This window comes from Streptomyces sp. NPDC054883 (assembly GCF_053610645.1).
The window spans coordinates 1-55,878 of record NZ_JBSGYT010000016.1 but is presented as its reverse complement, the minus strand read 5'-3'; the positions used below and the strand labels follow the sequence as shown (position 1 = coordinate 55,878).

Annotated in this window: 54 protein-coding genes and 7 tRNA genes (1 of these 61 only partly in view); 44 read left to right on the top strand and 17 right to left on the bottom strand. The window is 72.2% G+C overall.

Annotation, left to right across the window (positions count from 1 at the left end):
* Positions 1-572, top strand: partial view of an MFS transporter gene (locus ACWGH1_RS14790; protein WP_453355119.1) — the 3' end only. 973 nt of this gene lie to the left of the window's left edge; 572 of the gene's 1,545 nt are visible here — the last part of the coding sequence; its start codon lies off the left edge, out of view; it ends in the stop codon at positions 570-572.
* A 73-nt stretch (positions 573-645) separates the two neighbouring features.
* On the top strand, positions 646-2,121 hold the full coding sequence (locus ACWGH1_RS14785) for a membrane-associated oxidoreductase (protein ID WP_453355121.1): 1,476 nt from the start codon (positions 646-648) through the stop codon (positions 2,119-2,121).
* 2 nt (positions 2,122-2,123) lie between these two features.
* On the opposite strand, the gene ACWGH1_RS14780 is transcribed toward ACWGH1_RS14785, so the two are convergent.
* Positions 2,124-2,756, bottom strand: coding sequence for a lysophospholipid acyltransferase family protein (locus ACWGH1_RS14780; RefSeq protein ID WP_453355118.1), 633 nt, complete (start codon positions 2,754-2,756; stop codon positions 2,124-2,126).
* A 297-nt stretch (positions 2,757-3,053) separates the two neighbouring features.
* On the opposite strand from ACWGH1_RS14780, the gene ACWGH1_RS14775 reads away from it, so the two are divergent.
* The 3 genes from ACWGH1_RS14775 to ACWGH1_RS14765 all read left to right on the top strand — a co-directional run bounded on the left by ACWGH1_RS14775 (position 3,054) and on the right by ACWGH1_RS14765 (position 5,410).
* A complete protein-coding gene (locus tag ACWGH1_RS14775) occupies positions 3,054-4,217 on the top strand; it encodes a glycerophosphodiester phosphodiesterase (RefSeq protein ID WP_453357740.1) in 1,164 nt (387 codons plus the stop codon).
* 100 nt (positions 4,218-4,317) lie between these two features.
* Complete coding sequence (locus tag ACWGH1_RS14770) at positions 4,318-4,866, top strand: sigma-70 family RNA polymerase sigma factor (protein WP_453408693.1); 549 nt, start codon at positions 4,318-4,320, stop codon at positions 4,864-4,866.
* 37 nt (positions 4,867-4,903) lie between these two features.
* Entirely contained in the window at positions 4,904-5,410 is a 507-nt protein-coding gene (locus ACWGH1_RS14765; protein WP_453354605.1) for a GNAT family N-acetyltransferase, read from the top strand.
* A 24-nt stretch (positions 5,411-5,434) separates the two neighbouring features.
* On the opposite strand, the gene ACWGH1_RS14760 is transcribed toward ACWGH1_RS14765, so the two are convergent.
* Entirely contained in the window at positions 5,435-5,869 is a 435-nt protein-coding gene (locus ACWGH1_RS14760) for a hypothetical protein (RefSeq protein WP_453354607.1), read from the bottom strand.
* A gap of 1 nt (position 5,870) precedes the next feature.
* Complete coding sequence (locus tag ACWGH1_RS14755) at positions 5,871-6,239, bottom strand: hypothetical protein (protein WP_453354604.1); 369 nt, start codon at positions 6,237-6,239, stop codon at positions 5,871-5,873.
* Positions 6,240-6,691: 452 nt separating this feature from the next.
* Between ACWGH1_RS14755 and ACWGH1_RS14750 the strand changes: the two genes are divergently transcribed.
* From ACWGH1_RS14750 to ACWGH1_RS14715, 8 genes are all read left to right on the top strand, one after another.
* Positions 6,692-7,771 carry a methionine ABC transporter ATP-binding protein gene (locus ACWGH1_RS14750; RefSeq protein ID WP_453354606.1) on the top strand — a complete coding sequence of 360 codons (1,080 nt, stop codon included), beginning with the start codon at positions 6,692-6,694 and terminating at the stop codon, positions 7,769-7,771.
* Positions 7,768-8,436, top strand: a complete 669-nt coding sequence (locus tag ACWGH1_RS14745) for a methionine ABC transporter permease (RefSeq protein ID WP_453354603.1) — start codon at positions 7,768-7,770, stop codon at positions 8,434-8,436. Before ACWGH1_RS14750 ends, ACWGH1_RS14745 begins: the two co-directional genes overlap by 4 nt.
* Positions 8,437-8,561: 125 nt before the next feature.
* Positions 8,562-9,425, top strand: a complete 864-nt coding sequence (locus ACWGH1_RS14740; protein ID WP_453354602.1) for a MetQ/NlpA family ABC transporter substrate-binding protein — start codon at positions 8,562-8,564, stop codon at positions 9,423-9,425.
* Positions 9,426-9,603: 178 nt separating this feature from the next.
* Positions 9,604-10,284 carry a GNAT family N-acetyltransferase gene (locus tag ACWGH1_RS14735; protein ID WP_453354601.1) on the top strand — a complete coding sequence of 227 codons (681 nt, stop codon included), beginning with the start codon at positions 9,604-9,606 and terminating at the stop codon, positions 10,282-10,284.
* Between the two features lie 76 nt (positions 10,285-10,360).
* Positions 10,361-11,593, top strand: a complete 1,233-nt coding sequence (gene cbiE, locus ACWGH1_RS14730) for a precorrin-6y C5,15-methyltransferase (decarboxylating) subunit CbiE (protein ID WP_453354600.1) — start codon at positions 10,361-10,363, stop codon at positions 11,591-11,593.
* A gap of 230 nt (positions 11,594-11,823) precedes the next feature.
* Positions 11,824-15,033, top strand: coding sequence for a nicotinate-nucleotide--dimethylbenzimidazole phosphoribosyltransferase (cobT, locus tag ACWGH1_RS14725; protein WP_453408692.1), 3,210 nt, complete (start codon positions 11,824-11,826; stop codon positions 15,031-15,033).
* Positions 15,034-15,209: 176 nt separating this feature from the next.
* Positions 15,210-16,427 carry a uroporphyrinogen-III C-methyltransferase gene (gene cobA, locus ACWGH1_RS14720; RefSeq protein ID WP_453355267.1) on the top strand — a complete coding sequence of 406 codons (1,218 nt, stop codon included), beginning with the start codon at positions 15,210-15,212 and terminating at the stop codon, positions 16,425-16,427.
* Positions 16,428-16,490: 63 nt separating this feature from the next.
* On the top strand, positions 16,491-17,330 hold the full coding sequence (locus ACWGH1_RS14715) for a TrmH family RNA methyltransferase (RefSeq protein ID WP_453355268.1): 840 nt from the start codon (positions 16,491-16,493) through the stop codon (positions 17,328-17,330).
* Here ACWGH1_RS14715 and ACWGH1_RS14710 read toward each other — a convergent pair.
* Entirely contained in the window at positions 17,327-18,517 is a 1,191-nt protein-coding gene (locus ACWGH1_RS14710) for a serine/threonine-protein kinase (RefSeq protein WP_453355269.1), read from the bottom strand. The genes ACWGH1_RS14715 and ACWGH1_RS14710 overlap by 4 nt on opposite strands.
* A 545-nt stretch (positions 18,518-19,062) precedes the next feature.
* Here ACWGH1_RS14710 and ACWGH1_RS14705 point away from each other — a divergent pair.
* Positions 19,063-19,248, top strand: a complete 186-nt coding sequence (locus ACWGH1_RS14705; RefSeq protein WP_361318526.1) for a hypothetical protein — start codon at positions 19,063-19,065, stop codon at positions 19,246-19,248.
* Positions 19,249-19,461: 213 nt separating this feature from the next.
* Here the strand turns inward: ACWGH1_RS14705 and ACWGH1_RS14700 are convergent.
* The 5 genes from ACWGH1_RS14700 to ACWGH1_RS14680 all read right to left on the bottom strand — a co-directional run bounded on the left by ACWGH1_RS14700 (position 19,462) and on the right by ACWGH1_RS14680 (position 19,936).
* Positions 19,462-19,536 (bottom strand) — tRNA-Val (locus tag ACWGH1_RS14700).
* A 50-nt stretch (positions 19,537-19,586) separates the two neighbouring features.
* Positions 19,587-19,658: transfer RNA gene (locus ACWGH1_RS14695), tRNA-Val, on the bottom strand.
* A 20-nt stretch (positions 19,659-19,678) separates the two neighbouring features.
* Positions 19,679-19,750 (bottom strand) — tRNA-Val (locus ACWGH1_RS14690).
* Position 19,751: 1 nt separating this feature from the next.
* Positions 19,752-19,825 (bottom strand) — tRNA-Cys (locus tag ACWGH1_RS14685).
* 38 nt (positions 19,826-19,863) lie between these two features.
* Positions 19,864-19,936, bottom strand: a tRNA-Gly gene (locus ACWGH1_RS14680).
* A 179-nt stretch (positions 19,937-20,115) separates the two neighbouring features.
* Between ACWGH1_RS14680 and ACWGH1_RS14675 the strand changes: the two genes are divergently transcribed.
* From ACWGH1_RS14675 to ACWGH1_RS14665, 3 genes are read left to right on the top strand one after another with little or no spacing between them, the layout of a single operon-like run.
* A complete protein-coding gene (locus ACWGH1_RS14675) occupies positions 20,116-21,210 on the top strand; it encodes a chorismate-binding protein (RefSeq protein ID WP_453356192.1) in 1,095 nt (364 codons plus the stop codon).
* Positions 21,207-22,028: an aminotransferase class IV gene (locus ACWGH1_RS14670; protein WP_453356193.1), complete on the top strand. Its 822-nt coding sequence runs from the start codon at positions 21,207-21,209 to the stop codon at positions 22,026-22,028. The genes ACWGH1_RS14675 and ACWGH1_RS14670 overlap by 4 nt, the downstream gene beginning before the upstream one ends.
* A gap of 50 nt (positions 22,029-22,078) precedes the next feature.
* Positions 22,079-22,903 (top strand): GNAT family N-acetyltransferase, encoded by an 825-nt coding sequence (locus tag ACWGH1_RS14665; RefSeq protein ID WP_453356194.1) that lies wholly within the window; start codon positions 22,079-22,081, stop codon positions 22,901-22,903.
* Between the two features lie 4 nt (positions 22,904-22,907).
* Here the strand turns inward: ACWGH1_RS14665 and ACWGH1_RS14660 are convergent, their stop codons facing one another.
* A complete protein-coding gene (locus ACWGH1_RS14660) occupies positions 22,908-23,450 on the bottom strand; it encodes a DsbA family protein (RefSeq protein ID WP_453356195.1) in 543 nt (180 codons plus the stop codon).
* A gap of 186 nt (positions 23,451-23,636) precedes the next feature.
* Here ACWGH1_RS14660 and ACWGH1_RS14655 point away from each other — a divergent pair, with 186 nt between their 5' ends.
* Positions 23,637-24,083 carry a hypothetical protein gene (locus ACWGH1_RS14655; RefSeq protein ID WP_453408691.1) on the top strand — a complete coding sequence of 149 codons (447 nt, stop codon included), beginning with the start codon at positions 23,637-23,639 and terminating at the stop codon, positions 24,081-24,083.
* A 242-nt stretch (positions 24,084-24,325) separates the two neighbouring features.
* Here ACWGH1_RS14655 and ACWGH1_RS14650 read toward each other — a convergent pair whose 3' ends face one another.
* Both ACWGH1_RS14650 and ACWGH1_RS14645 read right to left on the bottom strand, forming a co-directional pair.
* The gene (locus ACWGH1_RS14650; protein WP_453357431.1) at positions 24,326-24,946 is read right to left on the bottom strand and encodes a CGNR zinc finger domain-containing protein; all 621 of its coding nucleotides are present in this window, start codon (positions 24,944-24,946) and stop codon (positions 24,326-24,328) included.
* 253 nt (positions 24,947-25,199) lie between these two features.
* Positions 25,200-25,613 (bottom strand): SsgA family sporulation/cell division regulator, encoded by a 414-nt coding sequence (locus ACWGH1_RS14645; RefSeq protein ID WP_030011909.1) that lies wholly within the window; start codon positions 25,611-25,613, stop codon positions 25,200-25,202.
* Between the two features lie 188 nt (positions 25,614-25,801).
* On the opposite strand from ACWGH1_RS14645, the gene ACWGH1_RS14640 reads away from it, so the two are divergent.
* The 4 genes from ACWGH1_RS14640 to ACWGH1_RS14625 all read left to right on the top strand — a co-directional run bounded on the left by ACWGH1_RS14640 (position 25,802) and on the right by ACWGH1_RS14625 (position 27,171).
* The gene (locus ACWGH1_RS14640; RefSeq protein WP_453357432.1) at positions 25,802-26,239 is read left to right on the top strand and encodes a TIGR02611 family protein; all 438 of its coding nucleotides are present in this window, start codon (positions 25,802-25,804) and stop codon (positions 26,237-26,239) included.
* Between the two features lie 55 nt (positions 26,240-26,294).
* Positions 26,295-26,366: transfer RNA gene (locus ACWGH1_RS14635), tRNA-Val, on the top strand.
* Between the two features lie 218 nt (positions 26,367-26,584).
* Entirely contained in the window at positions 26,585-27,061 is a 477-nt protein-coding gene (locus ACWGH1_RS14630; RefSeq protein ID WP_453408690.1) for an SRPBCC family protein, read from the top strand.
* A gap of 38 nt (positions 27,062-27,099) precedes the next feature.
* Positions 27,100-27,171 (top strand) — tRNA-Val (locus ACWGH1_RS14625).
* Between the two features lie 74 nt (positions 27,172-27,245).
* Here the strand turns inward: ACWGH1_RS14625 and ACWGH1_RS14620 are convergent.
* Positions 27,246-27,971 (bottom strand): exonuclease domain-containing protein, encoded by a 726-nt coding sequence (locus ACWGH1_RS14620; RefSeq protein ID WP_453408689.1) that lies wholly within the window; start codon positions 27,969-27,971, stop codon positions 27,246-27,248.
* 211 nt (positions 27,972-28,182) lie between these two features.
* On the opposite strand from ACWGH1_RS14620, the gene ACWGH1_RS14615 reads away from it, so the two are divergent.
* From ACWGH1_RS14615 to ACWGH1_RS14605, 3 genes are all read left to right on the top strand, one after another.
* Positions 28,183-28,773 carry a DUF4365 domain-containing protein gene (locus ACWGH1_RS14615; RefSeq protein WP_453355535.1) on the top strand — a complete coding sequence of 197 codons (591 nt, stop codon included), beginning with the start codon at positions 28,183-28,185 and terminating at the stop codon, positions 28,771-28,773.
* The gene (locus ACWGH1_RS14610) at positions 28,773-29,993 is read left to right on the top strand and encodes a hypothetical protein (RefSeq protein ID WP_453355536.1); all 1,221 of its coding nucleotides are present in this window, start codon (positions 28,773-28,775) and stop codon (positions 29,991-29,993) included. The genes ACWGH1_RS14615 and ACWGH1_RS14610 overlap by 1 nt, the downstream gene beginning before the upstream one ends.
* A 131-nt stretch (positions 29,994-30,124) precedes the next feature.
* Positions 30,125-30,547 (top strand): ester cyclase, encoded by a 423-nt coding sequence (locus ACWGH1_RS14605; RefSeq protein ID WP_453355537.1) that lies wholly within the window; start codon positions 30,125-30,127, stop codon positions 30,545-30,547.
* Here the strand turns inward: ACWGH1_RS14605 and ACWGH1_RS14600 are convergent.
* The gene (locus ACWGH1_RS14600) at positions 30,544-31,032 is read right to left on the bottom strand and encodes a GNAT family N-acetyltransferase (protein ID WP_453355538.1); all 489 of its coding nucleotides are present in this window, start codon (positions 31,030-31,032) and stop codon (positions 30,544-30,546) included. The genes ACWGH1_RS14605 and ACWGH1_RS14600 overlap by 4 nt on opposite strands.
* Positions 31,033-31,155: 123 nt before the next feature.
* Between ACWGH1_RS14600 and thrS the strand changes: the two genes are divergently transcribed.
* Entirely contained in the window at positions 31,156-33,132 is a 1,977-nt protein-coding gene (gene thrS, locus ACWGH1_RS14595) for a threonine--tRNA ligase (protein ID WP_453355539.1), read from the top strand.
* Between the two features lie 12 nt (positions 33,133-33,144).
* Here the strand turns inward: thrS and ACWGH1_RS14590 are convergent, their stop codons facing one another.
* Positions 33,145-33,831, bottom strand: coding sequence for a potassium channel family protein (locus ACWGH1_RS14590; protein ID WP_453408688.1), 687 nt, complete (start codon positions 33,829-33,831; stop codon positions 33,145-33,147).
* A gap of 67 nt (positions 33,832-33,898) precedes the next feature.
* Here ACWGH1_RS14590 and ACWGH1_RS14585 point away from each other — a divergent pair, with 67 nt between their 5' ends.
* On the top strand, positions 33,899-34,459 hold the full coding sequence (locus tag ACWGH1_RS14585) for an HIT family protein (protein ID WP_453352097.1): 561 nt from the start codon (positions 33,899-33,901) through the stop codon (positions 34,457-34,459).
* A gap of 16 nt (positions 34,460-34,475) precedes the next feature.
* On the opposite strand, the gene ACWGH1_RS14580 is transcribed toward ACWGH1_RS14585, so the two are convergent.
* Positions 34,476-36,137: a hypothetical protein gene (locus tag ACWGH1_RS14580; protein ID WP_453352098.1), complete on the bottom strand. Its 1,662-nt coding sequence runs from the start codon at positions 36,135-36,137 to the stop codon at positions 34,476-34,478.
* 145 nt (positions 36,138-36,282) lie between these two features.
* The gene (locus ACWGH1_RS14575) at positions 36,283-38,478 is read right to left on the bottom strand and encodes an elongation factor G-like protein EF-G2 (protein ID WP_453352099.1); all 2,196 of its coding nucleotides are present in this window, start codon (positions 38,476-38,478) and stop codon (positions 36,283-36,285) included.
* Between the two features lie 242 nt (positions 38,479-38,720).
* Here ACWGH1_RS14575 and pgsA point away from each other — a divergent pair, with 242 nt between their 5' ends.
* The 17 genes from pgsA to ACWGH1_RS14490 all read left to right on the top strand — a co-directional run bounded on the left by pgsA (position 38,721) and on the right by ACWGH1_RS14490 (position 55,830).
* Complete coding sequence (gene pgsA, locus ACWGH1_RS14570) at positions 38,721-39,386, top strand: phosphatidylinositol phosphate synthase (protein ID WP_453352100.1); 666 nt, start codon at positions 38,721-38,723, stop codon at positions 39,384-39,386.
* Complete coding sequence (locus ACWGH1_RS14565; protein ID WP_453352101.1) at positions 39,386-40,288, top strand: phosphatidylinositol mannoside acyltransferase; 903 nt, start codon at positions 39,386-39,388, stop codon at positions 40,286-40,288. Before pgsA ends, ACWGH1_RS14565 begins: the two co-directional genes overlap by 1 nt.
* Entirely contained in the window at positions 40,288-41,448 is a 1,161-nt protein-coding gene (locus ACWGH1_RS14560; RefSeq protein WP_453352102.1) for a glycosyltransferase family 4 protein, read from the top strand. Before ACWGH1_RS14565 ends, ACWGH1_RS14560 begins: the two co-directional genes overlap by 1 nt.
* A gap of 114 nt (positions 41,449-41,562) precedes the next feature.
* On the top strand, positions 41,563-44,061 hold the full coding sequence (locus ACWGH1_RS14555; protein ID WP_453352103.1) for a hypothetical protein: 2,499 nt from the start codon (positions 41,563-41,565) through the stop codon (positions 44,059-44,061).
* Complete coding sequence (locus ACWGH1_RS14550; RefSeq protein WP_453352104.1) at positions 44,058-45,047, top strand: phosphotransferase family protein; 990 nt, start codon at positions 44,058-44,060, stop codon at positions 45,045-45,047. The genes ACWGH1_RS14555 and ACWGH1_RS14550 overlap by 4 nt, the downstream gene beginning before the upstream one ends.
* Before the next feature lie 2 nt (positions 45,048-45,049).
* Complete coding sequence (locus tag ACWGH1_RS14545) at positions 45,050-46,051, top strand: aminoglycoside phosphotransferase family protein (protein ID WP_453352105.1); 1,002 nt, start codon at positions 45,050-45,052, stop codon at positions 46,049-46,051.
* Positions 46,052-46,114: 63 nt separating this feature from the next.
* Positions 46,115-46,654: a hypothetical protein gene (locus ACWGH1_RS14540; protein ID WP_453352106.1), complete on the top strand. Its 540-nt coding sequence runs from the start codon at positions 46,115-46,117 to the stop codon at positions 46,652-46,654.
* Between the two features lie 147 nt (positions 46,655-46,801).
* Positions 46,802-47,719 carry a pyridoxal 5'-phosphate synthase lyase subunit PdxS gene (gene pdxS, locus ACWGH1_RS14535; RefSeq protein ID WP_030157377.1) on the top strand — a complete coding sequence of 306 codons (918 nt, stop codon included), beginning with the start codon at positions 46,802-46,804 and terminating at the stop codon, positions 47,717-47,719.
* Positions 47,719-48,309 (top strand): pyridoxal 5'-phosphate synthase glutaminase subunit PdxT, encoded by a 591-nt coding sequence (gene pdxT / locus ACWGH1_RS14530; protein ID WP_453352107.1) that lies wholly within the window; start codon positions 47,719-47,721, stop codon positions 48,307-48,309. Before pdxS ends, pdxT begins: the two co-directional genes overlap by 1 nt.
* A gap of 57 nt (positions 48,310-48,366) precedes the next feature.
* A complete protein-coding gene (locus tag ACWGH1_RS14525; RefSeq protein WP_453352108.1) occupies positions 48,367-49,119 on the top strand; it encodes a YebC/PmpR family DNA-binding transcriptional regulator in 753 nt (250 codons plus the stop codon).
* 160 nt (positions 49,120-49,279) lie between these two features.
* Positions 49,280-49,816, top strand: a complete 537-nt coding sequence (ruvC, locus tag ACWGH1_RS14520) for a crossover junction endodeoxyribonuclease RuvC (RefSeq protein ID WP_453355218.1) — start codon at positions 49,280-49,282, stop codon at positions 49,814-49,816.
* Entirely contained in the window at positions 49,813-50,439 is a 627-nt protein-coding gene (gene ruvA, locus ACWGH1_RS14515) for a Holliday junction branch migration protein RuvA (protein ID WP_453355217.1), read from the top strand. Before ruvC ends, ruvA begins: the two co-directional genes overlap by 4 nt.
* 104 nt (positions 50,440-50,543) lie before the next feature.
* Positions 50,544-51,602, top strand: a complete 1,059-nt coding sequence (ruvB, locus tag ACWGH1_RS14510) for a Holliday junction branch migration DNA helicase RuvB (protein WP_453355216.1) — start codon at positions 50,544-50,546, stop codon at positions 51,600-51,602.
* A 163-nt stretch (positions 51,603-51,765) separates the two neighbouring features.
* The gene (gene yajC, locus ACWGH1_RS14505; RefSeq protein ID WP_453355215.1) at positions 51,766-52,248 is read left to right on the top strand and encodes a preprotein translocase subunit YajC; all 483 of its coding nucleotides are present in this window, start codon (positions 51,766-51,768) and stop codon (positions 52,246-52,248) included.
* Positions 52,249-52,401: 153 nt separating this feature from the next.
* Positions 52,402-54,219 carry a protein translocase subunit SecD gene (gene secD, locus ACWGH1_RS14500; protein WP_453355214.1) on the top strand — a complete coding sequence of 606 codons (1,818 nt, stop codon included), beginning with the start codon at positions 52,402-52,404 and terminating at the stop codon, positions 54,217-54,219.
* A gap of 1 nt (position 54,220) precedes the next feature.
* A complete protein-coding gene (gene secF, locus ACWGH1_RS14495) occupies positions 54,221-55,282 on the top strand; it encodes a protein translocase subunit SecF (RefSeq protein WP_453355213.1) in 1,062 nt (353 codons plus the stop codon).
* Positions 55,279-55,830 carry an adenine phosphoribosyltransferase gene (locus tag ACWGH1_RS14490; RefSeq protein WP_453355212.1) on the top strand — a complete coding sequence of 184 codons (552 nt, stop codon included), beginning with the start codon at positions 55,279-55,281 and terminating at the stop codon, positions 55,828-55,830. The genes secF and ACWGH1_RS14490 overlap by 4 nt, the downstream gene beginning before the upstream one ends.
* Positions 55,831-55,878 lie beyond the last annotated feature (48 nt).

Genomic DNA, 55,878 nt, shown 5'->3' with positions numbered 1-55,878 from the left:
CCACCGGACTGCTCGCCGGCCGCTACGCCCGCAGGTACTCGGTCCGGGTGATCGTCAGCGGCGGCCTCGCCGCCATCGGCCTGGCCCTGGGCGCGCTCACGCTGCTCCACAAGGAGAGCGGCTACCCCCTGCTCGGCGCGGCCCTGCTCGTCGTCGGACTCGGCGCCGGTTTCTCCTTCACCGTCACCGCCGACGTGATCCTCTCCAGCGTGCCCAAGGAGCAGGCCGGTTCGGCGTCGGCGGTGTCCGAGACCGCCTACGAGCTGGGCGCCGCGCTCGGCATCGCCCTGCTCGGGTCCATCGTGACCGGCGTCTACCAGAGCTTCGCCGCCCCGGACTCGGTCCCCGCGCCGGTCGCCGGCGCGGCGCACGAATCGCTGGGCGGCGCCGTCGAGGCGGGCCGGCCGCTGGACCCGGAGACCGCCCAGGCGATGGTCAGCGCGGCCCAGGACGCCTTCGTGGACGGGCTGCGGTTCGCCTCCGGCGTCGGCGCGGCAGTCCTGCTGGCCACCGCCGCGGCCGCCTGGTTCCTGCTGCGCGGCCAGGAGCTCCAGGACGGCGTCGAGCACTGAGCCACACCAAGACGGCCCGTTCCGGCCAGAGTTGACACTCCGTCCACCCACCGGACACCATCCGGCGGTGGAGATCGAGATCAACGGCCTGACGCCCGCCGAACGCCGCGTGTGGGACGCCTTCCCGCGCGGCGCGGGCGTCGACTTCCGCGAAGAACCCGGGGACAGCTCCGTCGACGGGGCCGGGTGGGGGCCGGAGCGCACCGTCCGCGCCGAGGTGCTCCGGGCCCTCCTGCTCGGCGCCGGTCCGGCCGAGGCGGGCCAGGTCGCCGGGCTCAAGGTCAAGGGCGCCCGGATCATCGGCAAACTCGACCTCAGGTACGCCGTCGTCGACCACCCGATCCGGCTGCGGGACTGCTGGTTCGAGCGCAAACCGCTCCTGTACGGAGCCCAGTTGAAGGCGCTCGTCCTCGGCTACTCGACGCTGCCCGGCCTGACCGCCGCCACCGTGCGCGTCGAGGTGGTCCTGCGGCTGTCCTGCTGCCGGATCACCGGGCCCGTCCGCCTCCAGGGCGCCCGGATCGTCGGCGGCATCTTCCTCCAGGGAGCCGTGATCGAACCGGTCCCCGGGGCGGAGGCGGGCGAGGCCGCGCTCCAGCTCAACCACGCCGAGATCGGCACCGACATCATCGCCAACGACCTGACCGTCCACGGCCAATTCCGCCTGAACGGCGCCACCGTGGGCGGACAGGTCCAGCTCGACGGCGCCCGCCTGCTCGCCCCCGGCGCGATAGCCCTGCACGCCGAGACGCTGACCGTCGGCACCGACCTGCGCGCCCACCGGCTGCACGCCCGCGGCATGGTCAACCTCACCGGATCCCGCATCCCCGGGCAGGCCAACCTCACCCGCAGCGACCTCGGTAACCCCGGCGGCACCGCCCTGCGGGCCTCCAGTTGCTCCATCGGCGAGCTGTGGCTGCGCGGGTGCCCGCCGATCCAGGGCAACGTGAACCTGCGCCGGTCCACCCTCGACATGCTCCACATAGAGCCGCGGAGCTGGCCCGAGCGGATCGCCGTGGACGGCCTGACCTACCGCACCCTGGCCCCGCACCTGCCCGCCGAGCAGCGGCTGCCCGCGCTGGAGCGCGAGGAGTCCGGGTACCTCCCGTACGCCTACGAGCAGCTCGCCGCGGCCTGCCGGACGGCCGGGGACGAGGAGGCGGCCCGGACCGTCCAGCTCGCCAAGCTCCGCAGGCACCGCAGCACGCTGCCCAGGCACGCCAGGCTCTGGGGACTGCTCCAGGACGCCACCGTCGGCTACGGGTTCCGCCCGCTGCGCGCGGCGGGCTGGCTGCTGGCGCTGCTGGTGACGGGCTCGCTCGCGTACGCCCTGCACCATCCGCGGCCGCTCAAACCGGGGGAGGCGCCCGACTTCAATCCGGTCTTCTACACCATCGACCTGATGCTGCCGATCATCGGCTTCGGGCAGGAGGAGGCCTTCGCGCCGGGCGGCTGGTACCAGTGGCTGTCGTACCTGCTGATCGTGACCGGCTGGGTCCTCGCCACCACCACCGCGGCGGGCGTCAGCCGGTCACTTCGACGGCAGTAGTACTAGGCGGCTTCCTTGAACTTGGTGGCGTACATGTCCACGTACTCCTGGCCCGACAGCCGCATGACCTCGGCCATCACCGAGTCGGTGACGGCGCGCAGCACGTAGCGGTCGCGGTCCATGCCCTCGTAGCGGGAGAACTCCATCGGCTCGCCGAAGCGGATGGTGACCCGGCCCGGGCGGGGCATGCCCTTGCCGCCGGGCTGGAGCTTGTCCGTGCCGATCACCGCGAACGGCACCACGGGCGCGCCCGTCATCAGGGTGAGGCGGGCGATGCCGGTGCGGCCGCGGTAGAGCCGGCCGTCGGGGGAGCGGGTGCCCTCCGGGTAGATGCCGAAGATCTTGCCCTCTTCGAGGATGCGGCGGCCGGTCATCAGGGCCGCGACTCCGCCGTTCGCGCCGTCCCGGTCGACGGGGATCATGCCGGAGCCGGTGAAGAACCACGCCATCAGCCGGCCCTTGAGGCCCTTGCCCGTCACGTACTCGTCCTTGCCGATGAAGTGGACCGTGCGGTCGCAGACGAGCGGCAGGATCATCGAGTCGATGAAGGTGAGGTGATTGCCCGCGAGGATCACCGGACCGGTGCCCGGGATGTTCTCGACGCCCTCCACCCGGGTGCGGAACATGAGCCGCATGACCGGTCCTACGGTGGCCTTGATGAACGCGGTACGGAACAACGTGAGCCCTCCGGCTTCGAAAAGCGGCTTCGCACCACACGGTGGTAGTGCAGGTGAGGACGATACTCGCGGGTCATCACTGATCGCACATCGGGTTCACGTGTCGGATACCCATTGTTGACGCGTGTTTGCGCCAAGTTCCGCCCGGGCACCCCTGCCCGCCACCCCCGGCTGCCTACCATCGGCGGGCCGGTCCGGCCGTCTGACCTGGAGGTTCCGGGGCGGGCGACCCCTCAGACACAGGGAGTGACACTCATGGCGCAGGGTGGGGCAGCACGGCGTACGGTCCTGGGGGCCGCGGTTCTCGCGGCGGGGACCGGGATCACCGGACTGGCGGCGGGCCCGGCCGCCGCGGCGGCCGCGGGCGGCGGCCACGAGGGCGGCTACCGGGACCTCCCGGTGCCGCTGATCGTCGGTCACCGCGGTTCCAGCGGCTACCGCCCCGAGCACACCCTGGGCTCGTACCAACTGGCGCTCGACCTCGGCGCCGACGTCATCGAGCAGGACCTGGTCCCCACCAAGGACGGCCATCTGGTGTGCCGTCACGAAAACGAGATCGGCGGCACCACCGACGTCGCCGACCACCCCGCGTTCGCCTCCCGGCGGACCACCAAGTCCGTCGACGGGGTCTCCGTCACCGGCTGGTTCACCGAGGACTTCACCCTCGCCGAGCTCAAGACCCTGCGGGCGAAGGAACGCATCCCGGCCGTACGCCAGCGCAACACGCTCTACGACGGCCGCTGGGACGTGCCGACCTTCGAGGAGGTGCTGCGCTGGGCCGACCAGGAGGGCCGGCGGCGCGGCAAGCGGGTCTGGCTGCACGTCGAGACCAAGCACCCCAGTTACTTCCGGGCACTGGGCCTCGGCCTGGAGGAGCCCCTCGCGAAGCTGCTGCGCCGTTACGGCCGCGACCGGAAGAACGCGCCGCTGTTCCTCCAGTCCTTCGAGCCGTCCAGCATCCAGCGCCTCTCCCGGCTGGTCTCCGCGCCCCGCGTGGTGCTGCTCGGGGCGGCGAACACCCGCCCCTGGGACTTCGAACTGGCCGGGGACCCCCGCACCGTCGCCGACCTCGTCACACCCGGGGGCCTCAAGTGGATCGCCGGCTTCGCCCAGGGCATCGGCCCCACCCTCGACCTGATCGTGCCGCGCGGGGCCGACGGCAAGCTGGGCACGCCGACCACCCTGGTGCGCGACGCGCACGCGCAGCGGCTGGTCCTGCACCCCTACACCGCGCGCAACGAGAACAGCTTCCTGCCGGCCGAGTACCGCAAGGGCACCGATCCGGCCGCCTACGGGGACGCCTTCGGCGCCTTCCGCAGGTACTTCGAGCTCGGCATCGACGGCATCTTCACCGACAACCCGGACACCGGGCTGCTGGCGGCCGAGGCCTTCCGGCCGGGCCGGCGCCCCCGGCCGTAGCGCCGGACGGCCGGCGTCAACGGCCGGGCGGAGTTACTCGTACGAGTGTGCTGTGCCCGGCGGGGAAACCGCCGGGCACAGGCCCCGCGTCCCGCCCGGCATGGACGCGATGAAGGACACCGACCTGCTGGACGAGCTGGGGCCGCTGCTTTCCGCCGAGGCCGCCGCGGAGGCCCCCGCCGCCGGGGTGGACGCCGCCGACCTGGAGCAAGCCGTCTGGGTCAGGCTGCTGGAACGCGGGCCCGCCGCCCCGGGACCGGCGGGGGCCGCGGGCGAGGCCTCCGCCGAGCGGGCCCGCTGGCTGCGCCGGGCGGTGCGCGCCGAGGCCCGCCGGGCCCGCCGCCGGGCCCTGCGCGAAGTGCCCTACGGGGCCCGGCCCGGCTGCGCCGGCGCCGATCCCGAGGACGCGCTGCTGCACGGGGAGCAGCGGCGGGTCCTTCGATCGGCCGTCGCCCGGTTGCCCGGACGCTGTCCGGAACTCATAGGGGCACTTCTTTCGCCGAGGGACCTCACATACCGTGAAATCGCAGGAGAGTTGGGTATCTCACAAGGAAGTTTGGGGCCTGTGCGTTCCCGTTGCCTGGGATGTCTGCGCAGAATGCTGGCTGCAGAGGTTGCGGCTCCACGCCTTCGGGGAATGGAGCGGTAGACCAACGGGCTACCAGGTGAGCTGGAGGCATGCGCACATGGGTATGAGCGTGACCATTTCGGCGGCGGTCGCCGAGGACGTCGAGCAGATCTTCAAGCTCCAGTACCTGGCGTTCCAGCGCGAGGCCGAGCTCTACGGCAACTACCGCATCCAGCCGCTCACCCAGACCCTCGACTCCCTCAAGTCGGAGCTCGAGACCGACACCGTGCTCGTGGCCCGGCTCGGCGACGAGGTCGTCGGCACGGTGCGCGGCAACGTCGACGCGGACGGCACCGGCAAGATCGCCAAGCTGTGCGTCCACCCCCGGCTCCAGGGCCACGGGCTCGGCGCCCGGCTGCTGCGCGCGGTGGAAGAGGCCCTCACGGGCCACAGCGGCACCAGCCGGTTCCGGCTGCACACCGGCCACAAGAGCGAGTCCAACCTGCGGCTCTACCGCAAGGCGGGCTACGTCCGGGTCGGCGACCGGACCGCCTCCGACGGGGTGCACCTCGTCATCCTGGAGAAGGAAGCGAAGGACGCGTCCGACTTCGCGGTCAGCGCCTGAGCCCGCGTCAGAACCGTCCGCGGCTCAGCGTTTGGCGCGCAGCCAGAGCATCCCGGTGACCGGCAGGATCACCGGGATGAACAGGTAGCCCATACCGAACTGCGACCACACGGTCGTGTCCGGGAAGGCCTCGGGCCGCACGAGGGTCCAGGTCCCGACGACGAGCACACCGGTCAGCTCGGCGGCGCAGCACAAGCGCGCCGCCTTGCGGGCGCCCTCGCCGCCCCGCACCAGCGAGTACGTGATGAAGACGTACACGAGCGCGGCCACCGCGGACAGCGAGTACGGCAGCGGCGCCCGGTCGAACTCGGTGGAGATCTGGTAGGCCGAGCGCGACACCGCGCCCACCGTGATCACCCCGTACAGCCAGACCAGCAGCAGCCCCGGCCCGGAGACCAGCCGCTCGCGTCCCACGGGCGCCCCGGCGGTGTCGGCCGCGGCGGAATCGGTGTCGGGCAGATCAGGCACCGGCGGTTCCCCAGATGTCGTAGAGGCGTACTTCGAGGACGGCGAGGACGACCGCACCCGCCGCCACCGTGACCGAACCCCACTTGGTGCGTTCGGAGAGCGAGAGCAGTCCGGCCGCCGGGACCGCCGCGAAGGCACCGAGCAGGTAGGCCACGAACAGCACCGTGCCCTGCTCCGGCTTCTCGCCCGAGCCCAGCTTGACCAGGCCGACCACCAGCTGGGCGAGGACCAGGACGGTCACCACGGCCATGCCGATGAAGTGCCAGTCCTTGGTCGGCTGGTTCCGCAGCGCGGCGAAACCGCACCAGGCGGCGAGGGCGAGTGCGGCCGCGCCGAGGGCGGCCGTCAGGGCGTCGAGCATGCAGCGAGGGTATTACGGGGCGGAAGATCCGCCGCGCGCGCCCCTGGAGGGCCCGGCGCCCGCTCTGCGTCGGCCCCCGCAGCCGTCCGGCATGCGAACCAAAAGCGTCCGGTATGCGGACAGCGTTGAACGCTGAGCCGAGAGGTCTGCTTTACTGAGCCCATGACCACGACGAGCAGCCGCACCCTTGCGACCGAGGCGACGATGACGCCCGGTGCTCGTTGTATGTGTCGAATGTGCGCCTTCTGAGGGCCCCTTCCCCGCAGTCTCGCGCCCCGAAGCGAGACCGGCCGAGCCCCGTGGACACCACCGTGTGACACCCGGAAACGCTCCCGCCCCGCGCACGCGTCCGCCTCACCCCTTCGTGACGGTGTGACCCGTATCGCGTGCCAGATGTTTGCCCCGTGCCCGGCACCCCGCTGCGCCGCGCACTCGACAGCGACGGAAATCCTGTGATCACCACATCGGGCCTCACGAAGGTCTACAAGTCCCGTGGCCGCGAGGTCACCGCCCTGGACGGCGTCGACCTCCACGTACGGGAGGGCGAGGTCTACGGAGTCATCGGCCAGAGCGGCGCCGGCAAGTCCTCCCTCATCCGCTGCGTCAACCTGCTGGAACGCCCCACCAGCGGCACGGTCACCGTCGACGGCGTCGACCTCACCGCGCTCGGCGGCCGCGGCCGCCGGGCCGGCAAGGAGCTGCGCCAGGCCCGCAGCCGCATCGGCATGGTCTTCCAGCACTTCAACCTGCTGTCCTCGCGCACCGTCCAGGGCAACATCGAGCTGCCCCTGGAGATCCTCGGCGTCTCCGGCCGCGAGCGCTCCCGCAAGGCCGCCGAACTGCTCGACCTCGTCGGCCTCGCCGACAAGGCCAAGGCGTACCCCGGTCAGCTCTCCGGCGGCCAGAAGCAGCGCGTCGGCATCGCCCGCGCCCTGGCCGGCGACCCCAAGGTGCTGCTCTCCGACGAGGCCACCAGTGCCCTCGACCCCGAGACCACGCGCTCCATCCTCCAGCTGCTGCGCGACCTCAACCGCCAGCTCGGCCTGACCGTGCTGCTCATCACGCACGAGATGGACGTGGTCAAGGCCGTCTGCGACTCCGCCGCGCTGATGAAGGGCGGCCGGGTCATCGAGTCCGGCACCGTCTCCGAACTGCTGGCCACCCCCGGTTCCGAACTCGCCGGTGAGCTCTTCCCCGTCAGCGGCGCCGCCACCGGCCCCGACCGCACGGTCATCGACGTCACCTTCCACGGTGAAGCAGCGACCCAGCCGGTCGTCTCCCAGCTCGCCCGGACGTACAACATCGACATCTCGATCCTGGGCGCGGCGATGGACACCGTCGCCGGCAGGCAGATCGGCCGGATGCGCATCGAGTTGCCCGGCCGCTACGAGGACAACGTGGTCCCGGTCGGCTTCCTGCGGGAGCAGGGCCTCCAGGTCGAGGTGGTCGAAGACCAGGCCGACGTGGAGCAGGACGTGGACGTGATCGCTGACGCGGAGCTCGCCGAGCTCGTCAAGGACGGTGCCAAGTGACCTGGTCCGAAATGCAGCCCCTGCTCACCCAGGGCACCTACGACACCCTCTACATGGTGCTGTGGTCGACGCTGGTCACCGTCGCCGGCGGACTGCCCATCGGCATCCTCCTCGTCCTCACCGACCGCGGCGGCCTGCTCCGCAACCAGCCGCTCAACAAGGCGCTCGGCGTGGTCGTGAACATCGGCCGCTCGCTGCCGTTCATCATCCTGCTGATCGCCCTGATCCCCGTCACCACCGCCGTGGTCGGCACCTTCATCGGCCCCACCGCCATGATCGTCCCGCTCGCCATCGGCGCCGTCCCCTTCTTCGCCCGGCTCGTCGAGACGGCCGTGCGCGAGGTGGACCCCGGTCTCGTCGAAGCCGTCGAGTCCATGGGCGGCGGTGTGCCGACCCTGGTCGGCAAGGTGCTGCTGCCGCAGGCCCTGCCCTCCCTGATCGCCGGCGTCACCACGACCGTCATCACCCTGGTCGGCTACTCGGCCATGGCGGGCGCGGTCGGCGGCGAAGGACTCGGCTCCAAGGCCATCACGTACGGCTTCCAGCGCTTCGAGACCGGCTTCATGGTCGCAACCGTCGTCGTGCTGATCGCACTCGTCACCGTCATCCAGCTGATCGGCGACGGCGTCGTACGCGTCCTCGCCCGCCGCGGCCGCAGCGCCTGACCCGGCGCCGGACCGCCAGGACTTCCCACCCCCCAGAAAGCCCGCACTTGTCGTGCTTGGGCCACCACCCGCGAGAACCGCGCGAGACCCGCGCGGGACCCGCACCGCAATGAAAGGCACTCTTCGTGCGTAAGAACTTCAAGCTCACCGCCTTCGCCGCCGCCTCCGCCGCGCTCGCCCTCGGCCTCACGGCCTGCGGCAGCTCCTCGGACCCGTCCTCCGCCAAGGGCGACGGCGGCAAGGCCGACGAGAGCAAGCCGCTCGTCATCGCGGCCTCCCCGAGCCCCCATGCCGACATCCTGAACTTCGTCAAGGACAAGCTGGCGGCCAAGGAAGGGCTCAAGCTGGAGGTGAAGGAGTTCACCGACTACGTCCTGCCCAACACCGCCACCGAGCAGGGCCAGGTCGACGGCAACTACTTCCAGCACAAGCCGTACCTCGACGACTTCAACAAGAAGAACGGCACCCACATCGTGCCCGTCGTGAACGTTCACCTGGAGCCCCTCGGCCTCTACTCCAAGAAGGTCAAGGCCGTCGGTGACATCAAGGCCGGCCAGACGATCGCCGTCCCCAACGACACCACCAACGAGGGCCGCGCGCTCCAGCTGCTCGCCGCCAACAACCTGATCACCCTCAAGGAAAGTGTCGGCACCGGCGCCAAGCTGTCCGACATCACCGACAAGAAGGGCCTGGAGTTCAAGGAGCTGGAGGCCGCCACGGTCCCGCGCGCCCTGAACGACGTGGACGCCGCCGTCATCAACGGCAACTACGCGCTGGAAGCCAAGCTCGAGCCCGCCAAGGACGCGCTGATCCTGGAGAAGGCCGACGGCAACCCCTACGCCAACTTCCTGGCGGTCAAGGACGGCAACCAGGACGACCCGCGCGTCCAGAAGCTCGCCAAGCTCCTGAACTCCGACGAGGTCAAGAAGTTCATCGAGGACAAGTACCAGGGCTCGGTCACCCCGGCCTTCGGCACCCCCAAGGCCTGACCCGCCAGGGCATTCGGCCCCGCCGGCCCCCCCGGGCGGGCGGGGCCGGCGCCTGCCCGCATCCGGGCAGCCCGGCCCTGCACATCACCACTCCGATGCTGCATGCTGTGGCCTACGACCCGCACGAACGGTCCTCCCGCACCACGGTCGCACCACGGTCTCAGGCATGGAGCTGCGCATGACTACCACCTTCCCGGACGTCACCATCAGCACGGACCGGCTGGTGCTGCGCCCCTTCGAGGAAGAGGACGTCACCGCGCTCGCCGAGATGATGAACGACGAGCAGGTCATCGCGTGGACCTCCGCCCCCCACCCCTACACCCGGGCCGACGCCCACGACTGGGCCACCCGGCGCTCGCACGCCGAACGCACCGAGGGGCGCGGCATCGTCCTCGCCGTCACCGAGTTCCTCACCCACCGCCTCGTCGGCGCCGTGCACCTGCGCAACACCGACTGGCGCACCCGTACCACCGAGGCCGGCTACCTCACCGCCCCCTGGGCCCGCGGTGAGGGCTACGCCAGCGAGTCCGTCCGCGCGGTCGCCCAGTGGCTCTTCAGCGACCGCCGCTTCGAGCGCCTCGAACTGCGCACCGCCGCCGACAACACCGCTTCCCAGCAAGTGGCCCAGAAGATCGGCTGCATCAGCGAGGGCGTCCTGCGCAACGCGTGCATAGTGCGCACCCAGACGGCGGACGGCAGCTGGACCGAGACCCGCAGCGACCTCATCGTGTGGGGCCTCGTGCCCGAAGACCTCGACGACACCGAGGGCTACGACGAGTACCCCGGCTACGGGGAGCGCTACGAGTTCCGGGAGCGGGCCGACGTGAGCGGCCACACCGTCGGCGCCGACCGGAACTGACCCGACCAGGTAGTCTCACCGTGCCCGCCCCACCCGACGAAGCTTCGCCTGCCCCCACCCCAGGAGACTGACGACGATGGCCGACCGGGTCACGGTGATCGGCTGGGACGGCTCCGCGCTGACCGCGGCCGCCCGGTCCGCGCTCTCGGCCGCCACCTTGGTGGCCGGCGCCGCCCACCACCTCGCACTGCCCGAGGTCCCGCCCACCGCCGAACGCATCCGCCTCGGCAGCCTCGGCCTCGCCGCCCGCCGGATCGCCGGCCACCGCGGCACCGCCGTCGTGTTCGCCGACGGCGACCCCGGCTTCTTCGGAGTCGTACGCACCCTGCGCGCCCCCGAGTACGGCCTCGAAGTCGAGGTGGTCCCCGCCGTCTCCTCCGTCGCCGCCGCCTTCGCCCGCGCCGGGATGCCGTGGGACGACGCCCAGGTGGTCGTCGCCCACCCGCGGACCCTGCGCCGGGCCGTCAACGTCTGCCGCGCCCACGCCAAGGTCGCCGTCCTCACCTCGCCCGGTGCCGGCCCCGCCGAACTCGCCCTGCTGCTCGGCCCGGTCCACCGCACCTTCGTGATCTGCGAGGAACTGGGCACCACCCGGGAACGGGTCACCGTCCTCACCTCCGACAAGGCGGCCGACCACGCCTGGCGCGACCCCAACGTGGTCATCGTCATCGGCGGCCAGGCCCCCGCCGCCGCCGAACCGGCCTGGCTGCTCGGCCAGAACCCCGCCCGCACCGCCGAACGCGGCTGGGCCCGGCCCCGGCCCGGCACCGGCGAAGGCGAGTCGGCCCCGCTGCGCGCCGCCCAGCTCGCCCGACTCGGCCCGCGCCCCGGCGACCTGGTCTGGGACATCGGCGCCGGCTCCGGCGCACTCGCCGTGGACGCCGCCGCGTTCGGCGCCGCCGTCATCGCCGTCGAAGCCGACCCGGGCGCCTGCGAACGCGTAACCGCCCTCGCCCGTACGCGTGGAGTTCAGGTCCAGGTCGTTGCCGGCCGCGCCCCCGTCGTACTCGAAGACCTGCCCGAACCCGACGTCGTGCGCGTCGGCGGCGGGGGAGCCCCGGTGGTCTCGGCCGTCGCCGACCGCCGGCCCGAACGGATCGTCAGCCACGCCTCCACCCGCGACGAGGCCGAGGCCATCGGCCGCGTGCTCACCGAACACGGGTACGCCGTCGAGTGCGCGCTGCTCCAGTCCGTCGGACTCGACACGCGCACCTGGGACGAACAGGACCGTTCCGTCGTGTTCCTGCTGGCAGCCGAACGGCCCCGGACCGCCCGGACGGGACCCGACGCCGCCCCCGGGGTAGGCTGACCGATCGTCGTACTGCCCTGGCAGGACGCGGGACGTGGCGCAGTCCACAGCGGACCGTGCAGCTTTATGGCCCACACGGCGGCTGACGAGCGCGACAATGCTCAGTAGTTGTTGTGCAGGCGCACCTGAGGCGAACGCGGCTCACGGCAACCCCGCACGGCAACTCCGCGCGGCGGCCCAGTGGGCGACCGGGCGATCGAAGAGGCAACACCGATGGGCGAGGGGTACGCATGACTGACACCGGCCAGGTCCCGGGCGAGGGTCACCCGGACAACGCGGGCATGGTGGATCAGCAGGGCATCCCCGCTCAGGGCGCGCCCCTTCCCCCCGTCCCCCCGCAGGCCCCCGCGGGCTACGCCTTCCAGGACCTGGTGGACGACTCCACCGAGGCCGAGGACGAGGAACTCCTGCTCATGCCGAGCGGCCAGGGCGCGTGGAGCGACCCGCAGCCCGTCCCGCCGGCCCCCGCCTTCCCCGTCGAGCCGTCGCAGGCGTACCCCGAGTACCCGCAGCCGCTCTACACCGAGCACACCGGCGGCTACACCGAGCCCTCGTACGCCGAGGGCGCGGCCGCGGGCAGCGGCTACCCCGGTTACCCCGACGCCGGTTACCCCGCGCCCCCGCAGCCGGGCTTCCCCGAGGCCGCCCAGCCCGAGCCCGGGTACAGCGCCGGCGCGCACGAGACGGGCGGCCGGGACTCCGGGGCGCTCGACCTCGGCGGCCTCGTGGTCCCGCCGCCGGCCGCCGCGCCGGTGGCCCCCGCCGCCACGGCCCGGCGCCCGCTGCACATGGGGCCGGCCGTACCGGAGGCCGGGGGAGTCGTACGGTCGCTCGCGGACCGGGGCCCGGCCACCGCGCCGGTGACGCCGATCCCCGTGCGCAGGTCCGGGCCGCCCACCACGGGCCCGGAGTACCTTGACGTCCCGCAGCAGCCGGAGGAGGCCGCCGAGGCCGCCGCCGTACCGGCCCCGCCGCAGCCGCAGCCGGCCGAGGCGCCGCCGCAGGCCGGGACCCCGTGGGCGGCGGAGCCGGTGGCCGAGGCCGCCGCCCCGGCGCCCGTGCCCGTCGTCGAACCGGAGCCGCAGCCGCAGCCGGTCGAGCCCGCCCCGGAGCCGGTCGCGGAGCCCGCCCCCGAGCCGGTCGCGGAGGCCGCCCCGGAGCCGGTCGCGGAGCCGGCCGCCGCGGTGGAACCCGAGGCCGCGCCGGAGCCGCCCGCCGTGCCCGTAGCCGTGCCCGAGCCCGTCGCCGTGCCCGAGCCCGTAGCGGTCACCGAACCCGCGCCCGTCGCCGCCGAGGCGGAGCCCGTCGCGGCCGTCGAGCCCGCGCAGGTGGAGGCCGTCCCGCAGCCCGAGCCGCAGCCGGAGCCCGCCCCGGTCCCGGTGGCCGCCGTGGAGCCCGAGGCCGTGCCGGTCGCCCCGCAGCCCGCCGAGGCACCGGTCACCGAGGCACCCGTCACCGAGGCACCCGTCACCGAGGCACCCGTCACCGAGGCACCCGTCGCTGGGGAAGCCGCTGCCGCCCCGGCCCAGCCGGAGCCGCTCGCCGCCGAGGCCGCGCCCGCGGAACCCGCCGCCGCCCAGGTACCGCAGCCCACCGCGGCGGCGCCCGCCGAGCCCCTCCCGGCCGTGGACGAAGCCCCCGCAGAAGCCGAGGCCGAAGCCGCCGAGGCCCCCGAGTTCCTCGCACCCGCCCCCGCCTCCGCCCCCGGCGAACCGGCCCCCGCCTACGCCGAAGCCGACCGCGAGGCCATCCAGCGCGTCATGCGCGAGCGCCGCGACATCCGCAAGGGCTTCCGCCCCGACCCGATCCCGCACGACGTCCTGCTGCGCGTCCTCGAAGCCGCGCACACCGCGCCCAGCGTCGGCCACTCCCAGCCCTGGGACTTCGTCGTCATCCGTTCGGCCGAGACCCGCCGGACCATGCACGAACTCGCCCAGCGCCAGCGCGAGGCCTACGCGAAGTCGCTGCCCAAGGGCCGGGCGAAGCAGTTCAAGGAACTCAAGATCGAGGCCATCCTCGACACCCCGGTGAACATCGTCGTCACCGCCGACCCCACCCGCGGCGGCCGGCACACCCTCGGCCGGCACACCCAGCCGCAGATGGCCCCGTACTCCTCGGCCCTCGCCGTCGAGAACCTCTGGCTCGCCGCGCGCGCCGAAGGCATCGGTGTCGGCTGGGTCAGCTTCTTCGACGAGCGCGAGATGGTGCGCGAGCTCGGACTGCCCGAGCACCTCGAAGTCGTCGCGTACCTGTGCGTCGGGTACGTCGACGAGTTCCCGGACGAACCCGAGCTGGCGCAGGCCGGCTGGTCCCAGCGCCGGCCGCTGGCCTGGGTCGTCCACGAGGAGACGTACGGGCGCCGCGCGCTGCCCGGCGAGGAACCGCACGACCTGCTCTCCGAGACGGTCGCCGGCATCCGCCCGCTCGACGCGAAGGCGCTCGGCGAGGCCTGGGAGCGGCAGAAGCGGATGACGAAGCCGGCCGGCGCGCTCGGCATGCTGGAGATCATCTCCGCCCAGCTGGCGGGCCTGTCCCGGGTCTGCCCGCCGCCGATCCCCGAGCCGGCCGCCGTCGCGATCTTCGCCGGTGACCACGGGGTGCACGCCCAGGGCGTGACCCCCTGGCCCCAGGAGGTCACCACCCAGATGGTGGCCAACTTCCTGGGCGGCGGAGCCGTCTGCAACGCCTTCGCCAACCAGGTGGGCGCCGAGGTCTGCGTGATCGACGTCGGCGTCGCCGGTGACCTCCCGGCCACGCCCGGCCTGCTTCCGCGCAAGGTCCGCCCCGGCACGGCCGACCTCTCGACCGGTCCGGCGATGACCCGGGAGGAAGCGGTCCAGGCCATCGAAGTGGGCATCGAAACCGCCCGCGACCTGGTCGCGGCGGGCAACAAGGCCCTGCTCACGGGCGAGATGGGCATCGCGAACACCACGGTCTCGGCCGCGTTGATCTCGGTGTTCACCGGAGTGGACCCGGCCGAGGTCACCGGCCGGGGCACCGGCATCAACGACGAGACGCACGCCCGCAAGGTCGAGGTGGTCCGCCGCGCCCTGGAACTCCACCAGCCGGACCCGGCCGACCCGATCGGCGTCCTCGCGGCCATCGGCGGCCTGGAGCACGCGGCGATCGTGGGCCTCCTGCTCGGCGGCGCCTCCCTGCGCACACCGGTGATCCTGGACGGCGTCAGCGCGGGCGCGGCCGCCCTCGTCGCCCGGGCCATCGCCCCCGAGTCCCTGTCGGCGTGCATCGCGGGCCACCGCAGCGCCGAGCCGGGCCACGTCGCGGCCCTGAACAAGCTCGGCCTGCGCCCCCTGGTCGACCTCGACCTCCGGCTCGGCGAGGGCACGGGCGCCCTCCTGGCCCTCCCGCTGGTGCAGAGCGCGGCCCGCGCCATGCACGAGGTCGCCACCTTCGACTCGGCCGGAGTCACCGAGAAGTAGCCGCGGGCCACCGCCGCGAGAGCGGGCGCGGACAGCAGAGCGCCTGCCCTCGCAGCGGTGCGACCGCCGGGTCGTATCGTGGACCCGCACACCCGAAAACCGCACGTCACCCCGGACCAGCCGCTCCAGCGCAGCAGCGGCCGTAGACACACCGCCGTATCAGGAGCCGCACCGCCATGGCCGAACACCCCGCGTACCCCGTCGGTCTGCGCCTCGCCGGCCGCCGCGTCGTCGTCATCGGCGGCGGCCAGGTCGCCCAGCGCCGGCTGCCCGCGCTGATCGCGGCCGGGGCCGACGTCCTGCTCGTCTCGCCCTCGGCCACCCCCTCCGTGGACGCCATGGCCGAGACCGGGGAGATCCGCTGGGAGCGCCGCCGCTACGAGGACGGCGACCTGGCCGGTGCCTGGTACGCGCTGATCGCCACCCAGAACCGCGAGGCCAACGACCGGGCCTCCGCCGAGGCCGAGCGCGAGCGGGTGTGGTGCGTGCGCGCCGACGACGCCTCCGCCGCCACCGCCTGGACGCCCGCAACCGGCCGCGTCGACGGCGTCACCGTGGCCGTGCTGACCGGCAACGACCCGCGCCGCTCCGCCGCCGTCCGCGACGCCGTGGTGGAGGGGCTGCGGGACGGCTCCCTCGTCTCCGCCCGTCGGCGCGGCCACACCCCGGGCGTGGCCCTGGTCGGCGGCGGCCCCGGCGACCCCGACCTGATCACCGTGCGCGGCCGGCGCCTGCTCGCCGAGGCGGACGTGGTCATCGCCGACCGGCTCGGCCCGCGCGACCTCCTCGACGAACTCCCGCCCCACGTCGAGGTGATCGACGCGGCGAAGATCCCGTACGGCCGTTTCATGGCCCAGGAGGCCATCAACAACGCCCTGATCGAGCACGCCAAGGCCGGCAAGGCCGTGGTCCGGCTCAAGGGCGGGGACCCGTACGTCTTCGGCCGCGGCATGGAGGAGCTCCAGGCCCTCGCGGAGGCCGGCATCCCCTGCACCGTCGTCCCGGGCATCTCCAGCTCCATCTCGGTGCCCGGCGCGGCCGGCATCCCGGTCACCCACCGGGGCGTCGCGCACGAGTTCACCGTCGTCAGCGGTCACGTCGGCCCCGACGACCCGCGCTCCCTCGTGGACTGGGCCTCGCTCGCCAAGCTGACCGGCACCCTCGTCATCCTGATGGGCGTCGACAAGATCGGCCTGATCGCCGAGGCCCTGGTCCGGCACGGCCGTCCCGCCGACACCCCGGTCGCCGTCGTCCAGGAAGGCACCACCGCGACACAGCGCCGCGTGGACGCCACCTTGGCCACGGTCGGCGAGACGGTGCGCGCGCAGGAGGTCCGCCCGCCGGCCGTCATCGTCATCGGCGCCGTCGTCGCGGTCAACGCCCCGACGGCCTGAAGACCTTCGCCGGCGCCTGACCGGGCCGTTGGCACCAAACCCAGGACAAGGCAGTATCACCCTGTGGCTGATCTCATCACCGTCGACGACCCCGACGACCCGCGCCTGCGCGACTACACGGGCCTGACCGACGTCGAACTGCGGCGCAGGCGCGAACCCGCCGAAGGGCTCTTCATCGCCGAGGGCGAGAAGGTCATCAGACGTGCCAAGGACGCCGGCTACGAGATGCGCTCGATGCTGCTCTCCGCCAAGTGGGTCGACGTCATGCGCGACGTCATCGACGAGCTGCCCGCCCCGGTCTACGCCGTCACCCCCGAGCTCGCCGAACGGGTCACCGGCTACCACGTGCACCGCGGCGCCCTGGCGTCGATGCAGCGCAAGCCCCTCCCGGCGCCGGACGAACTGCTGGCCGACGAGGCCGCCGGCCGCCGGATCGGCGTCTTCGAGGGCTTCGTCGACCACGCCAACCTGGGCGCGGCCTTCCGCAGCGCGGCGGCGCTCGGCATCAGCGCGATACTGCTCTCCCCGGACTGCGCGGACCCCCTGTACCGGCGCGCCATCAAGGTCTCGATGGGATCGGTGTTCTCCGTCCCCTACGCCCGCCTGGAGCAGTGGCCGGCCGACCTGGAGAAGGTCCGCGAGGCCGGCTACCGGCTCCTCGCCATGACGCCCAGCCCCAAGGCGACCCCCCTGGACCAGGTTCCGCCGGAGCGCTTCGAGCGCTCGGCGATCATGCTCGGCTCCGAGGGCCACGGCCTGTCGACGTACGCCCTGCGGGCCGCCGACGAATGGGTCCGGATCCCCATGGCCGAGGGCATCGACTCCCTGAACGTGGCCGCGGCCTCGGCGGTGGCCTTCTACGCGACCCGGCCGCCGGTGGCTCCGGCCCCGGACGGCATCTAGAGCTTCTGCGCGGCGGCGATGCCCAGCGCGACGATCAGCGTCACCACGACGAACACGATCAGCCGCTGCCGCATCAGCTTCGGGTCGGGCCGCGACGGGCGGCGGCCGGTGCCGGTCGTCCGCGGCGCCGGGCGGCCGCCGCTGCGCCCTGCGGTCGAGCCCGGGTTGCGGGGCGACGAGGGCCGCGAGTGCGGGCCGCTGTGCGGGCCCTGCGGCCGCGGGGTGGCGCCACTGCCACCGCCCGCGCCGCCGCCTCCGGTACGCCGCTCCGTGCGCTGGTCGGGGTACTGCTCGGTCAGCCGCCCCGTGGGCCGCTCGGTACGGGCGCGCTGCGCCGGCGGCCGCACCTCGCCCAGCCCCTGCGCCTCGCGGGCCGCGATCTCCTTGAGCCGCATCGACAGCTGGAGCGTGCTCGGCCGGTCCTCGGGATCCTTGGCCAGACAGGCCCGGACGAGGGGCGCGAGGGCGTCCGGCACCCCCTGCAAGTGGGGCTCCTCGTGCACCACGCGGTACAGCATGACCTCGGAACTGCCGTGGCCGAAGGGCGAGTCGGCGGTCGCGGCGTAGGCGAGGGTGGCCCCGAGGGCGAACACGTCGGTCGCGGGGGTCACCGCGGCGCCGCGCACCTGTTCGGGGGCGAGGAACCCGGGTGAGCCGACCGCCGTACCCACATGGGTGAGCGTGCTCGCCCCGGTGGCCCAGGCGATCCCGAAGTCGATGATCCGCGGGCCCTTGGGGGAGAGCAGGATGTTCGAGGGCTTGAGGTCGCGGTGGACGACCCCGGCTTCGTGCACGGCCACCAGGCCCTCCGACAGCGCGGCGCCGATCGCGGCGATCTGCGCGGCGGTCAGCGGGCCCTCCTCGGCCACCTTGTCGTGCAGGGAGGGGCCGGGCACGTACTGCGTCGCGAACCAGGGCCGCTCGGCCTCCAGGTCGGCGGCGACCAGCCGGGCCGTACAGCCCCCGCGGATCCGCCGCGCCGCGGACACCTCACGGGCGAAGCGCGAGCGGAACTCCTGGTCCTCCGCCAGGTCCGGCCGGATCACCTTCAGGGCGACCCGCTGCCCGCGCCGGTCGGACCCCAGGTAGACGACGCCCATGCCACCGGCCCCGAGCCGCCGGTGCAGCCTGAACGAGCCGACGACACGCGGGTCCTCGCGCCGGAGCCGCATCATCGCCATGTCCACCCCGCTGCCCGGTCGTCCTGTTGACGTGCCACAGCTTACGGACCATCCGGCACGAGCGCTCAGAGGCCGCGCCCTCGCCGGGACAATCGATCGTCAGTGCGGGGCACGCCACTTGAGGGTGGCTCAGCTGTTTCGGCAGGTGCCCGGCCGCACCCGCCGGATACCGCCAAACGGCCCGCACGCCAAGGCGATTGGCCCCTCGGCCGGTCCCCGCGGCGGCCGCCGGGCGGGCGGCCGGACCCGCGGCGGCCGCACCGCGCGCGGACCCTTCGGAGGAAGACACGCGCGTGCGGGTAGTGACGGAAGTGAGCGAAGTCACTACCCTCCGGTATCCCTTCCGGGGAGACCCTCATGGCCGGCGGGCGATCTCCACCCAGGGGAGTACACGGGAGGCCGGTCCCTCATCCTCCCGGAGGCCCGGCAATGGGTACGAGGGCATGAGGCCAGGGGCCTTGCTCCCGCCTAGTGTTGAGAACAAGCGGCGGGCGGCACACTCGTCCCCCGAGGTCGGATGCCCGCCGCTGCCAGACGACAGGGAGAGGACCATGGCGGACTCCGCACGGCAGGGGCGCAAGGCATTCGCGTTCAACAGCCACGAGTCCGGTACGCGCCATCCACTGGTGGCGGCGGCCATGGTGCTCCCCCTGGCCGTCCTCCTGCTCTTCCTCTTCGGAGGCTTCGAGCAGGTGGCGGCGCAGGCGTCGTCCGTGGGCGCGATGCTGGGGCGCTGAGCGGCGCTCCAGGCCCGGGAGAGCGGCCCGGGCCGGGACATCGCCCTGTCGAACCCCGTGGGGACGGGGGTGCGACGGACGGCAGGTGAAGGGTGCTGCCCGTACGACTGGGGAGTCGGACGGGCAGCACCCTTTTTCACGTTCCGCCCCGGCACGAGCGACGTCCGGCGGAACGCGAAAGCCCCGGCCGTGGAGACGGCCGGGGCTTTTCGGTGGTGCGCGATACTGGGATTGAACCAGTGACCTCTTCCGTGTCAGGGAAGCGCTCTCCCGCTGAGCTAATCGCGCGGGGCAACGGCTCGAAAGCCGCAGGTGGAGCAGGTGTTGCCGGTGCTGCGTGCGCGATACTGGGATTGAACCAGTGACCTCTTCCGTGTCAGGGAAGCGCTCTCCCGCTGAGCTAATCGCGCGGGTGGTCCTCGCGGACCAGTGGACGATACTGGGATTGAACCAGTGACCTCTTCCGTGTCAGGGAAGCGCTCTCCCGCTGAGCTAATCGTCCTTGGAGGTGGAGACGGGATTTGAACCCGTGTAGACGGCTTTGCAGGCCGTTGCCTCGCCTCTCGGCCACTCCACCAGGAGCTGCGGGGGTTCTCGGGAAGACCCCCCACTTCGAGCGGACGACGAGACTCGAACTCGCGACATCCACCTTGGCAAGGTGGTGCTCTACCAACTGAGCTACGTCCGCAGGTCGCCGTGTTCGCTCCGGGGTGTTCCCCTTCGCTCCCTGGCGACGTGTTGAACTCTAGCGGATTCCCGGGCCAGCTCAAAAACGCGTTTCCGCAGCGTGCTGCCGCTCGATCACCGCCGGTCACCCCGCCGTCACCTCTCCGGCGCCACGGCGTCACCGGTCATAGACTCGCAGCCGTGCACGACCTGCCTCCCCTGGCCCGCTTCGGCGGCCGCCTCGCGACCGATCTCCGCGACGTCACCAGCGACCCCTCCGCCCTCGACTCCACCGGCTTCTGGGCGGTGGCCGCGGACTTCGAGGGGCGCCTGGTGTGCGCGCGCTTCGGAGACGTACGCCCCGACCCGGTCCCCGCGCCCGTCCCCGGTGCCTGGTGCGGGCCCGCCGCCGACCAGTGGACCTCCTCGCTCGACCGGGCCGCGTACGTGGCCGGCGTACGCCGCGTCCGCGAGCACATCGCCCGCGGCGAGGTCTACCAGGCCAACCTCTGCCGCGTACTGTCCGCCCCGCTGCCCGACCCGGCCCGGGCCGACGTGGACGCGCTCACCGCCCTGCTCGCGCGCGGCAACCCCGCGCCCTACGCAGGAACGATTCGGCTGCCGGCCCACGGGGTCGAGATCGCCACCGCCTCCCCCGAGCTGTTCCTGCGCCGCGACGGCCGGCACGTGGAGTCCGGACCCATCAAGGGGACCGGCCGGACCGTCGCCGACCTGCTGCCCAAGGACCACGCCGAGAACGTGATGATCGTGGACCTCGTGCGCAACGACCTCGGCCGCGTCTGCGCCCCGGGCTCGGTCACCGTCCCCGAGCTGTGCGCCGTCGAGGAGCACCCCGGCCTGGTCCACCTCGTCTCGACCGTCAGCGGCGAGCTGGCCGACGCCGCCGGATGGCCCGAGCTGCTGGAGGCGGCCTTCCCGCCCGGCTCCGTCACGGGCGCCCCCAAGTCCTCGGCGCTGCGGATCATCGAGGCGCTGGAGACGGTCCCGCGCGGCCCTTACTGTGGCGGTATCGGGTGGGTCGACGCCGACCGGGGTACCGGCGAGCTCGCCGTCGGCATCCGCACCTTCTGGATCGACCGCGAGGTGCCGGGCGGCCCCCGCCTGCGGTTCGGCACCGGCGCCGGAATCACCTGGGGCTCCGATCCGGACCGGGAGTGGGCCGAGACCGAACTCAAGGCGGCCCGGCTCCTCGCGGTAGCGTCGGGAACGCACGAGACGCACGGGCCGCACGAGGCACACGGTGCGCATGGGCTGAGCGGAGGGACCGTACGGTGAGGATCTGGCTCAACGGAGCGCTGCGGGACGCGGACGCGGCGAAGGTGTCCGTACTGGACCACGGGCTGACCGTGGGCGACGGTCTCTTCGAGACGCTCAAGGCGCAGGACGGCACCGTGTTCGCGCTCACCCGCCACCTGGACCGGCTGACCCGCTCGGCCCGCGGTCTCGGGCTGCCCGACCCCGACCTCGACGAGGTGCGCCGGGCCTGCGCCGCCGTGCTGGAAGCCAACCCGATGCCGCTCGGCCGGCTCCGCATCACCTACACCGGCGGCGTGTCCCCGCTCGGCTCCGAGCGCGGACGGACCGGCCCCACCCTGGTCGTCGCGGTCGGCGAGACCACCCGGCGCCCCGACACCACCGCCGTGATCACCGTCCCCTGGGTCCGCAACGAGCGCTCGGCGCTGACCGGCCTGAAGACCACCTCGTACGCCGAGAACGTGGTCGCGCTCTCCCGGGCCCACGCGGCCGGAGCCTCGGAGGCCCTGTTCGCCAACACCGTGGGCCGGCTCTGCGAGGGGACCGGATCCAACGTGTTCGTCGTCCTCGACGGGGAGCTGCACACCCCGCCGCTCGCCTCCGGCTGCCTGGCGGGCATCACCCGGGCCCTCGTGGTGGAGTGGACCGGCGCCAAGGAGACCGACCTGCCGCTCGACGCACTGGAGCGTGCGGAGGAAGTCTTCCTCACCTCCACCCTGCGCGACGTCCAGGCGGTCCACCGGGTCGACGACCGCGTCCTGACGGCCGTCCCGGGGCCCGTCACGGCCAAGGCGATGCGGATCTTCGACGAGCGTGCGGGCTCCGACCTCGACCCGTAGACGCTCCGCGCGCCCTGTCGCGGCGGGCGCCCGGGGGGTAGAACTCGACGATGACCACCACACTGCGGCCGAGCGGGCCGCTCCGGGAAGGCGAGGGCGGCGCCCGGTCGCGCCCGTACGAGGTACGCGTCAACAGCAGGCGCGTCGGTGAGCTGCTGATCCGCGCCGGAACCGCGTTCGGACCGGCGGTCGGGGAGATCGGCGGCCTGGTCATCGACCCGCCGGACCGCCGCCGGGGCCGAGCCACCGTCGCCGCGCTCGCCGCCGAGGAGGTGCTGCGCGGCTGGGGCTGCCGACGGGTACGGATCTCGGTGCCCGCCGGGTCGGCCGGCGGACTGCGGCTGGCCGAGGCCCTCGGGTACACCGAGTACAGCCGCTACCTGGCGAAGCCGCTCCCGGCCGGGCCGCCCGCGCTGCCGGCCGGGGTCACGGCCCGCCCGATGACGGACGCCGAGTACGCGGCCTGGTCCGCCGAGTCGCCGGCCGGCTACGCCGCGGAACTGGCCGCGCGCGGGATGCCGGAGTGCGACGCCCGCGCGAGGGCGGTGGCCGACCACGCGGCCCGCTTCCCGGACGGCCGGGACACGGCGGGCGTCACCCTGGCCGTCCTGGAGGCGGCCGGCGCCCCCGTGGGCCACCTGTGGCTCGCCGCGCACGAGGAGGAGGCGTACGTCTTCCAGGTCGAGGTCGGCGAGGGCCACCGCGGCCGCGGCTACGGCCGCGCGCTGATGCTGCTCGCGGAACGCGAGGCGCTCGCCGCCGGCCACCGGACCCTCGCCCTCCAGGTGTTCAGCACCAACACCCCGGCGCTGCGCCTGTACGAGTCCCTCGGCTACCGGCCCACGGCGCTGAACTACGCCAAGGACCTGCTCTAGCCGCTCATCCCGCCAGCAGCCGGTCGGCGATCGCCTCGATGCGGGCGCGCAGACCCTGCTGGCTCTTGCCGCCGTCGAGCCGCTCGCCGCCGATCACGTACGTGGGGGTGCCGGTCACGCCGATCGCCTTGCCCTCGGCCTGGTCGGCGTCGACGATCAGGATGTGCCGCCCGTCGACCAGGGCGGTGTCGAACTCCTCCGCGTCCAGGCCCAGTTCCCGCGCCACGTCGAGCAGCACGGCTTCCCCGCGCTCGCCCAGCTCGGCGGTGCGGGCCAGTACTGCCTCCGCGTACGGCCAGCCCTGCCCCTGCTCCGCGGCCTCCTCGGCGGCCTGGGCCGCGGCGAAGGCGTGCTTGTGCTTCTCCAGCGGGAAGTGCCGCAGCACGATGTCCAGCCGGTCGCCGTAGCGGGCCCGCAGGGCGCGCACGTCGTCCAGGGCGCCGTGGCAGTCCGGGCACTGGAGCTCGCACCAGACCTCCAGGACGACGGGGGCGGCGGGTGCGGGTGCCGGAGCGGAAACGGAGTCGGGGGAGTGCGAATCGGTCATGCGCACAGTCTCCCAGCTGGTCCCGCGCCGCACCGACCGGGACCTGGGGAGGAGGCCGGACCCCGAGATGTCCCGGAGATCCGTCCGGGGACCGCGCTCGGCGTGGCCCCCGCGCCGGTGGCCGGTGCACGATGGACGGGGGCGGTCCGCCGCTCCTGCCCGACCCGCCGGCCCCTGGAGGACAGCATGCTCGCCGAGACCATTTGCTCCGCGGTGTCCGCGGCGGGCCTGGGTATCGCCGCGGTGACCGCGTACCGCAGGCGTTTCCTCGCCGCCACGCGCATCGCCGCCTACTCGCTGGTGCCGGTCGCGCTCGTGCTGACGGGCGTCGTCGAGTGGGTGTCGGGGATGGTGTTCAAGCCGTCCGTCTGGCTCGGCTTCGGCCTGCTGGGCCTCGCGTGGGTGCTGCTCCTGACCACCCGGGCCGTCGAGCGCCGTGCGCCCGGCCGGACCGGGCAGCCGAAGGAGCCCAAGGCGGCCGAGGGCCGCCCGGCCCGGGACGCCGTCGCCCCCGACGCTTCCGCGCCCTCCCTCGGCGCGGGGTCGCGGCCCCGGCCCGCGCCCGAGCGGGCCGCCGCCCCGGCGGACGACTTCTCCGACATCGAGGCGATCCTCAAGAAGCACGGCATCTGACCTGGCGGCCGCCGGGGCCGCCTCGCGCCGGCCCGGCGCTTCCGCCGCCCCGGCCCGCCCGTCACGGGAAAGGGAGAACTCCCCTCGCTCCGCTGGCGTGTTGAGGGGCGATTCCGCGCGCACTGGGCGATCATCGGCCCGACATGCCGGACACATCACCTGGTGAGCCGTCGGCTCACATCCCCGCCGAAGAAGCCCGCGGCTGCCTCTTCGCGCTGTCCCAGCCGCCCCTGATGATCTTTCTAACGGTGATCGGCACCCTGCTGCTGCTCGCTGCCGTACACGACCTCTTCCTGCTCTGAACCGTGCGCGTCCGCTTCCTTGCGGCGCGCCCGGTACGCGGCCACGTGCAGCCGGTTTCCGCAGGTCCGGCTGTCGCAGTAGCGGCGAGAGCGGTTGCGGGAGAGATCGACGAAGGCCCGTCGGCAATCCGGTGCCTCGCAGCGCCGCAGCCGCTCCTGTTCGCCGGATACCACGATGAACGCGAGCGCCATGCCGCCGTCCGCCGCCAGGTGGTCGCCCACCGAGGCGCCCGGCGCGAAGTAGTGCACGTGCCAGTCGTAGCCGTCGTGATCGGTCAGCCGGGGCGTGGTGCCGGCCGTGGCGACCAGCTCGTTGATCAGTGCGGCCGCCGCGCGGGGGTTCGGGGCGGCGAAGGTCTGCGCGAACTTCTCCCGGACGGTGCGCACCCCTGCGAGGTCGCGGGCGCCGAGCTCGCCCACGTCGCTGATCGCGTACTCCTGTACGAAACCGCGCAGCGCGCCCACGTCGGACAGCCCGTCGGGCCTGCCGGGTTCGGCCGCGGTGTTCACCAGCGCGACGACGACGTCGAGCGCGCGACGGGTGTCGTGGGGGATCTGCACGGGGTCTCCCTGGGGGCCGGGCCTGCGGCGATCCGTCTCTGCCGCGCTGGGGACCGACTCTAGCCGTCCCCGGCCGCCGCCGGGAGGTGCGACCGTCCCCGCGACGCACGGCGGCGCCGCCCCCGCGGTTGGCTTCCGCGAGAACAGCGCCGGCACTGCCGCATGTGGTTGTTCCTCCCGCACCGTCGCCCCGAGTCGGACGGTGTCGGGTGGTTCCCCCGGCCGCTGCCGGGAGGATCGCCCTCGTCCTGGCTCAGCTTTCGGCCAGGATGTGGGAGAGCTCCTTGTCCAGATCGAAGTGCCGGTGTTCGGTCCCGGGTGGGACCGCGGCGTCCGTCCGCTTGAGGAACGACTCAAGGGCTCGGGCGGGTGCTTCGAGCAGTGCTTCTCCCTCCGGAGAGCTCAGGGCGATGCAGACGACTCCCTGACCGTGGCTGCGGGACGGCCAGACGCGGACGTCGCCGGTGCCGGTGGGCCGGTGGAGACCCTCTGCGAGGAGGTCGCGGGCGAATACCCATTCGACCGTCTCCTCGGCGCCGGTGTGGAAGGTGGCGTGCACGGCGTAGGGATCGGCCGTGTCATACCGCAGGCCCGCGGGAACAGGCAGTGAGGACTCGCTCGACACAACGAGGCGCAGGTGCAGCTCGCAGCTGACCGTGGTGTTCATAAGCGCCAGGGCCTTTCGCTCAGTGTGCGCTCGGGGATTCGCACGTCGGCGAAATCGACATGCCACCTACGGTGGCGTTGTAAACCCCTCTGACCGTTTTGCGGACCTCTGGGTCCCTCGGACGGCGGATCCAAACGACCGATCACGTGTGCTTCCGGCCTGCGTTTCGGCTCCGGTAGATTCGACCCATGAATACGGGGAGTGACCGCGAGACCAGTGGGTCCGCGCACAACGGGACGGATCCGGAAGCCGAGCCGCACGTCTCGAAGGCGCCTGCCTTCGTCAAGGCCAACCGCACCCTGCACCTGAGCTGGCAGGTCGGGGTGTTCGTCGTCGGCCTGGCCGTCATCGCCGCCGGCATCGCGATGCTCGTCCTGCCGGGCCCGGGATGGGTCGCGATCTTCGCGGGTCTGTTCATCTGGGGGACCGAGTTCGCCTGGGCCCACGTCGTGCTGCGCTGGACGAAACGCAAGGTGTCCGAGGCGGCACAGAAGGCCATGGACCCGAGGGTCCGCCGCCGCAACCTCATCCTGACCGGCGTGGGACTCGCCGTGGCGGCCGCGCTGATCGGTGTCTACCTCTGGAAGTACGGCTTCATGCTGCCGTGGAACATCAAGGACCAGTGATCCGCCCCGATGGCGTAGAGCGCCGCTGACATGCGGTAATGTTTGCGGTGCGTCCGGGCGATTAGCTCAGTGGGAGAGCACTTCGTTCACACCGAAGGGGTCACTGGTTCGAACCCAGTATCGCCCACCGGATCGAAGGCCCGGAGACTCGAAACGAGTCTCCGGGCCTTCGTCGTACCCAGGGGCCTGGAAGGCGTTCTGGCGCCCTCGCGCCGCGCGGCCGGTCCCGAGGGGCAGGTGGACGGCCGCCGGGCCCGTACGGGGCCGGGGCTGGCCGCCTCGGCGGTGCTGGGGCAGCCGGCGCCCGGGCGGATGGCCCGTGCGGTGCGCGGGCAGGCTGGGAGCATGGACCTCAGCCCCCGCCACTTCCGGAGTCGCTTCCGTTTCCGCAGCGTGTGGGAGCTCGACGCCCCGCCGGCCCGCGTCTACCGGATGCTGGAGCAAGCCGGGGACTACCCCCGCTGGTGGCCCCAGGTCCGCCGCTTCGAATCCGCCGACGGGCGCACCGGCACCGCCGTCATCCGCTCCGTACTGCCCTACGCGCTGCGCGTCACCGCCACCGAACTGCTCCGCGATCCCGCCGGCGGCGTGCTGGAGGTCGCGCTGGGCGGGGACATCGAGGGCTGGGCGCGCTGGACCGTACGCCCGCGCGGGGCCCGGACGCGCGCCGTGTACGAGCAGGAGGCCGAGGTGCGCCGGCCGCTGATGCGCTGCCTCGCGGTGCCCGGGCGGCCCCTGCTGCGGCTCAACCACGCCCTCATGATGCGCGCCGGACGGCGGGCCCTCGCCGCGCGGCTGGCGGCCCCGCCGGAAGCGGTTTGAACAGAACCCCGGGGCTCTTGTATTGTTCAACCCGTTCCGGGCGATTAGCTCAGCGGGAGAGCACTTCGTTCACACCGAAGGGGTCACTGGTTCGATCCCAGTATCGCCCACCGGGACAGGCCGGTCCGTCACATGACGGACCGGCCTTCCGCGTTTCCACGGGCCGCGGGCCACGGGCCCGGAGCTACGCCGCGGCCGGGAGTTCCGGACGGAGCGGCCAGTGCGGGTCGACCGGTTCCGGGGTCCCCTGGCGGGCGAACCAGGCCTGCAGGCCCCGCGCCTGGGCCGCGTGCCACACCGCCTGCAGCGCGTGCAGTTCGGCCGGCGTCAGCCGCTCCAGCCGGCTCGCGAACCGGCGCCCGAGCGCCCGTACGACCTCCAGTGAGGCCAGCGCGTCCGCCGCCGCGTCGTGCGCGCCCTCCAGCTCTATCCCGTAGTGCGCGCACAGGTCACCCAGGGTCCGGCGGCCCTTGCGGTACCGGTCCAGGTGCTTGTCCAGCACCCGGGGGTCCAGCACCGTCAGCGGCCGGTCGTCCAGGTACCGCGCCAGCGACGACGCCCGGTGCCTGCGCAACTCCCGGTCCAGCAGCGTCAGGTCGAACGGCGCGTTCATCACCACCACCGGCCGGCCCGCCAGTTGCTGCTCCGCGAGCGAGCGGGCTATCTCCTCCACCACCGGCGCCGGCCACCGGCCGTTGCGCTGGAGGTGTTCGTCGGTCAGGCCGTGCACTTCCATGGCACCCCGGGGCACCGGGATGCCCGGATTGACCAGCCAGCGCGTGCTGCGGACCCGGCCGCCCGCGCACTCCTGCACGACGAGCGCGGCGGACACGATCCGGTCCTGCTCGACGTCCACCCCGGTCGTCTCGGTGTCGAATGCGGCCAGCGGTCCCTCGTACCAGCGTGTCATGGCGAACTCCTCGTCCCCGATCGGCAGATGGGGTGCGACGGGAACTCGCCACCCCCTTGCCCGAATCGGTGATACCCGGGCTGTTTGCCCCGTACTCCGTTTGCCGGACCTCCGCTCCGGAGACAACCTCCATGGGGGACCGCACACCTGATCGGCCGTCACCCCCACCACCCCTCACGAGGCAGAGCCCGGAAGGCATGGGGAGCCGGCCATGGCGCTCGCGCAGCCCGAACCGGGCGGGGTGCTGCGAGGGCGGATCGGACCCCGGACGGACGGGGGGACCGGACCGCTGCGCGGCTCACTCGCCACCACCGCCTGCATGGAGACCCTCCAGGTGGGATACCTGCACGCAGTCGCCGCCGCGGCCGGCTGCTCGCTGTCCCAGCCCTTTCCCGACAACGGCATCGACTGGCACGTCAGCCACGGTGCGGCCGAGCACGTCGTCGACGACGAGGTCACCATCAAGGTGCAGTTGAAGGCGACCTACCAGATACCGCCGCGGCCGGCCGGAGCCACCTTCGGCTTCACCCTCGACAACGAACACCTCGTGAAGCTGGCCCGCACACCGGTCGCCGTGCACAAGATCCTCGTGGTGATGCTCGTACCGCGGGAGCGCGGGGAGTGGCTGAGCGCCGGGCCCGACCGGCTCGACCTGCGCCATTGCTGCTACTGGACCAATCTCGCCGGGACCCCCGTGACCGGCAGGCGCCGGACCACCGTACGGATCCCCACCACACGGATCTTCGACGACCGGGCGCTCTGCGAGATCATGACCCGGGTCGGGTCGGGAGGGACACCCTGATGGACCGGAACGCACCACGTCTCGAACCGCTGTCGTCCCCGTCGCCGTACGCGGACCCGGCCCGCGGCGGGACACCGGACGCCGCGCACGTCGACCCGGCCGTGCTCGGCGCGCTCCTGCACCGGCACGGCTGGCTGCGGCGGGGCGGCGCCGCCGGGCGGTACGGGCGCTGGACCCCGCCGGGACAGGCGGGCACCAGCCTGCTCGTCCCCGAGAGCCGGACCTTCCCCGACTGCGCCGACCTCCTGGAGGAGGCACTGACCGCCCTCTCGCGCGGCGGGCTGCCCTCGGCGCGGGAGGTGCTCTTCGGGCTGAGCGTCCCGAGCGACGAGATCCACTGGGAGCGGGAGTTCCCCGAGGGCGCGTACGCGGACCCGCGCGCGGAGGCCTGGCCCGTGCAGGAGCAGCTGCGCGCGGCCGCCCGGCAGCTGCTGCTGGCCGGGGCGCTCGCCGCCCGCGCCCGGGCCGGGTACTACGGCGCGCGCCACCGCTCCCAGGCGGAGCGGGTCCTGGACGGGGTGCTGGTGGGGCCCTCGCCGGGCGGCCGCAGGCTGAGCGCGTACATCCCGGTGGACGGCGGGCGGGGGGTAGTGACCCGGCTGCACCACGCCCTGCACGCGGCGCGCGAAGCGGTGGACTACCGGCGGGCCACCGGCGGCATGGAGGCCTTCGACGCGGCGGTGCAGGCCGGGGTCAGCCGGGAGCTCGCGGACGCGCTGATCGCCCTCGTACGCGGTTCCGAGGGCGCCCGCGTCTCGCTGGCCTGGGCCCCGGCGGCGGGGGTGCCCGCGGGGTGCGCCGCCCGGCCCGAACCGGTGGAGTTCTCCCCGGGCGACCTGCCGGTGCTGCGGGAGGCGGCGGCCCGCTACACCCGGGACGAGCCGGCGGTCCCGGTGCGCCTGGCCGGGGCGGTGGTCCGGATGCGGCGCTCGGCCCCGGGGGGCGGCGGGACGGTCCGGCTGCGGGTGCTGGCGGGGGCGGAGGTGCCGTACGTACGGGTCAAGCTCGACGAGGAGGCGTACCGGGTGGCGGGGCACGCGCACCTGGTGGGCCTGCCGGTCCGGGTGAGCGGCCGGCTCCAGCGCCGGGGCGGCTTCCGCCGGCTGACCGACGCCACCGACGTCACTCCCGTCCCGCTGGACGAGGTGGAGCGGGACCGGCTGATGAAGTCGCTGGACGAGTCCTTCGACCCGGCGGACGTGCTGCCGTCCGACGACTAGAGCGGCTCGCTCCGTGCTTCCGGGCGAACGTGCCGTGCCGGCCCGGCGCGCCGGGTGCAGGGCCGGGGGCGGGCGCGGTGACGATGCGGAGAGCCGCCCGGCGATCCGCACGAACCGGCAGAGAGGCCACCGTGTCCACCGAGGAGAACAAACAGCTGGTCCGCCGTTTCTACCGGGAGATCGACGCGGGGAACCTCGACGCCATGGACGAACTCGTGGCCGAGGGCTACGTCGACCACTCGCCCCCGCCGTTCCCCGGGCTGGGGACCGGGCGCGAGGGCCTGAAGCAGGCGTTCCGGCTGTTCTGGAAGGCCACCCCCGGGACCCACGAGATCGAGGACCAGGTCGCGGAGGGCGACAAGGTCGTGACCCGGCTGACGGCCCGCGGCGTGCACCGGGGGGACCTCCCGGGCGCTCCCGCCACCGGCAAACCGCTGACGATGACCGGGACGGTGATGCACCGCATCGAGAACGGCAGGCTCGCGGAGAAGTGGTCCGACAAGGACCTCCTCGCCTTCCTCCAGCAGCTCGGCGTGATCCCGCAACTCCGCTAGACCCGCTGTCCCGGGTCGCGGGTGAAGGAGGCCATCAGGAGGCCGGGGGCCGGGGAGAAGTCCTCGCCGCGGCGGAAGCCCAGGCGGTCGTACAGGGCCACCGCCGGGGAGTTCGCGGCGCCCGTCGTGACCGTCACCCGGCGGCCGGGGACCGTTTCGGCCAGCAGGTGGCGCAGCAGGAGCGAGGCGATGCCCCGGCGGAACGCGGCCGGGGCCACGCACAGCCGGTCGACGCAGACGGAGCCGTCGCCCTCCTCCTCCCACGCCAGGAAACCCGCGATCAGCCCGTCCGCGCCGCGCACGCCCAGCCAGTGCAGCGGCCGGTCCCGCAGTTGCGCGAGGCTCTCGCGCAAGGCCGGTATGCCGTCGAAACCGATCAGTTCCGCCTCCACCGCGTACGCCTCGCGCCCGATCCGGTGGACGGCGGTCGCGGTGGCGTCGTCGGTCAGGTCCAAGGGCCGCACCGGCCCGGTCGTCTTCGGCATGGGCCCCACCGTAGGGGGCGTGCGGGCCCGGCCGCGCAACCGTTTAGCGGCGCGGCCACTGCGCTCGGTACGATTCAGGCGCGCAGTGTTCGCTCGCGCACCCCCAAAGTTCAGGAGAGACCGGTGTCAGACGTCCGTGTGATCATCCAACGCGATTCCGAGCGGGACGAGCGCGTGGTGGCCACGGGCACTACGGCGGCCGAGCTCTTCGCCGGCGAGCGCACCGTCGTGGCAGCGCGCGTCGCGGGCGAGCTCAAGGACCTCTCGTACGAGGTGCGGGACGGGGAGAGCGTCGAGCCGGTGGAGATCTCCTCCGAGGACGGCCTGAACATCCTGCGCCACTCGACCGCGCACGTCATGGCGCAGGCCGTGCAGGAGCTCTTCCCCGAAGCCAAGCTGGGCATCGGCCCGCCGGTCCGCGACGGCTTCTACTACGACTTCGACGTCGCCAGGCCCTTCACCCCCGATGACCTCAAGGCCGTCGAGAAGAAGATGCAGGAGATCCAGAAGCGGGGCCAGAAGTTCGCCCGCCGCGTCGTCACCGACGAGGCCGCCCGCGCTGAGCTCGCCGACGAGCCGTACAAGCTGGAGCTCATCGGCATCAAGGGCTCCGCGTCGAGCGACGACGGCGCGGACGTCGAGGTGGGCGGCGGCGAGCTGACCATCTACGACAACCTGGACGCCAAGACCGGCGAGCTGTGCTGGAAGGACCTCTGCCGCGGTCCCCACCTGCCGACCACCCGCAACATCCCGGCCTTCAAGCTGATGCGCAACGCCGCCGCCTACTGGCGCGGCAGCGAGAAGAACCCGATGCTCCAGCGCATCTACGGCACCGCGTGGCCCTCGAAGGACGAGCTCAAGGCGCACCTCGACTTCCTCGCCGAGGCCGAGAAGCGCGACCACCGCAAGCTCGGCACCGAGCTCGACCTGTTCTCCGTACAGGACGAGATCGGCTCCGGCCTCGCCGTCTTCCACCCGCGCGGCGGCGTCATCCGCCGCACCATGGAGGACTACTCGCGCAAGCGTCACGAGGAAGAGGGCTACGAGTTCGTCTACACCCCGCACGCCACCAAGGGCACCCTCTTCGAGAAGAGCGGCCACCTGGACTGGTACGCGGAGGGCATGTACCCCCCCATGCAGCTCGACGGTGGTACCGACTACTACCTCAAGCCCATGAACTGCCCGATGCACAACCTGATCTTCGACGCGCGCGGCCGTTCCTACCGTGAGCTGCCCCTGCGCCTGTTCGAGTTCGGCACCGTGTACCGGTACGAGAAGTCGGGCGTCGTGCACGGCCTGACCCGCTCGCGCGGCTTCACCCAGGACGACGCGCACATCTACTGCACCAAGGAGCAGATGGCGCAGGAGCTGGACCGCACGCTGACCTTCGTGCTGAACCTGCTGCGCGACTACGGCCTGACCGACTTCTACCTGGAGCTGTCGACCAAGGACCCGGAGAAGTTCGTCGGCTCCGACGAGATCTGGGAAGAGGCCACCGAGACCCTGCGCCAGGTGGCGGAGAAGCAGGGCCTGCCGCTGGTGCCGGACCCGGGCGGCGCCGCGTTCTACGGCCCGAAGATCTCGGTCCAGTGCCGGGACGCGATCGGCCGCACCTGGCAGATGTCGACGGTCCAGCTGGACTTCAACCTGCCGGAGCGGTTCAACCTGGAGTACACCGGCCCGGACGGCTCGCGCCAGCGCCCGGTCATGATCCACCGCGCGCTGTTCGGCTCGATCGAGCGGTTCTTCGCCGTACTGCTGGAGCACTACGCGGGCGCCATGCCGCCGTGGCTGGCCCCGGTCCAGGCGGTCGGCATCCCGATCGGCGACGGGCACGTGGAGTACCTGCAGGAGTTCGCCGCCGAGGCGAAGAAGCAGGGCCTGCGCGTCGAGGTGGACGCCTCCTCCGACCGGATGCAGAAGAAGATCAGGAACCACCAGAAGCTCAAGGTCCCGTTCATGATCATCGTCGGTGACGAGGACATGGCCGCGGGCACCGTCTCCTTCCGCTACCGCGACGGTTCGCAGGAGAACGGCATCGCCAAGGACGAGGCGCTGGCCAAGCTGGCCAAGGTCGTCGCGGACCGCGTCCAGGTCTGACCGGCACGGCCCTCAGGGAGCCCCCGGAGAACTGCGGTTCTCCGGGGGCTCCTCGTCGCCCTCCCGGCGGAAGACCTGGAGCAGCCAGGAGGAGAACGAGCCGGTGACCGCGCCCAGCAGCGCGAGCCCGCACAGCATCATCCCCGTGGCGATCAGCCGCCCCACCGGGGTCACCGGCACCACGTCGCCGTAGCCGACCGTCGTCAGGGTCGTGCACACCCACCACACCGAGTCGCCGAAGGTGCGGATCGAGGCGCCGGGGGCGCCGCGTTCCTGGTCGTACACGGCGAGCGCACCGGAGAACCCGAGCAGGAGCCCCGCCAGGCCGGCGTACATGATCACGCGCACGTGCAGCTCACGGCGCGGGCGGTCCACCTTGGCCTGGACGGCGTCGTGCAGCTTGACCACCCGCAGCGGGCGCAGCTGCGGCAGGAACACCACCACCGTGTCCAGCCAGTGCCTGCGGACGAACGCCAGCGGCCGGCGGCGGCTCAGCGCCATCCGGACCAGGTAGTCGGTGAGGAAGCACGCCCACGTCAGGCCGGTCAGCGACAGGGCCACGTCGCGCAGCACGGGGCTCGCGCCGGTGGCGAGCACACGGACCGCGTAGCTCGCGATGAACACCAGGGAGGCGTAGAACAGCGGCAGCTCGGTGCGGCGCTCCCAGGCCTCCTCGCGAATCGTCCGATCGTCGCGCATCCGCCCAGCATGGCCGGTCCGCGGCCGGTGTGCGCCCCGGCGACACGCCGTCCGGGGGCAAGGTCATATGCTGCATCCCATGACGAGTGAGCCGGAGCAGCAGATCGGTGTGGGCACGCAGGACGCGTTCCAGCGTCTGTGGACGCCCCACCGGATGGCCTACATTCAGGGCGAGAACAAGCCGACCGGCCCGGAGGCCGGGGACGGCTGTCCCTTCTGCGGAATTCCGGAGATGTCCGACGAGGACGGGCTGGTCGTCGCCCGCGGCCGGCACGTGTACGCCGTGCTGAACCTCTACCCGTACAACGGCGGCCACCTGATGGTCGTCCCGTACCGGCACGTCGCCGACTACACCGAACTGGACGCCGCCGAGACGGCCGAGCTCGCGGAGCTCACCAAGCGGGCCATGACCGCGCTGCGCAAGGCCTCGGGGGCGCACGGCTTCAACATCGGCATGAACCAGGGCGCGGCGGCCGGAGCCGGTATCGCCGCCCACCTGCACCAGCACATCGTGCCCCGCTGGGGCGGGGACACGAACTTCATGCCGGTGGTCGGCCACACCAAGGTGCTGCCCCAACTCCTCGCGGACACCCGCCGGATGCTCGCGGAGGCCTGGCCGACCGACTGACCGTGACCGGGCGGTACTACGCGTCGTAGACGTCCGCCTTGCGCGGGGCGGGCTCCTGGATGAGGCCGCTCATGATGGACGAGCGGTTCGTGAAGCGCTCGGTGTCCACGCCGTTCTCCTCCAGCACCCGGAACGCGGCGGCGTGCACCGCCCGCAGGACCGGGGCCACCGTGCGCAGGGCGTCGTCCGCCATGAACCGGTGGCGCCACATGGAGCCGGCCCAGACGTGCCGGACGCCGAAGGGCTCGGGGAGGACCAGCTTGCCGCCCAGGTAGTCCAGGATCGGCGGGTACCACGTCAGCGGGGCGCGCACGGCCAGCCGTACCACCTCGTCCGCGTCCACCAGCGGCAGCGTGCGCTCCACCGTCTCCCAGAACCGGACGGACTTGGGGACCTCGACGGTCTTGGGCGCGGACTTCGTGGTGAACAGGCCGTGCACGGGACCGAGCGCGTGCGCGGTGACGTCCACCCGCAGGGTCTTGTAGAGCACGGTGACGGTGACCAGCATGGTGATCACCAGCTGGCCGTCCCAGAGCGGGTACTGGATGCCCAGGTAGTGCCGGTTGCCGGCGCTGAACTGCTGCTCGTTGCAGATCCGGGTGATCTCGTGCGGCTTCACCAGGAAGGTGTCCACGTCCTCGCCGGTCGGGCGGGCCACCTCGGTGGCGCCCTCGCCGATCGGCGTGACGATCCAGTGCTGGATCGAGGCGGGCGGGAAGCCGCCGGTGTGCAGGGGGCCCCGCTCCAGCTTCCGCAGCTCGGTGTCGACCGCGCGTATGACGTCCCAGCTGCGGAACGGGTGGATCTCGGCGCCGTCGTTCTTGGGGACCAGTTCCTCGGCCATCTGCCAGCTGCCCCAGCGGGTGCCCATGCCGAGGATGCCCTTGGGCCCGGCGTAGAAGACGGAATTGCTGCGGTCCTCGGCGGTCAGCTTCGCCAGCTGGTGGCGCAGGTCCTCGCGGGCCTTCTCGTCGGGGTTGCCGGGTACCGCCTCGGGGATCTTCGCGGCCACCGCGCCGCCGCCGAGCAGCCCGTCCCAGCGCGAGCGCATGTCGGCGGCGGTGGCCTCGCAGAGCCGGCGGGCCAGGAACCAGCCCAGGGCGGGGGCGATGACCATCGCGCGCAGGTAGAGGCCGAAGAACCCGGTGAACGGCAGCCGGAACATCAGCACGGCGATGACGAGGGCGACCCCGACCAGCAGCGCGGTGCCCACCCAGGACCCCCGCTTGCCCTTGCCGAGCCACTTGCGGAGCTGGAACAGGCCCAGCCAGAGCGCCAGCCCGGGCAGGAACAGCACCCCGCACACCAGCGTGATCAGGCGCAGCTTGCGGTCGCGCTCCTTGCGGATGCGGGACGCGGCCAGGCAGTGCTCGACGACGGTCTGCGGGTCGGCGCCGAAGGACTGGATCAGCGGCTTCCGCCCGGGGCCCAGGGTGCGGGCCTCCACGGCCCGGCAGAAGGCCTCACCGAGGTTGGGTTCCAGGAGGGAGATCTTGCCGGGCTTGACCTTCGACTCGTGGTACTCGTTGTTGGCCTTGAGGATCTCGTCGACCTTGCCGTCGCGGTAGGCGGCGGAGGCCAGCGCGTTGGTGGCCGCGGTCTGCCCGCCGCCGCCCTGGAGCGGAATCTGTGCCCCGGGCCTGAAGTCGAAACCGTCGTCCGCCACCGTTGCCCCCATCGACGTGCCGTCATGCGTTGTGCCCCGCCTGCTCTTCGACCCCGCCGAAGAGCCTATCGGCGGAGTCCGCCCCGTGGTCATGGGACAGGGAAATACCGCCCATCGCAACCGGGTTGAATGGGCGGTATCCAGTGTGCTATGTGGATTAACTTCCCTTCTCTGCCCGTTCGCGAACCTTGTCCGCCAGCTGCGGGGGCATCGGCTCGTGCCGGGCGTACGTACGGCTGAACCCGCCCGTGCCGTGCGATACGGAGCGCAGCTCCACCGCGTACCGGCCGATCTCGATCTCCGGGATCTCGGCGCGCACCCGGGTCCGCCCGGAGCCGGCCTGGTCGGTGCCGACGACCCGGCCGCGACGGCCCGCGAGGTCGCTCATGACGGGGCCGACGTATTCGTCCGGGACCAGCACGTCGAGCTCCGCGACGGGTTCCAGGAGGTGGATCGGGGCCTCGGCGGCGGCCTCGCGCAGGGCGAGGGCGCCCGCGGTCTGGAACGCCGCGTCGGAGGAATCCACCGAGTGCGCCTTGCCGTCGAGCAGGGTGATCCGTACGTCGACCAGCGGATAGCCGGCCGCCACTCCGCGCGCGGCCTGGGCGCGCACGCCCTTCTCCACGGACGGGATGAACTGGCGGGGTACGGCCCCGCCCACGACCTTGTCGACGAACTCGATGCCGCTGCCGGGCGGGAGGGGTTCGACCTCGATCTCGCAGATGGCGAACTGGCCGTGCCCACCGGACTGTTTGACGTGCCGGCCGCGCCCGGCGGCCTTGGCGCCGAAGGTCTCGCGCAGGCTCACCTTGTGGGCGACGGGGTCGACCTGGACCCCGTAGCGGGTGCGCAGCCGCTCCAGGGCGACGTCCTGGTGGGCCTCGCCCAGGCACCACAGGACGAGCTGGCCGGTGTGCGGGTTCTGCTCCAGGCGCATGGTCGGGTCCTCGGCCACCAGCCGGGCCAGACCCTGGGAGAGCTTGTCCTCGTCGGCCTTGCTGTGCGCCTCGATGGCGAGGGGCAGCAGCGGATCGGGCATCGGCCAGGGCTCCATGAGGAGCGGGCCGTCCTTGGCCGAGAGGGTGTCGCCGGTCTCGGCGCGGGCCAGTTTCGCCACGCACGCGAGGTCGCCCGCGATGACGTGGTTCAAGGTGCGCTGCTGTTTGCCGAACGGGGAGGTCAGGGCGCCGATCCGCTCGTCGACATCGTGGTCCTCGTGCCCCCGGTCGGCCAGCCCGTGCCCGCTGACGTGCACGGTCTCCTCCGGGCGCAGGGTGCCCGAGAAGACGCGGACGAGGGAGACCCGGCCCACGTAGGGGTCGGAGGAGGTCTTGACCACCTCGGCGAGGAGCGGCCCGTCGGGGTCGCAGGTCACCTCGGGCCGGGCGGCGCCGTCGGGGGCGGTGACGGTCAGCGGGGCGCGCTCCAGGGGGGTCGGGAAACCGCCTGTGACCAGTTCCAGGAGTTCCACGGTGCCCAGGCCCTGGCGGGCCCCCTCGGCGGCCGGCGCGGCCATCAGGACGGGGTGGAAGGTGCCGCGCGCCACGGCCCGCTCCAGGTCGTCGACGAGCGTCTTGAGGTCGATGTCGGCGCCGCCGAGGTAGCGGTCCATGAGGGTCTCGTCCTCGCTCTCCGCGATGATCCCCTCGATCAGGCGGGAGCGGGCCTCGGAGATCAGGGCGAGTTCGGCCGGGTCCGGGTCGCGCTCCGCGCGCTCGCCGGAGGCGTAGTCGTAGACCCGCTGGGAGAGCAGCCCGAGCAGGCCGGTGACGGGGGCGTGCCCGTCGGGCCCGGCCGGGCCGTGCAGGGGCAGGTAGAGCGGGATGACGGCGTCCGGGTCGTCGCCGCCGAAGATCTCGCCGCAGACCGACGTCATCTGCGTGTAATCCGCCCGGGCTGCCTCCAAATGGGTGACGACGATGGCCCGGGGCATGCCCACGGCCGCGCACTCGTTCCACACCATGCGGGTGGCCCCGTCGATCCCGTCGGCGGCCGAGACGACGAAGAGGGCCGCGTCCGCGGCGCGCAGACCGGCCCTGAGTTCCCCCACGAAATCGGCGTATCCGGGGGTGTCCAACAGGTTGATCTTGATTCCGCCCCACTCGACCGGGACGAGGGAGAGCTGGATGGAGCGCTGGCGGCGTTGTTCGATCTCGTCGTAGTCGGAGACGGTGCCGCCGTCCTCGACCCGTCCGGCCCGGTTCACGGCCCCGGCCGTCAGGGCCAGGGCTTCGACCAGCGTGGTCTTCCCGGCGCCGCTGTGGCCGACCAGCACGACGTTCCGTACGGATGCGGGGCGGTCGGCCGTCAGTGCCCTGCCGGCGGCCCCGGCTTGGTGTGATGTGGCTCCCATGGTGTTCGTGCCTCCCGGTGTCGCGGTGAGGAGGGTGACTGGGGTTCTTCGAGCTTTGCACCGCCGTCACACTGCGTCCATACGTCGTACCGGTGGCCGTCCGGAGCGTGCAGCACGGGTGGCGCGCGGATTGTCCGGCGCGAACCGGTGGGTGCGGGGCGGTGCGGGTCCGGGGCGCTGGCTACGATGGGCCAGCCGGTGGCCGATGGGGCCGTACGGCACAGCGACCCTCCGGGAAGGCCATGCTGAACAAGTACGCGCGTGCATTCTTCACGCGTGTTCTCACGCCATTCGCCGCTTTTCTCCTCCGTCGGGGGGTGAGCCCGGACGCGGTCACGCTGATCGGCACGGCCGGAGTGGTGGCGGGAGCGCTGGTCTTCTTCCCCAGGGGCGAGTTCTTCTGGGGCACGATCACCATCACCCTCTTCGTGTTCTCCGACCTGGTGGACGGGAACATGGCCCGCCAGGCCGGGGTCTCCAGCCGCTGGGGGGCGTTCCTCGACTCCACGCTCGACCGGGTCGCGGACGCGGCGATCTTCGGCGGGCTCGCGCTCTGGTACGCTGGCTCCGGCCACGACAACGTGCTGTGCGCGGTGTCGATCTTCTGTCTGGCCAGCGGTCAGGTGGTCTCGTACACCAAGGCCCGCGGTGAGGCGATCGGGCTGCCGGTCGCCGTCAACGGGCTGGTCGAGCGCGCCGAGAGGCTGGTGATCTCGCTGGTCGCGGCAGGCCTGTCCGGACTCCAGACCTTCGGGGTGCCGTCCTGGATCGGCGTGCTGCTGCCGATCGCGCTGTGGGTGGTGGCGGCGGGCTCGCTCGTCACGCTGGTCCAGCGGGTGGTCACCGTACGGCGCGAGGCGGCGGAGGCCGACGCCGAGGCGCACCTGTCCGAAGGCGGCGCGGCCTGATGGGCAAGGCGCAGGACAGGGTCGTCGACGGGCTGTACGGGCTCGGCTGGGCGGCCGTCAAGAGGCTGCCGGAGCCGGCCGCGGTGGCCCTGGGCCGCCGGATAGCGGACGTCGCGTGGAAGCGGCGCGGCAAGAGCGTGCTGCGGCTGGAGTCGAACCTGGCCCGGGTGGTGCCGGACGCGGGTCCCGAGCGGCTGCGGGAGCTGTCCCATGCGGGCATGCGCTCGTACATGCGGTACTGGATGGAGTCCTTCCGACTGCCGACGATGGATCCGCGGCGGTTCTCCTCCGACGTCGAGATGAAGGACGACCACCTCCTGCGGGAGGCTCTGGCCTCCGGGCGCGGGGTCGTCGTCGCCCTGCCGCACCTCGCCAACTGGGACCTCGCCGGGGCCTGGGCGATCGGCCACATCGGCGTCCCGTTCACCACCGTCGCCGAGCGGCTCAAGCCCGAGACCCTCTACGACCGCTTCGTCGCCTACCGCGAGAGCCTGGGCATGGAGGTGCTGCCGCACAGCGGCGGGGCCGCCTTCGGGACCCTGGCCCGGCGGCTGCGCTCGGGCGGCCTGGTCTGCCTGGTCGCGGACCGGGACCTTTCGGCGTCCGGGGTCGAAGTGGACTTCTTCGGCTCGAAGACGCGCATGCCGGCCGGCCCCGCGCTGCTGGCCCAGCAGACCGGGGCGGTGCTGCTCCCCGCGACCCTGTACTACGGGGACTCCCCGAAGATGTACGGCCGGATCCACCCCGAGGTGGAGGTGCCGAAGACGGGCACCCGGACCGAGAAGACCGCCACGATGACGCAGGCCGTGGCGGACGCCTTCGCAGGCGGCATCGCCGCACACCCCGAGGACTGGCACATGTTGCAGCGGTTGTGGCTGGACGATCTGGAGGAGCGCGCCTAGTGAAGATCGGCATCGTGTGCCCGTACTCGTGGGACGTGCCGGGCGGCGTCCAGTTCCACATCCGGGACCTGGCGGAACACCTGATCCGGCTCGGCCACGAGGTGTCGGTGCTCGCCCCGGCGGACGACGAGACCCCGCTGCCGCCGTACGTGGTCTCGGCGGGACGGGCGGTGCCGGTGCCCTACAACGGGTCCGTCGCCCGGCTGAACTTCGGCTTCCTGTCGGCCGCGCGGGTCCGGCGCTGGCTGCACGAGGGGGTCTTCGACGTGATCCACATCCACGAGCCGGCCTCCCCGTCACTGGGGCTGCTGTCCTGCTGGGCGGCGCAGGGGCCGATCGTGGCGACCTTCCACACCTCCAACCCGCGCTCGCGGGCGATGATCGCCGCGTACCCGATCCTCCAGCCGGCCCTGGAGAAGATCAGCGCCCGGATCGCGGTGAGCGAGTACGCGCGGCGCACCCTGGTGGAGCACCTGGGCGGGGACGCCGTGGTCATCCCGAACGGGGTGGACGTGGACTTCTTCGCCTCCGCCTCGCCCAAGGCGGAGTGGGGCGGCACCACCCTCGGCTTCATCGGCCGCATCGACGAACCGCGCAAGGGCCTGCCGGTGCTGATGGCGGCGTTCCCGCGGATCGTCGAAGAGTGCCCGGACGTACGCCTCCTGGTGGCCGGCCGCGGCGACGAGCAGGAGGCGGTGGCCTCGCTGCCGGCCGCCCTGCGCTCCCGGGTGGAGTTCCTCGGCATGGTCTCGGACGAGGACAAGGCCCGGCTGCTTCGCAGCGTCGACGTGTACGTCGCCCCGAACACGGGCGGGGAGAGCTTCGGGATCATCCTGGTCGAGGCGCTGTCGGCGGGGGCCGCGGTGCTGGCCTCCGACCTGGACGCGTTCGCGCAGGTCCTGGACCAGGGCCGGGCGGGCGACCTCTTCGCGAACGAGGACCCCGGAGCGCTGGCCGCCGCGGCGGTCCGGCTCCTGCGCGACCCGGCCCGCCGGGCGGAACTGAGCACCCGCGGCTCCGCGCACGTACGCCGCTTCGACTGGTCGACGGTCGGCGCGGACATCCTGGCCGTCTACGAAACGGTCACGGACGGCGCGGCGGCGGTCGCCACGGACGAACGCACCCCCCTCCGCACCCGCCTGGGCCTGACCCGGGACTGATCGACCGAACAGCCTTACGGCGTAAGCCCGTTCGGGTAAATCTTTTCCGGATGGGTCGCGTAGCAGTATGGGTAGTCTCGCCTTCGTACCGCATGGGTTCGAGGGGGAGTCGCCATGTCCATCAGGCCGCGCTATCGGCGGGTGTCCGCATTACAGCGGCAGTTCTTCAACCGTGAAGGGCTGCTCGCCGTGTACGACGAGGAACTGGAAGCGATCTCGGAAGGCCCCAGGATCCTCAACGTCGTCGGTGTCGGCGGCATCGGGAAGTCCCGCCTCTTGCAGGAGCTGCGGCACCGAACGCCCGACGGCCACCGCACGGCCCGGCTTGACCTCCAGCTGCCGGCCCTGCGGCAGCAGGAGGACGCCCTGGCCGTGCTCCGCACCGAATTGGGGGCGCAGGGAGTTAAGTTCGACCGGTTCGACATCGCGTACGCGGTCCTGTGGCAGCGCGTCCATCCCCAGCTGCAGATGGACCGGAAGAACACTCCCTTCGCCGAAGAGAGCGAGGTGCTCTCGAAGATCCTGGACGATGCCATGGGGCTGCCGGTCTTCGGCACAGCGGCAGGCCTGGTGAGGCTCACCGGACGCGCGATCGCCAATCGACAGCGGAGGCAGAGGATCGAAGCGGACTCCACGCTCCGGGAACTCGACAGCCTCTCCAACGCGGAACTGGGCCATGCGGTGACGTACCTGTTCGCCGAGGATCTGCGCGAGTCGGCTCAGGAGCAGCCGTACGTGCTGTACGTCGATGCCTACGAAGCCATGGTGCCCGCACCGATCCCGGGCGGCCGCAGCTTCGCCTCCGACGCTTGGCTGCGCGATCTGCTGGGGCAGCTGCACGGTGGCCTCACCGTGCTGGCCAGCCGGGAGGCGCTTCCGTGGGCGGCGTACGACAAGGAGTGGGACGCGGTGATCCGCCGGGCCCGGGTGGAGGGCCTGCCGATGGACGCCCGGCTCGACCTGTTGAAGCAGGGGGGCATCACGGAGATCCCGCGGCAACGGTCGATCGCCGAAGCCAGCGCCGGTGTCCCGTTCTACCTGCACCTGGCCGTGGACACCCACGTACAGAACCCCGAGCGCACGGAGGACGCGGGGACGTCGGAGGAGATCGTTCAGCGATTTCTGCAGCATGTGGCCCCGGACGAGGTCCGGATCCTGGAACTGCTGAGCATCGCCAGGACCTTCGACCTGGAAGTGTTCCGGACCATCGGCCGGCATTTCGACCTGCCGGCGAACTTGCTGACATGGGAGTCGCTCACGGCCTACTCCTTTGCGTATCCATTGCCCCTGGGTTGGTACCGGCTCCATCAGCTGATGGTCTCGGCGCTCCAAGGGCATCTGTCGGCCGCCGTGAAACGGGAGGTGCATGCGGTGCTGCGAACGCACTGGGAGGGACTGGCAGACCGCATGGAGAGGGGGGCCGAGGGGACGGGTGTGGCCCGTTCGTCGCCCCTCCGGGAGGCGGTCTACCACGGACTGCGTGCCGGGAGTCTGTCGCCGGACGAGATCCTCAGGTACGCGGACCGCGCCATCGGGATGAGCAGTCGGCAGGCCGTCGACGGCATGGTCAAAGACCTGCGGGATCTGCTGGCCGCTTCGGACGTGCAGGAGGATCCGTCTTCCGTTGCAGCCATCCGGGATGCCGCGGACTGCCTGGAGGCGGAGTCGCGGCTGGAGCTGGGGGACACCAGTGCGGCGTTAGCGCTGACGCCCGTACGGGAGACGCCCGCCCGGTCGGTGGTCGCGGCCCGGCTGGCGCTGGCCGGGGCCAACGCCCGGAGAATCGCCGGGGAGAGCGGTCTGGCCGCGAGGATCTTCGAGCGGGTCTGGGAGGACCACACCGGCGAGGCCCGGACCTCGGCCGGCCTCTGCGTCGCGGACATCCGCATGTGGCAGGGCGACTTCCAGGGAGCTTTCGCTCTCGCCGAGGAGGTCCACGCTACCTGCCCGCCCGAGGAGCGGACCATCCGCGGCGACCTGAAGCGGCTGATGCACCTCGGCCACCGGTTCCTGATGGACTTCGTACGAGCCGAGGAACTGCTGGTGCAGGCGGAGGAAGAGTACCGGGCGGTCGACGCGGTGATCGGCATGGCCAACATCCGGACCAACCGGGCGGAGCTCCTGGCGTTCACCGATCCCGAGGCCGCCGTGGCCGAAGCCGGCGCTGCCCTCGAAGTGCAACGTGAGCTCGGTGCGCAGCACGAGATCGGCAAGGTCTACACCGCCATGGCGATCGCACAGGTCCGGCTCGGACAACTCGATCGAGCCGAGCTTTCCTTCCGCAACGCCAATGCCGCCCTGGACCGGGCGGGTTACCGCTCCGGCCGGGCACGGGCGGACATGTTCCGCTGCTTCCTGCTCCTGCGCAGAGGAGAGCGGGAGGCGGCGTACGCGCTGCTTCGTCATGCGACCCGGGAGTTCGAGGTCTGCCAGGTCTATCCGTCACTGATCCTGGCCATCCACCGGGTGACCGAGCTGATCGGTCTGGCGGACGCGGACATCACGGCGGCGGCCGAACGGGCGCGCCCCGTGATCCGGCCCCTGGGAGCGGCCCGCGAACTGGAACAACGTACGGAGCACGTCCTGTCGATGTTCGTCGAGGTGGAGTCATGACCTGGCTGCGGCTCTACGGACAGGCAAGGGAAGCGGAGGGTGCCGCCGCCGGGTACTACAACCGCAACGTGGGGGTGGCAACGGCCGAAGGGAAGGTCAACGTGCGCATCCCGTTGGCCGCTGCCGACACGATGGACCTGCGCCTGTGGCCCGAGGAGGACGTCCTGGCCTGCATCCGGCCCTACGTCGTCCGGGCACCTGAGCTACGTCACGTGTCCGAGGATCCCCGCTTCCAAGTCCACCACTTCATCGAGGGGCGGGTGCTCGACGGAGTCTCTCCCCGGGGCGCCGCCGTTCCCCCCCACGTGCTCGGCGATGTGGTCGCCGTGATGGAGCAACTGGGCCGGATCCCGGTGGAGAAGGCTCCCCCGCTGCCGGAGCACTGGCCGGCTTCCGGCGACAGCGCCGGCTTCGCGCGCCTGTTGGCCCGGCTCACCCGGCAGGTCCACAGCACGTACCGCGAGGCGTACCGGGAGGTCTTCGCCGGCCTCGGCATCCCGGAAGACCCCCTGGCGGTGGTGGAGCCGCGGTGGGACAGCCTCGCGCAACGGCCATTCGCGGTGCTCCATGCCGACCTCCACCGAAAGAACATGATCGTGGCGGACGGGGGCACCTGGTTCCTCGACTGGGAACTGGCCCTGTGGGGCGATCCGATGTACGAGATCGCGATCCACTTCCACAAGATGGACTATCCGGACGGTCAGCGGGCCGAAGTCCTCCGCCTGTGGCGGGAGACCCTGCCCGCGCGTTCCACAGCGGGTCCCCCCGACGACCTCGACCTGTACACGGCACACGAGCGGATCAAGTCGGCGATCGTGGACACGGTGCGCTACTCGAAGCAGTTGGCGGCCGCCAACCGGCAGGAGAGGGACTTTCTCATCGTGCGCTTGACGAAGAAGGTGAACGCCGCACGCCGGGTCTGGGGTTCGCCGCCGGACCTGACACCCGAGCGGGTCGCCGCCCTCCTCGCCCCCTGGGAGGGGTAGCCGTGGATCCCGTCGCTCTCTACAAGGAGGCCTGCGAGCAAGGTGCCGCCCTATCGGGCCACTACCACCGCAACGTCAGGGTGGATGCGGACAGTGGACCGGTGGTCGTACGGATCCGGTCCGGTGACTCGGCGAGAATGGACCTGGCCCTGTGGCCCGAGGCGGAGCTGCTGGAGGCGATCGGACCTTGGGTGCCGTCGGCCCCGCGCCTGCTGTACTCGGGTACGGATCCTGAGTTCCAGGTCCACGGGTTCGTCACCGGGCGCCGCGTCGACGGGCTGGTGCCCGAGGGAGAGCCACTGCCCGAGAGCGTGCTGGAAGGCATCGAGGAGTTTTTCGGAGACTTGTCGCGGGTGCCGCAGTCCGCGCTGCCCGCCGTCCCGCGTGACTGGCCGTCGGACGGTGACACGGGTGGCTTCGCCGAGCGCCTGCTGGACCTCGTGCGAACGATCCGGAGCCGGGCGGACGAGGGAGTCGAGGAGCTCTACCGGGCGCTCGGCGTTCCGGACGACCCCTGTCGTGCGCTCGAGGACCGACTGCGCAAGGTGACCGGCCGCCGCTTCGGGCTGCTGCACGCGGACATCCACCGCCAGAACATGATCGTCACCAACGGCGGGGGGCTCGCCTTCCTCGACTGGGAGCTCGCTCTGTGGGGTGACCCGGTGTACGACCTGGCCGATCACCTGCACAAAATGGCCTACTGCCCGGCCGAGCGGCGCGCGGTGGCCCGGGGATGGGAGCGGCAGGTCCCGGGCGGATACCGCCACGGCTGGCGGGCCGACCTCGACTACTACCTCGCCTATGAGGCGGTGAAATCCGCTGTCGTGGACACCGTCCGCTGGGGGCGGCGCATCGCCGCAGAGCAGGATGCCGGAAACCGGCTGGAGCTCTCGCGCCAACTCGCGGACAAACTGTCCGTCGCGGCCCCCCACTGGGGCGCGAAGACGTCGGCGCTTCCCCGGGCCCGCGAGATCGAGGGGCTGGTGCGCCGTCGGCCGGCCTGAGCCGAAGCCCCGCTCGGGGAGACCGGACCGGCCGCCCCGGCGCGGGCGGTAGGCTCGCCGTCCGTGATCGAAACCCTTGTCTGGATTGCCCTCGCGCTCGGTGTCGTCGGGGTGTACCTGAGCTGGACCGCCGGGCGGCTCGACCGGCTGCACTCGCGGATGGACGCCGCGCGGGCCGCGCTCGACGCGCAGTTGGTGCGGCGGGCCTCCGTGGTGCTGGAGGTGGCCACCTCCGGGGTGCTCGACCCCGCCTCCTCGCTGGTGCTGTACGAAGCGGCGCACGGGGCCCGGCAGGCCGAGGAGGAGCAGCGCGAGGTGGCCGAGAGCGAGCTGAGCCAGGCGCTGCGCGCGGTGTTCGCCGACGCGGACCAGGTCGAGGCGGTGAAGGCGGCGCCCGGTGGGGTGGAGGCCGCGGAGGAGCTGGCGGCGGCCGTGCGCCGGGTGCCGATGGCCCGGCGCTTCCTCAACGACGCCGTACGGGCCGCCCGGGCGCTGCGCAGGCACCGCAAGGTGCGCTGGTTCCGGCTGGCGGGGCACGCCCCCTTCCCGCTCGCCTTCGAGATGGACGACGAGCCCCCGGCGGACCTTGCCGACCGCCCGTAGCGGGTCCGCGCGGGCGTATTTGTACCGGATGGCCAAATCGGAAGGAGCCACCGGCTCCTCATTGGCCCTTGCAGTGGACTGGACCCGGGGGGTTTGCTCAGTGCTGTAGTACCGCAGCACCCTTCTTCCTTCGAGTGAGGTCAATCCGTGAGCACGCTTCCCTCCACCCCGCAGTCCGCTGAGTCGGCTATCGGCACCTCCCGCGTCAAGCGCGGCATGGCCGAGCAGCTCAAGGGCGGCGTGATCATGGACGTGGTCAACGCCGAGCAGGCGAAGATCGCCGAGGACGCCGGCGCCGTCGCCGTCATGGCCCTGGAGCGGGTCCCGGCCGACATCCGCAAGGACGGCGGGGTCGCCCGCATGTCCGACCCGAACATGATCGAAGAGATCATCGAGGCCGTCTCGATCCCCGTCATGGCCAAGTCCCGCATCGGCCACTTCGTCGAGGCGCAGGTCCTGCAGTCCCTCGGTGTCGACTACATCGACGAGTCCGAGGTGCTGACCCCGGCCGACGAGGTCAACCACTCCGACAAGTGGGCGTTCACCACCCCCTTCGTCTGCGGCGCCACCAACCTCGGCGAGGCCCTGCGCCGCATCGCCGAGGGCGCGGCCATGATCCGTTCCAAGGGCGAGGCCGGCACCGGCAACGTCGTCGAGGCCGTCCGTCACCTGCGCCAGATCAAGAACGAGATCGCCAAGCTGCGCGGCTTCGACAACAACGAGCTGTACGCCGCCGCCAAGGAGCTGCGCGCCCCGTACGAGCTGGTCAAGGAAGTCGCCGAGCTCGGCAAGCTCCCCGTCGTGCTGTTCTCCGCCGGTGGTGTGGCCACCCCGGCCGACGCCGCGCTGATGCGCCAGCTCGGCGCCGAGGGCGTCTTCGTCGGTTCCGGCATCTTCAAGTCGGGCGACCCGGCCAAGCGCGCCGCCGCCATCGTGAAGGCCACGACCTTCTACGACGACCCGAAGATCATCGCGGACGCCTCCCGCAACCTGGGCGAGGCCATGGTCGGCATCAACTGCGACACCCTGCCCGAGGCCGAGCGTTACGCCAACCGGGGCTGGTAATGACGACTCCCACCATCGGTGTCCTGGCTCTCCAGGGCGATGTACGGGAGCACCTGATCGCCCTGGCCGCGGCTGACGCCGTGGCCAGGCCGGTCCGGCGTCCCGAGGAGCTCGCCGGGGTCGACGCCCTGGTGATCCCCGGCGGCGAGTCCACGACCATGTCGAAGCTCGCCGTGCTGTTCGGCATGCTGGAGCCGCTGCGCGAGCGGGTGCGGGCCGGCATGCCGGTCTACGGCACCTGCGCCGGCATGATCATGCTCGCGGACAAGCTGCTGGACGGCCGTGAGGACCAGGAGACGCTCGGCGGCATCGACATGATCGTGCGCCGCAACGCCTTCGGCCGGCAGAACGAGTCCTTCGAGGCGAAGGTCGACTTCGCGGGCATCGAGGGCGGCCCCGTGGAGGGCGTCTTCATCCGCGCCCCGTGGGTCGAGTCCGTCGGCGGCGCCGCCGAGGTGCTCGCGACGTACGACGGCCACACAGTCGCCGTGCGGCAGGGCAACGTGCTGGCCACCTCGTTCCACCCGGAACTCACCGGCGACGACCGCGTGCACGCGTACTTCGTCGACATGGTGCGCGCGGGGCTGTAAGCAGGTCCCGGTAGGATCGGGTACGAACACTGTTGGTGACGCGAAGGAGACAGGCGGATGTCCGGCCACTCTAAATGGGCTACGACGAAGCACAAGAAGGCCGTGATCGATGCCAAGCGCGGCAAGCTCTTCGCGAAGCTGATCAAGAACATCGAGGTCGCGGCCCGGATGGGCGGCGCTGACATCGACGGCAACCCGACGCTCTTCGACGCCATCCAGAAGGCCAAGAAGAGCTCGGTCCCGAACAAGAACATCGACTCCGCGGTCAAGCGCGGCGGCGGCCTCGAGGCCGGCGGCGCCGACTACGAGACGATCATGTACGAAGGCTACGGCCCGAACGGTGTCGCGGTGCTCATCGAGTGCCTCACCGACAACCGCAACCGTGCCGCCTCCGACGTCCGCGTCGCCATGACCCGCAACGGCGGCTCGATGGCCGACCCGGGCTCGGTCTCGTACCTGTTCAACCGCAAGGGCGTCGTCGTCCTGCCCAAGGCCGGCCTCTCCGAGGACGACGTCCTGGAGACGGTGCTCGAAGCCGGTGCCGAAGAGGTCAACGACAACGGCGACACCTTCGAGATCATCAGCGAGCCCACCGACATGGTCGCGGTCCGCACCGCGCTCCAGCAGGCGGGCATCGACTACGACTCGGCCGACTCCAGCTTCGTCCCGACCATGCAGGTCGAGCTGGACGAGGAGGGGGCGCGCAAGATCTTCAAGCTGATCGACGCGCTGGAGGACAGCGACGACGTGCAGAACGTCTTCGCCAACTTCGACGTCTCGGACGAGGTCATGGAGAAGGTCGACGCCTAAGGCTGCGCCTTGCATCGCGTGGCGACGGGCCGACGGGGACACACCCCGTCGGCCCGTCGTGCTGTCAGAGGCAGCGGTTAGTCTGGCGACCTCGACCAGCAATCGAGCAGCCACCTCCGCGAGAGCGGCGGCGGTCCGGCCGCGAAGGGGGGAGGGCGAAGTGCGCGTACTCGGTGTGGACCCGGGGCTGACGCGGTGTGGTGTCGGCGTGGTCGAGGGGGTCGCCGGCCGTCCCCTCACGATGCTCGGCGTGGGGGTCGTACGGACGCCCGTGGACGCCGAGTTGGGGCTCCGGCTCGTCGCCGTCGAGCGCGGCATCGAGGAGTGGCTCGACGAGTACCGCCCCGAAGTCGTCGCCGTGGAGCGGGTCTTCAGTCAGCACAACGTCAGCACGGTGATGGGCACCGCCCAGGCGAGCGCCGTCGCCATGCTGTGCGCGGCCCGGCGCGGCCTGCCGGTCGCCCTGCACACGCCGAGCGAGGTCAAGGCCGCCGTCACCGGCACCGGCCGGGCCGACAAGGCGCAGGTCGGGTCGATGGTGACCCGGCTGCTGCGGCTGCCGGCCCCGCCGAAGCCGGCCGACGCCGCCGACGCCCTCGCGCTCGCCATCTGCCACATCTGGCGGGCCCCCGCCCAGAACCGCCTCCAGCAGGCGCTCGCCCAGCATGCCTCCGCCGTGAAAGGCCGCCCTTCATGATCGCGTTCGTCAGCGGCCCGGTCGCCGCCCTCGCCCCGACCCTGGCCGTGATCGAGGTCGGGGGAGTGGGCATGGCCGTGCAGTGCACGCCCGCCACCATCGCCGGCCTGCGCCCGGGGGAGACGGCCCGGCTGGCCACCTCCCTCGTGGTACGGGAGGACTCGCTCACCCTGTACGGCTTCGCCGACGACGACGAACGGCAGGTCTTCGAGCTGCTCCAGACCGCGAGCGGGGTCGGTCCCCGGCTCGCGCAGGCCATGCTCGGCGTCCACAGCCCCGACGCGCTGCGGCTGGCCGTTTCGACGGGGGACGAGAAGGCCCTGATGGCGGTCCCCGGCATCGGCAAGAAGGGCGCGCAGAAGCTGCTGCTGGAGCTCAAGGACAAGCTGGGCGCGCCGCTGGGCGCCGTCGTGGGGGCCCAGCGGGCCGCCGCGGCCGGCCCCGCCGCCTGGACCGAGCAGCTCGCCGCCGCGCTGATCGGCCTCGGGTACGCCTCCCGCGAGGCCGAGGAGGCCGTCACGGCGGTGACCCCGCAGGCGGAGGCCGCCATCGCCGCCGGCGGCTCGGCCCCGGTCCCGCAGCTGCTGCGCGCCGCCCTCCAGTCCCTGAACCGGGCCCGCTGACCCGGGCCCGCTGACCCGGGCCCGCTGACCCGGGCCCGCTGACCCGGGCACCGCCGCGGCCGGGCCGATGATCACCGTACGAACCGAGAAGGCAGACTGACACCGTGAACTGGGACGACGAGAGCGACCGCATTGTCGCGGCGGCGGCGGACGGCGAGGACACCGCCGTCGAGGCGGCCCTGCGCCCCAAGGACCTCGGGGAGTTCGTCGGCCAGGAGAAGGTCCGCCAGCAACTTGACCTCGTCCTCAAGGCGGCCCGGCAGCGCGGCGCCACCGCCGACCACGTCCTGCTCTCCGGCGCGCCCGGCCTGGGCAAGACCACCCTTTCCATGATCATCGCGGCGGAGATGGGCGCGCCCATCCGGATCACCTCCGGCCCCGCCATCCAGCACGCCGGCGACCTCGCCGCGATCCTCTCCTCCCTCCAGGAGGGCGAGGTGCTCTTCCTGGACGAGATCCACCGCATGTCCCGGCCCGCCGAAGAGATGCTGTACATGGCGATGGAGGACTTCCGCGTCGACGTGATCGTCGGCAAGGGACCGGGCGCGACCGCGATCCCGCTGGAACTTCCGCCCTTCACCCTGGTCGGCGCGACCACCCGCGCCGGACTGCTGCCGCCGCCGCTGCGCGACCGGTTCGGCTTCACCGGGCACATGGAGTTCTACGCCCCCGAGGAGCTGGAACGCGTCATCCACCGCTCCGCCCGCCTCCTCGACGTGGAGATCGACACCGCCGGGGCCGCGGAGATCGCCGGACGTTCGCGCGGCACCCCGCGCATCGCCAACCGCCTGCTGCGCCGGGTGCGGGACTACGCCCAGGTGCGGGCCGACGGAGTGATCACCCGGGAGATCGCCGGTACCGCCCTCCAGGTCTACGAGGTGGACGCGCGCGGCCTCGACCGGCTGGACCGGGCCGTGCTGGAGGCCCTGCTCAAGCTGTTCGGCGGCGGCCCCGTCGGGCTGTCCACCCTCGCCGTCGCCGTCGGCGAGGAACGCGAGACCGTCGAGGAGGTGGCCGAGCCCTTCCTGGTCCGCGAGGGGTTGCTGGCCCGTACTCCGCGCGGCCGGGTCGCGACCCCGGCCGCATGGGCTCACCTGGGCCTTGTGCCGCCTGGGCACGGCGCCGGTGGATCAAGCGGACAACAGGGCTTGTTCGGGGCGTGACGGCGCGGAGGTTCGACCGCCCAGGAACCGCGGTGCCATGCTGGACGTTGTTCCATCGGTGCGGACTCGCCTAGACTCCGCCGATGCCGACCCTTCGGGTCGGTATGCCCACCCCCGTAGAAAAGGCCGCCTCCCGTGCGGTCGTGCGAAGGATCTCCGTCCCGTGAATCTCGTGACACTCCTCCCGTTCATCGTGCTCATCGGGGCGATGTTCCTGATGACCCGCTCCGCCAAGAAGAAGCAGCAGGCGGCCGCGCAGATGCGTGACCACCTCGCTCCCGGCACCGGCGTCCGCACCATCGGCGGCATGTACGCCACGGTCAAGGAGATCGGCGACGACACCCTCACCCTTGAGGTGGCCCCCGGTGTCCACGCGATCTACGCCAAGAACGCCATCGGCGCAGTCCTGGAGGACGCGGAGTACAACCGCATCGTCCACGGCATCACCGATGAGCCGGCCGGCGACGCCCCGGTCGTACCGGACGACGCGTCCTCGCTGACCTCGGGCGACGCGGACGAGCCGGCCAAGACCGACCTCTCCAAGCACCAGGACGAGGCTCCCAAGCCCAGCCTGGACAAGAAGGACGAGCCCAAGGGCGACGAGCCGCAGGACGGCAAGACCGACGGCGAGGCCGGCGCCAAGTAGCGGCCGGCCGGGGATCGCGGCGGCGCCTGACCGGCGGCCGGCGCGGTCCCCGTCAGCGACACTTCTGCGGGGGGCAGGGGTCCCCACCACACATTTCGTGGCCGTCCGCGCGCTGACCCGGCGCGGGGCGGTTGGACAGGGAGATACGACAAGGTGGCAGCACCGAAGAAGGGCCGGCGGCCCACGGGGGCTCAGGGGAGGCCGGGGCGCGCCCTGGCCATCATCCTGATCGCGATGGTGGCGCTCACCGCGGGGATGTTCCTCACGAAGCAGACGACGCCCCGGCTGGGCATCGACCTCGCGGGCGGCACGAGCATCACGCTCAAGGCCAAGAGCGAGCCGGGCAAGCCGGACGCGGTCAACGAGACCAACATGAACACGGCGGTCGGCATCATCGAGCGCCGCGTCAACGGTCTCGGCGTCTCCGAGGCCGAGGTCCAGACGCAGGGCCGCGACCACATCATCGTGAACATCCCCCGGGGGATGAACGAGCAGCAGGCGCGCCAGCAGGTCGGTACCACCGCCCAGCTGTACTTCCGCCCCGTGCTCGCCTTCGCCGACGGCGCCCCGATCACCCCGCAGGGGACGCCCAGCCCCTCCGCGAGCGGTGCTCCGAGCCCCTCCGCGAGCGGTTCCGGAGCCCCCAAGGCGGAGAGCGGCAAGCCCGGCTCCTCGGCCACCCCGTCGTCCAGCGCCACTTCCCAGGGACGTGTGCTCAGCGAGGCCCTCAAGGCCCCCGGCGCCCCCGGTCCCACTCCCTCGCCCTCGGCGAGCGAGTCGAAGAAGGCAGACGACAAGGCGCCGACCCCCGTCCCGACCCCGTCGGGCGCCGACGCCGCCGTGGCGGACCTGCAGGCGAAGTTCGCCGCGCTGGACTGCAACGACGAGAAGCAGCGCGCCACGGTGGGCAAGGACGTCAAGCCCGAGGAGCCGACGCTCGCCTGCGGCCAGCGCGGTGCGACCTGGGGCAAGTGGGTGCTCGGCCCGGCCGCCGTCAACGGCCAGGACGTGGACAACGCCAAGGGCGTCATCAACCCGCAGAGCGCCCAGTGGATCGTGACGATGCAGTTCACGGACAAGGGTGCCGACAAGTTCGCCAAGATCACCGGTGAGCTCGCCACCAAGCAGTCCCCGCAGAACCAGTTCGCCATCGTGCTCGACGGCCAGGTCATCTCCGACCCGTCCGTCAGCCAGGCGCTGACCGGCGGCAACGCCGAGATCTCGGGCGGTTTCACCCAGCAGTCCGCGCAGGACCTGGGCAACATGCTGTCGTACGGCGCGCTGCCGCTCTCCTTCCAGGAGGACAGCGTCACCACCGTCACCCCGGCGCTCGGCAGCGAGCAGCTCAAGGCCGGCCTCATCGCGGGCGCCATCGGCCTCGCGCTCGTCGTGATCTACCTGCTCGTCTACTACCGGGGCCTGGCCTTCATCGCCATCGTCAGCCTCATGGTGTCGGCGGTCCTCACCTACACGATCATGGCGCTGCTCGGGAAGGGCATCGGGTTCGCGCTGAACCTGCCCGCCGTCTGCGGTGCCATCGTCGCGATCGGCATCACGGCGGACTCGTTCATCGTGTACTTCGAACGCATCCGCGACGAGATCCGCGAGGGCCGCACCCTGCGTCCGGCCGTGGAGCGCGCGTGGCCGCGGGCCCGGCGCACCATCCTGGTCTCCGACTTCGTGTCCTTCCTCGCCGCCGCGGTGCTGTTCATCGTCACCGTCGGCAAGGTGCAGGGCTTCGCCTTCACGCTGGGTCTGACCACCGTGCTCGACGTGGTCGTGGTGTTCCTCTTCACCAAGCCCGTCATGACCCTGGTGGCGCGCACGAAGTTCTTCTCCGGCGGCCACCCGTGGTCCGGGCTGGACCCCAAGCGCCTCGGTGCCAAGCCGCCGCTGCGCCGGTCCCGTCGTACCGGTGGCGCAGCGACCGCCACCGCCGTGCCCGCCCCCGTCGACGCAAAGGAGGCGTGAGATGTCGAAGCTGGGAGATCTCGGCGCCAGGCTGTACCGCGGTGAGGTCGGATACGACTTCGTCGGCAAGCGCTTTCTCTGGTACGGCGTTTCCATCCTGATCACCATCACGGCGATCGTGGCCCTGGCCGTACAGGGCCTCAACATGGGCATCGAGTTCAAGGGCGGCGCCGTCTTCACCACCCCGAAGACGGCCGTCTCGGTCGCCGACGTGACGGAGGACGCCAAGAAGGCCTCCGGCCACGAGGCGATCGTCCAGGAGCTCGGCACCGGCGGCATGCGGATCCAGATCTCGGGTCTCAACACCGACGACGCGGCCGGCGTGAAGAAGCAGCTCGCCACCGACCTCAAGGTCGACGCGAACCAGATCAACGCCGACCTGGTCGGTCCCAGCTGGGGCGAGCAGATCGCGAACAAGGCCTGGACCGGCCTCGGCATCTTCATGGTCCTCGTGGTGCTCTACCTCGCCATCGCCTTCGAATGGCGGATGGCGGTGGCGGCGCTGGTCGCGCTGATCCACGACCTCACCATCACCGTCGGCGTGTACGCGCTCGTCGGCTTCGAGGTCACGCCGGGCACCGTGATCGGTCTGCTGACGATCCTCGGTTACTCCCTCTACGACACCGTCGTCGTCTTCGACGGTCTCAAGGAAGGCTCGAAGGACATCACCAAGCAGACCCGCTACACCTTCAGCGAGGTCGCCAACCGCAGCATCAACGGCACGCTGGTGCGCTCGATCAACACCACCGTCGTGGCGCTGCTCCCGGTCGGCGCGCTGCTGTTCATCGGCGGCGGCTTCCTGGGCGCGGGCATGCTCAACGACATCTCGCTGTCGCTGTTCGTGGGCCTCGCGGCCGGTGCGTACTCCTCGATCTTCATCGCGACCCCGCTGGTCGTCGACCTCAAGGAGCGCGAGCCGGCGATGAAGGCGCTGCGCAAGCGGGTGCTCGCGAAGCGGGCGGCCGCGGCGGCCAAGGGCGAGTCCCCGGACGACGGTCCCGAGGCCGCGGACGGCCCGCAGGTCGTCGCGCAGGGCCAGGGCCCGGGGCGGCGGCGCCGGTGACCGCCTGCACGACCGAGGTGCGCGAGCTGCTCCTCTCCAGGATCAAGGACGTCCCGGACTATCCCAAGCCCGGGGTGACGTTCAAGGACATCACCCCGCTGCTGGCCGACCCGAAGGCCTTCGCGGCCCTGACGGACGCACTGGCGGCCCTGGCGCTGCGGTACGGCGCGACGAAGATCGTCGGGCTGGAGGCACGCGGGTTCATCCTGGCGGCACCGGTGGCGGTACAGGCCGGGATCGGTTTCGTACCGGTGCGCAAGGCGGGCAAGCTGCCCGGCGCGACGCTCGGGCAGGCCTACGACCTGGAGTACGGGACCGCGGAGATCGAGGTCCACGCGGAGGACCTGGCGATCGGTGACCGGGTCATGGTCATCGACGACGTCCTGGCCACCGGTGGCACCGCGGAGGCCTCGCTCTCGCTGATCCGGCGGGCCGGAGCCGAGGTCGCGGGGGTGGCGGTCCTGATGGAGCTGTCCTTCCTGCCCGGGCGCGCGAAGCTGGAGCCCGCCCTCGGCGGCGCCCCGCTGGACGCGCTGATCGTGGTCTGACGGCTCAGCCCCACCGCGGCGGCGGGCACCCGGGAGCTCCCGGGTGCC

Coding starts and splice junctions, on each gene's coding strand:
- ACWGH1_RS14780 (WP_453355118.1), bottom strand. CDS start 2,756: ATGCGGCTCATGTTCCGCACCCGGGTGGAGGGCGTCGAGAACATCCCG.
- ACWGH1_RS14775 (WP_453357740.1), top strand. CDS start 3,054: ATGGCGCAGGGTGGGGCAGCACGGCGTACGGTCCTGGGGGCCGCGGTT.
- ACWGH1_RS14770 (WP_453408693.1), top strand. CDS start 4,318: ATGGACGCGATGAAGGACACCGACCTGCTGGACGAGCTGGGGCCGCTG.
- ACWGH1_RS14765 (WP_453354605.1), top strand. CDS start 4,904: ATGGGTATGAGCGTGACCATTTCGGCGGCGGTCGCCGAGGACGTCGAG.
- ACWGH1_RS14755 (WP_453354604.1), bottom strand. CDS start 6,239: ATGCTCGACGCCCTGACGGCCGCCCTCGGCGCGGCCGCACTCGCCCTC.
- ACWGH1_RS14735 (WP_453354601.1), top strand. CDS start 9,604: ATGACTACCACCTTCCCGGACGTCACCATCAGCACGGACCGGCTGGTG.
- cbiE (WP_453354600.1), top strand. CDS start 10,361: ATGGCCGACCGGGTCACGGTGATCGGCTGGGACGGCTCCGCGCTGACC.
- cobT (WP_453408692.1), top strand. CDS start 11,824: ATGACTGACACCGGCCAGGTCCCGGGCGAGGGTCACCCGGACAACGCG.
- cobA (WP_453355267.1), top strand. CDS start 15,210: ATGGCCGAACACCCCGCGTACCCCGTCGGTCTGCGCCTCGCCGGCCGC.
- ACWGH1_RS14705 (WP_361318526.1), top strand. CDS start 19,063: ATGGCGGACTCCGCACGGCAGGGGCGCAAGGCATTCGCGTTCAACAGC.
- ACWGH1_RS14665 (WP_453356194.1), top strand. CDS start 22,079: ATGACCACCACACTGCGGCCGAGCGGGCCGCTCCGGGAAGGCGAGGGC.
- ACWGH1_RS14660 (WP_453356195.1), bottom strand. CDS start 23,450: ATGACCGATTCGCACTCCCCCGACTCCGTTTCCGCTCCGGCACCCGCA.
- ACWGH1_RS14655 (WP_453408691.1), top strand. CDS start 23,637: ATGCTCGCCGAGACCATTTGCTCCGCGGTGTCCGCGGCGGGCCTGGGT.
- ACWGH1_RS14645 (WP_030011909.1), bottom strand. CDS start 25,613: ATGAACACCACGGTCAGCTGCGAGCTGCACCTGCGCCTCGTTGTGTCG.
- ACWGH1_RS14640 (WP_453357432.1), top strand. CDS start 25,802: ATGAATACGGGGAGTGACCGCGAGACCAGTGGGTCCGCGCACAACGGG.
- ACWGH1_RS14630 (WP_453408690.1), top strand. CDS start 26,585: ATGGACCTCAGCCCCCGCCACTTCCGGAGTCGCTTCCGTTTCCGCAGC.
- ACWGH1_RS14620 (WP_453408689.1), bottom strand. CDS start 27,971: ATGACACGCTGGTACGAGGGACCGCTGGCCGCATTCGACACCGAGACG.
- ACWGH1_RS14615 (WP_453355535.1), top strand. CDS start 28,183: ATGGCGCTCGCGCAGCCCGAACCGGGCGGGGTGCTGCGAGGGCGGATC.
- ACWGH1_RS14610 (WP_453355536.1), top strand. CDS start 28,773: ATGGACCGGAACGCACCACGTCTCGAACCGCTGTCGTCCCCGTCGCCG.
- ACWGH1_RS14600 (WP_453355538.1), bottom strand. CDS start 31,032: ATGCCGAAGACGACCGGGCCGGTGCGGCCCTTGGACCTGACCGACGAC.
- ACWGH1_RS14590 (WP_453408688.1), bottom strand. CDS start 33,831: ATGCGCGACGATCGGACGATTCGCGAGGAGGCCTGGGAGCGCCGCACC.
- ACWGH1_RS14585 (WP_453352097.1), top strand. CDS start 33,899: ATGCTGCATCCCATGACGAGTGAGCCGGAGCAGCAGATCGGTGTGGGC.
- ACWGH1_RS14580 (WP_453352098.1), bottom strand. CDS start 36,137: ATGGGGGCAACGGTGGCGGACGACGGTTTCGACTTCAGGCCCGGGGCA.
- ACWGH1_RS14575 (WP_453352099.1), bottom strand. CDS start 38,478: ATGGGAGCCACATCACACCAAGCCGGGGCCGCCGGCAGGGCACTGACG.
- pgsA (WP_453352100.1), top strand. CDS start 38,721: ATGCTGAACAAGTACGCGCGTGCATTCTTCACGCGTGTTCTCACGCCA.
- ACWGH1_RS14565 (WP_453352101.1), top strand. CDS start 39,386: ATGGGCAAGGCGCAGGACAGGGTCGTCGACGGGCTGTACGGGCTCGGC.
- ACWGH1_RS14555 (WP_453352103.1), top strand. CDS start 41,563: ATGTCCATCAGGCCGCGCTATCGGCGGGTGTCCGCATTACAGCGGCAG.
- ACWGH1_RS14550 (WP_453352104.1), top strand. CDS start 44,058: ATGACCTGGCTGCGGCTCTACGGACAGGCAAGGGAAGCGGAGGGTGCC.
- pdxT (WP_453352107.1), top strand. CDS start 47,719: ATGACGACTCCCACCATCGGTGTCCTGGCTCTCCAGGGCGATGTACGG.
- ACWGH1_RS14525 (WP_453352108.1), top strand. CDS start 48,367: ATGTCCGGCCACTCTAAATGGGCTACGACGAAGCACAAGAAGGCCGTG.
- ruvA (WP_453355217.1), top strand. CDS start 49,813: ATGATCGCGTTCGTCAGCGGCCCGGTCGCCGCCCTCGCCCCGACCCTG.
- secF (WP_453355213.1), top strand. CDS start 54,221: ATGTCGAAGCTGGGAGATCTCGGCGCCAGGCTGTACCGCGGTGAGGTC.